Source organism: Saccharopolyspora endophytica (genome assembly GCF_018070075.1).
Taxonomy (GTDB): Bacteria; Actinomycetota; Actinomycetes; order Mycobacteriales; family Pseudonocardiaceae; genus Saccharopolyspora; species Saccharopolyspora endophytica.
On record NZ_JAGPXE010000016.1, the window covers coordinates 115,071 to 172,741 of the forward strand.

48 protein-coding genes and 1 tRNA gene (1 of these 49 only partly in view) are annotated in these 57,671 nt (G+C 71.0%); 18 read left to right on the forward strand and 31 right to left on the reverse strand.

Annotation, left to right across the window (positions count from 1 at the left end; translation table 11 throughout):
- Positions 1-247: 247 nt before the first annotated feature.
- The 9 genes from folK to dacB all read right to left on the reverse strand — a co-directional run bounded on the left by folK (position 248) and on the right by dacB (position 10,839).
- Entirely contained in the window at positions 248-742 is a 495-nt protein-coding gene (gene folK / locus KBO27_RS29225; protein WP_210973071.1) for a 2-amino-4-hydroxy-6-hydroxymethyldihydropteridine diphosphokinase, read from the reverse strand.
- Complete coding sequence (folB, locus tag KBO27_RS29230) at positions 739-1,128, reverse strand: dihydroneopterin aldolase (protein WP_210973072.1); 390 nt, start codon at positions 1,126-1,128, stop codon at positions 739-741. Before folB ends, folK begins: the two co-directional genes overlap by 4 nt.
- A complete protein-coding gene (gene folP, locus KBO27_RS29235; protein WP_210973073.1) occupies positions 1,121-1,969 on the reverse strand; it encodes a dihydropteroate synthase in 849 nt (282 codons plus the stop codon). Before folP ends, folB begins: the two co-directional genes overlap by 8 nt.
- Positions 1,969-2,580: a GTP cyclohydrolase I FolE gene (folE, locus tag KBO27_RS29240; protein WP_235876739.1), complete on the reverse strand. Its 612-nt coding sequence runs from the start codon at positions 2,578-2,580 to the stop codon at positions 1,969-1,971. The genes folP and folE overlap by 1 nt, the downstream gene beginning before the upstream one ends.
- 81 nt (positions 2,581-2,661) lie before the next feature.
- Positions 2,662-4,941: an ATP-dependent zinc metalloprotease FtsH gene (ftsH, locus tag KBO27_RS29245; RefSeq protein WP_210973074.1), complete on the reverse strand. Its 2,280-nt coding sequence runs from the start codon at positions 4,939-4,941 to the stop codon at positions 2,662-2,664.
- A gap of 201 nt (positions 4,942-5,142) precedes the next feature.
- Entirely contained in the window at positions 5,143-5,694 is a 552-nt protein-coding gene (hpt, locus tag KBO27_RS29250) for a hypoxanthine phosphoribosyltransferase (protein ID WP_210973075.1), read from the reverse strand.
- 76 nt (positions 5,695-5,770) lie between these two features.
- Complete coding sequence (gene tilS / locus KBO27_RS29255; RefSeq protein ID WP_210973076.1) at positions 5,771-6,757, reverse strand: tRNA lysidine(34) synthetase TilS; 987 nt, start codon at positions 6,755-6,757, stop codon at positions 5,771-5,773.
- A 44-nt stretch (positions 6,758-6,801) separates the two neighbouring features.
- Complete coding sequence (locus tag KBO27_RS29260) at positions 6,802-7,908, reverse strand: Rv3626c family coenzyme F420 biosynthesis-associated protein (RefSeq protein WP_210973077.1); 1,107 nt, start codon at positions 7,906-7,908, stop codon at positions 6,802-6,804.
- Between the two features lie 108 nt (positions 7,909-8,016).
- A complete protein-coding gene (gene dacB, locus KBO27_RS34470) occupies positions 8,017-10,839 on the reverse strand; it encodes a D-alanyl-D-alanine carboxypeptidase/D-alanyl-D-alanine endopeptidase (RefSeq protein WP_210973078.1) in 2,823 nt (940 codons plus the stop codon).
- Between the two features lie 147 nt (positions 10,840-10,986).
- On the opposite strand from dacB, the gene KBO27_RS29270 reads away from it, so the two are divergent.
- Entirely contained in the window at positions 10,987-11,475 is a 489-nt protein-coding gene (locus KBO27_RS29270) for an inorganic diphosphatase (RefSeq protein ID WP_132674525.1), read from the forward strand.
- Positions 11,476-11,611: 136 nt separating this feature from the next.
- Here the strand turns inward: KBO27_RS29270 and KBO27_RS29275 are convergent, their stop codons facing one another.
- Positions 11,612-11,869, reverse strand: a complete 258-nt coding sequence (locus KBO27_RS29275; protein WP_210973079.1) for a hypothetical protein — start codon at positions 11,867-11,869, stop codon at positions 11,612-11,614.
- A gap of 105 nt (positions 11,870-11,974) precedes the next feature.
- On the opposite strand from KBO27_RS29275, the gene KBO27_RS29280 reads away from it, so the two are divergent.
- On the forward strand, positions 11,975-14,557 hold the full coding sequence (locus tag KBO27_RS29280) for a PEP/pyruvate-binding domain-containing protein (RefSeq protein ID WP_307870684.1): 2,583 nt from the start codon (positions 11,975-11,977) through the stop codon (positions 14,555-14,557).
- A 192-nt stretch (positions 14,558-14,749) separates the two neighbouring features.
- On the opposite strand, the gene KBO27_RS29285 is transcribed toward KBO27_RS29280, so the two are convergent.
- The 3 genes from KBO27_RS29285 to KBO27_RS34725 form a co-directional block, all read right to left on the reverse strand.
- Positions 14,750-15,634 (reverse strand): hypothetical protein, encoded by an 885-nt coding sequence (locus tag KBO27_RS29285; RefSeq protein WP_210973080.1) that lies wholly within the window; start codon positions 15,632-15,634, stop codon positions 14,750-14,752.
- 164 nt (positions 15,635-15,798) lie between these two features.
- Positions 15,799-16,611 carry an SLATT domain-containing protein gene (locus tag KBO27_RS29290; protein ID WP_210973081.1) on the reverse strand — a complete coding sequence of 271 codons (813 nt, stop codon included), beginning with the start codon at positions 16,609-16,611 and terminating at the stop codon, positions 15,799-15,801.
- A 306-nt stretch (positions 16,612-16,917) separates the two neighbouring features.
- A complete protein-coding gene (locus KBO27_RS34725; protein WP_307870685.1) occupies positions 16,918-17,763 on the reverse strand; it encodes a M23 family metallopeptidase in 846 nt (281 codons plus the stop codon).
- Positions 17,764-17,991: 228 nt separating this feature from the next.
- Between KBO27_RS34725 and KBO27_RS29300 the strand changes: the two genes are divergently transcribed.
- The 3 genes from KBO27_RS29300 (at position 17,992) to KBO27_RS29310 (ending at position 21,815) form a co-directional block, all read left to right on the forward strand.
- On the forward strand, positions 17,992-19,146 hold the full coding sequence (locus KBO27_RS29300) for a trans-sulfuration enzyme family protein (RefSeq protein ID WP_210973082.1): 1,155 nt from the start codon (positions 17,992-17,994) through the stop codon (positions 19,144-19,146).
- A 78-nt stretch (positions 19,147-19,224) separates the two neighbouring features.
- Positions 19,225-20,517 (forward strand): DUF1266 domain-containing protein, encoded by a 1,293-nt coding sequence (locus tag KBO27_RS29305; protein WP_210973083.1) that lies wholly within the window; start codon positions 19,225-19,227, stop codon positions 20,515-20,517.
- 182 nt (positions 20,518-20,699) lie between these two features.
- Positions 20,700-21,815, forward strand: a complete 1,116-nt coding sequence (locus KBO27_RS29310) for a DUF2637 domain-containing protein (protein WP_210973084.1) — start codon at positions 20,700-20,702, stop codon at positions 21,813-21,815.
- A gap of 10 nt (positions 21,816-21,825) precedes the next feature.
- Here KBO27_RS29310 and KBO27_RS29315 read toward each other — a convergent pair whose 3' ends face one another.
- The 3 genes from KBO27_RS29315 to KBO27_RS29325 are packed head-to-tail and all read right to left on the reverse strand — an operon-like array spanning position 21,826 to position 24,644.
- Positions 21,826-22,992 carry an NAD(P)/FAD-dependent oxidoreductase gene (locus tag KBO27_RS29315; protein WP_307870686.1) on the reverse strand — a complete coding sequence of 389 codons (1,167 nt, stop codon included), beginning with the start codon at positions 22,990-22,992 and terminating at the stop codon, positions 21,826-21,828.
- A gap of 20 nt (positions 22,993-23,012) precedes the next feature.
- Complete coding sequence (locus KBO27_RS29320; protein ID WP_210973086.1) at positions 23,013-23,639, reverse strand: TetR/AcrR family transcriptional regulator; 627 nt, start codon at positions 23,637-23,639, stop codon at positions 23,013-23,015.
- Between the two features lie 30 nt (positions 23,640-23,669).
- A complete protein-coding gene (locus KBO27_RS29325) occupies positions 23,670-24,644 on the reverse strand; it encodes a threo-3-hydroxy-L-aspartate ammonia-lyase (protein WP_443706193.1) in 975 nt (324 codons plus the stop codon).
- Between the two features lie 328 nt (positions 24,645-24,972).
- Between KBO27_RS29325 and KBO27_RS29330 the strand changes: the two genes are divergently transcribed.
- Positions 24,973-25,350 carry a hypothetical protein gene (locus KBO27_RS29330; RefSeq protein ID WP_210973087.1) on the forward strand — a complete coding sequence of 126 codons (378 nt, stop codon included), beginning with the start codon at positions 24,973-24,975 and terminating at the stop codon, positions 25,348-25,350.
- A gap of 64 nt (positions 25,351-25,414) precedes the next feature.
- Here the strand turns inward: KBO27_RS29330 and KBO27_RS29335 are convergent, their stop codons facing one another.
- Both KBO27_RS29335 and KBO27_RS29340 read right to left on the reverse strand, forming a co-directional pair.
- A complete protein-coding gene (locus tag KBO27_RS29335; RefSeq protein ID WP_307870687.1) occupies positions 25,415-26,053 on the reverse strand; it encodes a LysE family translocator in 639 nt (212 codons plus the stop codon).
- A gap of 75 nt (positions 26,054-26,128) precedes the next feature.
- Positions 26,129-26,202, reverse strand: a tRNA-Thr gene (locus KBO27_RS29340).
- Positions 26,203-26,378: 176 nt separating this feature from the next.
- Between KBO27_RS29340 and KBO27_RS34730 the strand changes: the two genes are divergently transcribed.
- The 6 genes from KBO27_RS34730 to KBO27_RS29370 all read left to right on the forward strand — a co-directional run bounded on the left by KBO27_RS34730 (position 26,379) and on the right by KBO27_RS29370 (position 33,137).
- Positions 26,379-27,803, forward strand: coding sequence for an FGGY-family carbohydrate kinase (locus KBO27_RS34730; RefSeq protein WP_210973088.1), 1,425 nt, complete (start codon positions 26,379-26,381; stop codon positions 27,801-27,803).
- Positions 27,800-28,696 carry a hypothetical protein gene (locus KBO27_RS29350; RefSeq protein WP_210973089.1) on the forward strand — a complete coding sequence of 299 codons (897 nt, stop codon included), beginning with the start codon at positions 27,800-27,802 and terminating at the stop codon, positions 28,694-28,696. Before KBO27_RS34730 ends, KBO27_RS29350 begins: the two co-directional genes overlap by 4 nt.
- A gap of 68 nt (positions 28,697-28,764) precedes the next feature.
- Complete coding sequence (locus tag KBO27_RS29355; RefSeq protein WP_210973090.1) at positions 28,765-30,141, forward strand: sugar porter family MFS transporter; 1,377 nt, start codon at positions 28,765-28,767, stop codon at positions 30,139-30,141.
- Entirely contained in the window at positions 30,138-30,725 is a 588-nt protein-coding gene (locus tag KBO27_RS29360; protein ID WP_210973091.1) for a P-loop nucleotide/nucleoside kinase family protein, read from the forward strand. Before KBO27_RS29355 ends, KBO27_RS29360 begins: the two co-directional genes overlap by 4 nt.
- Positions 30,674-31,696, forward strand: coding sequence for a LacI family DNA-binding transcriptional regulator (locus KBO27_RS29365; RefSeq protein ID WP_210973092.1), 1,023 nt, complete (start codon positions 30,674-30,676; stop codon positions 31,694-31,696). The genes KBO27_RS29360 and KBO27_RS29365 overlap by 52 nt, the downstream gene beginning before the upstream one ends.
- Positions 31,697-31,772: 76 nt before the next feature.
- Entirely contained in the window at positions 31,773-33,137 is a 1,365-nt protein-coding gene (locus KBO27_RS29370) for a hypothetical protein (protein ID WP_246538349.1), read from the forward strand.
- Here the strand turns inward: KBO27_RS29370 and KBO27_RS29375 are convergent, their stop codons facing one another.
- The 5 genes from KBO27_RS29375 to KBO27_RS29395 all read right to left on the reverse strand — a co-directional run bounded on the left by KBO27_RS29375 (position 33,138) and on the right by KBO27_RS29395 (position 41,569).
- Positions 33,138-34,361 (reverse strand): DNA polymerase III subunit delta', encoded by a 1,224-nt coding sequence (locus tag KBO27_RS29375; protein ID WP_210973093.1) that lies wholly within the window; start codon positions 34,359-34,361, stop codon positions 33,138-33,140.
- 64 nt (positions 34,362-34,425) lie between these two features.
- Entirely contained in the window at positions 34,426-37,215 is a 2,790-nt protein-coding gene (topA, locus tag KBO27_RS29380) for a type I DNA topoisomerase (RefSeq protein WP_210973094.1), read from the reverse strand.
- A 306-nt stretch (positions 37,216-37,521) separates the two neighbouring features.
- The gene (locus tag KBO27_RS29385; RefSeq protein WP_132674557.1) at positions 37,522-38,106 is read right to left on the reverse strand and encodes a hypothetical protein; all 585 of its coding nucleotides are present in this window, start codon (positions 38,104-38,106) and stop codon (positions 37,522-37,524) included.
- Positions 38,107-38,274: 168 nt separating this feature from the next.
- Complete coding sequence (locus KBO27_RS29390; protein WP_210973095.1) at positions 38,275-38,910, reverse strand: hypothetical protein; 636 nt, start codon at positions 38,908-38,910, stop codon at positions 38,275-38,277.
- 352 nt (positions 38,911-39,262) lie between these two features.
- Complete coding sequence (locus KBO27_RS29395; protein WP_210973124.1) at positions 39,263-41,569, reverse strand: sodium-translocating pyrophosphatase; 2,307 nt, start codon at positions 41,567-41,569, stop codon at positions 39,263-39,265.
- A gap of 433 nt (positions 41,570-42,002) precedes the next feature.
- Here KBO27_RS29395 and KBO27_RS29400 point away from each other — a divergent pair, with 433 nt between their 5' ends.
- Entirely contained in the window at positions 42,003-44,435 is a 2,433-nt protein-coding gene (locus KBO27_RS29400; RefSeq protein ID WP_210973096.1) for a DEAD/DEAH box helicase, read from the forward strand.
- A gap of 105 nt (positions 44,436-44,540) precedes the next feature.
- Here the strand turns inward: KBO27_RS29400 and KBO27_RS29405 are convergent, their stop codons facing one another.
- From KBO27_RS29405 to ssd, 8 genes are all read right to left on the reverse strand, one after another.
- A complete protein-coding gene (locus tag KBO27_RS29405) occupies positions 44,541-45,203 on the reverse strand; it encodes a bifunctional DNA primase/polymerase (RefSeq protein ID WP_132679212.1) in 663 nt (220 codons plus the stop codon).
- Positions 45,204-45,542: 339 nt separating this feature from the next.
- On the reverse strand, positions 45,543-45,887 hold the full coding sequence (locus KBO27_RS29410; protein WP_210973097.1) for an Rv3654c family TadE-like protein: 345 nt from the start codon (positions 45,885-45,887) through the stop codon (positions 45,543-45,545).
- Complete coding sequence (locus tag KBO27_RS29415) at positions 45,884-46,195, reverse strand: TadE family type IV pilus minor pilin (protein ID WP_210973098.1); 312 nt, start codon at positions 46,193-46,195, stop codon at positions 45,884-45,886. Before KBO27_RS29415 ends, KBO27_RS29410 begins: the two co-directional genes overlap by 4 nt.
- A complete protein-coding gene (locus KBO27_RS29420; RefSeq protein ID WP_132626413.1) occupies positions 46,192-46,383 on the reverse strand; it encodes a DUF4244 domain-containing protein in 192 nt (63 codons plus the stop codon). The genes KBO27_RS29415 and KBO27_RS29420 overlap by 4 nt, the downstream gene beginning before the upstream one ends.
- 16 nt (positions 46,384-46,399) lie before the next feature.
- Entirely contained in the window at positions 46,400-46,975 is a 576-nt protein-coding gene (locus KBO27_RS29425) for a type II secretion system F family protein (RefSeq protein ID WP_210973099.1), read from the reverse strand.
- Positions 46,972-47,745 (reverse strand): type II secretion system F family protein, encoded by a 774-nt coding sequence (locus tag KBO27_RS29430; RefSeq protein ID WP_307870688.1) that lies wholly within the window; start codon positions 47,743-47,745, stop codon positions 46,972-46,974. The genes KBO27_RS29425 and KBO27_RS29430 overlap by 4 nt, the downstream gene beginning before the upstream one ends.
- Positions 47,739-48,896, reverse strand: coding sequence for a TadA family conjugal transfer-associated ATPase (locus tag KBO27_RS29435; RefSeq protein WP_210973100.1), 1,158 nt, complete (start codon positions 48,894-48,896; stop codon positions 47,739-47,741). Before KBO27_RS29435 ends, KBO27_RS29430 begins: the two co-directional genes overlap by 7 nt.
- Before the next feature lie 81 nt (positions 48,897-48,977).
- Positions 48,978-50,096: a septum site-determining protein Ssd gene (ssd, locus tag KBO27_RS29440; protein ID WP_210973101.1), complete on the reverse strand. Its 1,119-nt coding sequence runs from the start codon at positions 50,094-50,096 to the stop codon at positions 48,978-48,980.
- A 608-nt stretch (positions 50,097-50,704) separates the two neighbouring features.
- On the opposite strand from ssd, the gene KBO27_RS29445 reads away from it, so the two are divergent.
- The 5 genes from KBO27_RS29445 to KBO27_RS29465 form a co-directional block, all read left to right on the forward strand.
- Positions 50,705-51,565, forward strand: coding sequence for an HAD-IB family hydrolase (locus KBO27_RS29445; RefSeq protein ID WP_210973126.1), 861 nt, complete (start codon positions 50,705-50,707; stop codon positions 51,563-51,565).
- 512 nt (positions 51,566-52,077) lie between these two features.
- Positions 52,078-53,850, forward strand: coding sequence for a glycoside hydrolase family 3 protein (locus KBO27_RS29450; protein ID WP_210973127.1), 1,773 nt, complete (start codon positions 52,078-52,080; stop codon positions 53,848-53,850).
- 5 nt (positions 53,851-53,855) lie between these two features.
- On the forward strand, positions 53,856-55,106 hold the full coding sequence (locus tag KBO27_RS29455; protein WP_210973128.1) for an exo-beta-N-acetylmuramidase NamZ family protein: 1,251 nt from the start codon (positions 53,856-53,858) through the stop codon (positions 55,104-55,106).
- 11 nt (positions 55,107-55,117) lie between these two features.
- The gene (locus KBO27_RS29460; RefSeq protein WP_210973102.1) at positions 55,118-56,854 is read left to right on the forward strand and encodes a serine hydrolase domain-containing protein; all 1,737 of its coding nucleotides are present in this window, start codon (positions 55,118-55,120) and stop codon (positions 56,852-56,854) included.
- A gap of 296 nt (positions 56,855-57,150) precedes the next feature.
- Positions 57,151-57,671, forward strand: partial view of a MurR/RpiR family transcriptional regulator gene (locus tag KBO27_RS29465; RefSeq protein ID WP_132684087.1) — the 5' portion only. The gene runs 400 nt beyond the window's last position; the window shows 521 of its 921 coding nt (coding positions 1-521); the start codon lies at positions 57,151-57,153; the stop codon falls past the right edge of the window.

Here is a 57,671-nt window from a genome sequence, read left to right on the forward strand (position 1 = left end):
GTGGAAGTCGGAACCCGGATCTCCACTGAGATCGGGAGTCGGACTTCCACTGAAATCGGGGGACCGAATGCGCACGGAGACCGCGGACCGGACTTCCACTGAAGCCGGGGACCGAACTTCCACTGAAATCGGTGACCGAACTTCCACTGAAATCGGTGACCGGATTTCCATTGAGATCTGGGACAGCACGTGAGGGCTGGGGCGGCCTCTGCGGAGCGGGCGTGGTGCCCCTGCGGGAGGTGCGTCCCTAGTGGAGGGTGAGGTCGTCTCTCAGGTGGACGTCGTTGCGGTCCGAGTCCGGGAGGGCGGCCAGGAGGTCGGCCACGGGGCCGTGGCCCGGGAGGTGGGCTTCGGGGTCCAGCGCGAGCCAGGGGATGAGGACCGTGGCTCGGGCGGGGGTTCCCGGGTGCGGGAGGAGGAGGTCCGGGTGGTCGCTGCGGACCTCGTCGACCACCACCACGTCGACGTCGAGGGTGCGCGGTCCCCAGCGCTGCTCCCGGATGCGTTCGGCCTGCTGCTCCAGGGCCTGGGCCCGGCGGAGCCAGCCCCACTCGTCGACGTCCGGGGACTCGACGATGAGGACCGCGTTGAGGAAGTCCGGCTGATCGGTGACGCCCCACGGCGCGGTCTCGTAGACCGGCGAGGCCGCCACCAGCTCGTCGGCGAAGCCCTCGACGGCCAACCGCAGGTAGCGCAGCCGGTCACCGAGGTTCGAGCCGAGGGACAGGACCGCTCGGCTCACGCCGGCACCACGGTGCCGCGGCCACCGCGGCGCGAGCGGCGGATCGTGACCGCGACGTCGGCGAAGGACAGCGGGATCGGCGCGTGCGGTTTGTGCAGCGTGACCTCGACGGCGTAGGCCCGCTCGTCCTTCATCACCTCGTCGGCGATCTCGCCGGCCACCGTCTCGATGAGGTCGCGCGACTCGCCGCCGACGATCCCGGCGGCCATCTCGGCGAGCTCGCCGTAGTGCAGCGTCTTGGTGAGGTCGTCGGTCGCCGCGGCGTCGCCCAGGTCGAGCCAGACGGTGATGTCGACCACGAAGTCCTGGCCGTCCCGCTTCTCGTGGTCGAACACGCCGTGGTTGCCGCGGACCTGCAGGCCCGTCAACGTGATCCGGTCAGCCAACGCACTCGCCTCCGCTCCGCCAGGCGGCGGTCACCGCCACCGCGTCCAGCGAGCGCCGCACGTCGTGCACCCGCACACCCCACGCTCCCCTGTCGGCGGACAGCGCCGAGACCACGGCCGTGGCCGTCTCGCGGCCTTCAGGCGGGCGCGGCGTGCCGTCGTCATCGGCCAGCAGCGCACCCAGGAACCGCTTGCGGGAAGCGCCCACCAGGACCGGGAAGCCCGCGTCGACGAGGCCGTCGAGGTTCTGCAGCAGCTGCCAGTCGTGCCTGCCGGTCTTGGCGAAGCCCAAGCCCGGGTCCAGCACGATCGCCTCCTCGGCGACCCCCGCGCGCACGGCCACGTCGACCTGCCGCAGCAGCTCCTCGCGCACGTCGGCGACCACGTCGCCGTACTCGGCGAGGGCGTTCATGTTCTTGCTGTGGCCCCGCCAGTGCATCAGCACCCACGGCAGTCCGGTGTCGGCCGCGACGTGGGCCATCTCCGGGTCGGCGAGGCCGCCGGAGACGTCGTTGATCACCGCGGCACCCGCTCCCGCGGTCGCCGCGGCGACCTTGGCGCGCGTGGTGTCCACGCTGACCGGCACGCCCGCCGCGACCAGCTCGCGCACGACGGGCAGCACCCGCTCGATCTCGGTGGCGGCGTCCACGCGCTCCGAACCGGGCCGGGTGGACTCACCGCCCACGTCGATGATGTCCGCGCCCAGCCGGTGCATCTCGACGCCGTGCGCCACCGCCGCCGCGCGGTCCAGGTAGCGCCCGCCGTCGGAGAACGAGTCCGGCGTGACGTTGAGGATGCCCATCACCGCGCAGCGCGCCGGGTTCGGCAGCTTCGGGTGCATCAACGCCCCCTGATCAGCGACAACGCCTCGGAGCGGGACGAAGCCGAACTGCGGAAGATGCCGCGCACCGCCGACGTCGTGGTCGTCGAACCGGCCTTGCGCACCCCGCGCATGCCCATGCACAGGTGCTCGGCGTCGATCACCACGATCACGCCGCGCGGCTCCAGCCTGCGCACCAGGGCGTCGGCGACCTGCGAGGTCAGCCGCTCCTGCACCTGCGGGCGCTTGGCGTAGAGGTCGACCAGGCGGGCCAGCTTGGACAGCCCGGTCACCCGGCCCTGCGAGTTGGGGATGTAGCCGATGTGCGCGGTGCCGTGGAACGGCAGCAGGTGGTGCTCGCACTGCGAGTACACCGGGATGTCGCGCACCAGGACGAGCTCTTCGTGGGCCTCGTCGAAGGTCTTGTCCAAGACCTCGTCCGGATCGGTGTAGAGCCCCGCGAACAGTTCCTGGTACGCGCGGGCGACGCGCTGCGGCGTCTCCCTCAGGCCGTCGCGCTCGGGGTCCTCACCGGCTGCGATGAGCAGTTCCCGGATCGCGGCCTCGGCGCGCGCCTGGTCGAACTGTGGAAGGTGGGAAGAGCCGTCGGGGCGGGAGTCCCCCGCCCCGATCGGCTCGTCGACCGCACTGGTCACTGTTGCTTTCCTCCACTGGCTTTGGCAGCGCCCTGGCGGGCGCTGCGCCCGCCAGTATCAGCGGCCGTTGTTGCCGCTGCCGTTCTCCCTGCCCGAGTCCTGGCCCTCGGGCCGCTCGGACTGCGATTCACCCTGCTGCTCGGACGACTGCTGACCGCCGCGCTCCCAGGAGGGCGTCCAGTTGTAGTTCGAACCGGACGGGTTGGTCGCCGGGGTCCATCCAGGTGGTGCACCGTAGTTCGGCGGCACCGCGGAGGGAACCTGCTGGCCCGACTGCGGCTGCTGGATCTGCACCGTGCCCTGGTTGGCGCCCGCGCCCGCCGGGGTCTGCTCCTGAGCCGGAGCAGGCGTCCCGTTCTGGACGTTCTGCGAAGGCGCCGGGGTCGGCTCCTCCACGACCGGGGGCCACGGCTCGCCGCGCTCCTTGGCCAGTTCACCCGGGGTCTTGACCGGCGGCTTCTCCGACGGGGTGCGCCCGCCGAAGTCGTTGAACGCGGTGATCCGCGGCCGCTTCTCGACCCGCGAGAAGACCCGCTCCAGGTCCTTGCGGTTGAGCGTCTCCTTCTCGATGAGCTCCAGCACGAGGTCGTCGAGCACGTCGCGGTAGGTGTTGAGCACCTCCCACGCCTCGGTGTGCGCGGCCTCGATCAGCCGGCGCACCTCCTCGTCGATCTCGTGCGCGACCTCCAGCGAGTAGTTCGGCTGCTGGCCGGCGGTGCGACCCAGGAACGGGTCGCCCTCCTCCTTGCCGTACTTGACCGCGCCCAGCCGGGCGGTCATGCCGTACTCGGTGACCATCGCGCGGGCGATCTTGGTCGCCTGCTCGATGTCGCTGGAAGCGCCGGTGGTCGGCTCGTGGAACACGAGCTCCTCCGCGGAGCGGCCGCCGAGCGCGAACACCAGCCGACCGATCATCTCCGAGCGGGTCATCATGTCCTTGTCGTCCTCGGGGACGACGAGCGCGTGACCACCGGTGCGGCCGCGCGGCAGGATGGTGAGCTTGTAGACCGGCTCCAGGTCGGGCATCGCCCACGCGGCGAGAGCGTGTCCGCCCTCGTGATAGGCGGTGATCTTCTTGTCCCGCTCCGAGATGATCTTGCTCTTGCGGCGCGGGCCGCCGACGACGCGGTCCACCGCCTCTTCCATCGCGGCGGCGTTGATCAGCTGGCCGTTCTCGCGGGCGGTGAGCAGCGCGGCCTCGTTGACCACGTTCTCCAGGTCGGCACCGGAGAAGCCGACCGTGCGCTTGGCGAGCCCGTCCATGTCGACGTCCTGGGCCAGCGGCTTGCCCTTGGAGTGCACGCCCAGGATCGCCTTGCGGCCCCGCAGGTCCGGCGCCGAGACCGGGATCTGCCGGTCGAAGCGGCCCGGACGCAGCAGCGCCGGGTCCAGGATGTCCGGGCGGTTGGTGGCGGCGATCAGGATGATGCCGCCGCGCGAGTCGAAGCCGTCCATCTCGACGAGGAGCTGGTTCAGCGTCTGCTCGCGCTCGTCGTGACCGCCGCCGAGGCCGGCGCCGCGCTGGCGGCCGACCGCGTCGATCTCGTCGACGAAGATGATGCACGGCGCGTTCTGCTTGGCCTGCTCGAACAGGTCGCGGACTCGGGAGGCACCGACACCGACGAACATCTCGACGAAGTCCGAACCGGAGATCGAGTAGAACGGCACCCCGGCCTCACCTGCGACCGCGCGGGCCAGCAGCGTCTTACCGGTACCGGGCGGGCCGTAGAGCAGCACGCCCTTGGGGATCTTCGCGCCGAGGGCCTGGTAGCGGCCCGGGTTCTGCAGGAAGTCCTTGATCTCGTGCAGTTCCTCGACGGCCTCATCGGCGCCGGCGACGTCGCCGAACAGCGTCTTGGGCATGTCCTTGGTGAGCTGCTTGGCCTTGGACTTGCCGAAGTTCAGGACGCGGTTCCCGCCGCCCTGCACGTTGTTCATCATCCACATCAGCAGCAGCACGAGCAGGCCGATGGGGACGAGGTAGAAGAGCATCTGCACCCAGAACGAGTCCTGGGTGACCTTGGTGTTCCAGGTGGGCACCTGGGAGTTGCGAATCTCGCCGACCACCTGCTCGGTGGCACCGGCGGGGTAGTTCGCGATCAGCTGGTTGCTGCCCTGGAAGTTCTGGCCGTCGTTGAGGGTCAGCCGGACCCGCTGCTCCTTGTCCTCGATGGTCGCTTCTTTGACCTTGCCCTGGGCGATCTGTTCCAGGGCCTGCGAGGTGGAGACTTCGCGGTAGGCACGAGTCTCGTCGAAGAGCACGCTGAACGCGTAGATCAACAGAAACGCTGTCAGGATCCACAGCAGCGGGTTGCGGAGCAGGCGCTTTCGGTCCATTCACTTGCGGCCGACGGGCGGCCTCGACCCTCCCTGACTGTTACTTCGGGTGACGGCGCCCGATGCGAACACCCGCCATCAACCCCTTCAGACCAGCGTACCGGCCGATGCGCGGGCACGACCATGCCGCGCCCAGCACAGGGCGCCCAGCCTACTAGGATCGCCCCGCCCGAAGCGGGCGGGACGATCGAAATCCCCGCCTCACACGCCTGAGGTGTAGACCTTGGGGTCGAGCGTTCCGATATAAGGCAGATCACGATAGCGCTCTGCGTAGTCGAGACCGTAGCCCACGACGAACTCGTTCGGGATGTCGAAACCGACGTAGCGCACGGGCACGTCCACCTGCACGGCGTCGGGCTTGCGCAGCAGCGTGCAGACCCCCAGCGACGCGGGGTTGCGCGACCGCAGGTTCTTGAGCAGCCAGGACAGCGTCAGGCCGGAGTCGATGATGTCCTCGACGATCAGCACGTGCTTGCCCGCGATGTCGCGGTCGAGGTCCTTGAGAATGCGCACCACGCCGGACGAGGACGTCGACGAGCCGTACGAGCTGACCGCCATGAACTCCAGCTGCGCGGGCTGCGGCAGCGCGCGGGCGAAGTCGGTCATGAACATCACCGCGCCCTTGAGCACTCCGACCAGCAGCAGATCACCGCCCTGCTGGTAGTCCTCGTCGACCTGCTTGGCCAGCTCCGCGACCTTGTCCTTGATCTGCTGCTCGGTGATGAGCACAGAAGCGATATCGCCGTCGTACACGGCTCGGCTTCCCCTCTTGTCGGATCAACAATTCCCCAAGCCGGAGACCCGCCCCGACGATCGTGCCGGTGCACCCTCAGCCATTCGGCGGCTTGCGGTCCGCCGTCTCCACCCGCAGCCTGCCATGCGCCCGGCGCAGCACAAAGTCGCCCGGCAGCGCAGGACCGCCTTGACCCCGCCACTCGGCGATGAGCGCGTCGGCGGAGCGCAGGTGCGCATCAGTCATTTCGGGCACCCCCTCGGATCGGAGCCAGTCCCGCAGCACGCGCCGCCGGACCGCTGCCGGGAGCAGCCGCAACCGCTCGCAATCCAGGCCGTGATCGGCGCGGACGCGGGAGAGCTCGGCCGCGGCGACGGCCTCCAGCGCGTCGGAGTCCTCCCGCAGCTGGCGGGCGGTGCGGGCCAGCGCCTCCGCGACCCCGCCCTGCAACGCGTCTTCCAGCAGCGGCAGCACCTCTGTGCGCAACCGCACACGGGTGAAGCGGGCATCGGCGTTGTGCGGGTCGTGCCAGGGTTCGAGGCCCTGAGCCCGGCAGGCGGCCTCGGTGCTCGTCCGGCGGACGTTGAGGAACGGGCGGGCCCACGGCGGGTCCAGCGGGCGCATCCCGGCGATCGAGCGCGGCCCGGAACCGCGGCCGAGCCCCAGCAGCACCGTTTCCGCCTGGTCGTCGAGGGTGTGGCCGAGCAGCACAAGCGAATCGCTCGGGCGCTCGGCCCGCAGCGCCGCGTATCGCGCCTTGCGCGCCGCCGCCTCCAGACCGCCCATGCCGTCCACGTCGACCTCCACGACCTGCGCGGGAAGACCGAGGCCGGCCAGCTGCTCCACGGCCCGCTCGGCGACCACGTCGGAGCCCACCTGCAGGCCGTGGTTCACCACGATCGCCTGCGCGCTCGCCCCGATCCGGCGCGACACGTGCGCGACGGCAGCGGCCAAGGCCAGCGAGTCCGCTCCGCCGGAGCAGGCCACCACCAGAGGCGCGCCCTTGAACGGAGCCGCCTCCGCGGATTCCAGCAGCCGCCGCACGGCGGTCCGGGTCTCGCTCACGACGGGCTCAGGCGGCATCCTCCGATTCTCCCCACCCGGCCCGGATCCGCGCGGGAGGCCCGTCAGCCGTGGACCCGGCGGATCCAGGTGTCCGGGGCGGTGATCTCCGCCCTGGTCGGGAGGTTGTCCGGGTGCGCCCAGACGGCGTTGAAGTCGGCCATGCCGATCCGGCCCACGACGTGGTCGGTGAACGCAGCACCCTGGGCGTACTGGCGGATCTTGGCGTCCACGCCGAGCAGGCTGCGCAGGATGCGGTCGAGCAGACCACCGCCGTTGCGGCGGTCGGTGAAGCGCTGGCGGATGGTGCCCACGCTGGGCACGACCTGCGGCCCCACGGCGTCCATGACGTGGTCGGCGTGGCCCTCCAGCAGCGTGGAGATCGCGATGATCCGGTCCAGCGCGGCGCGCTGCTCCGGTGATTGCAGGAGTTCGAGGACGCCGAGCATCCCCGGGCTGGATTCGGCGCGGCGAGCCGAGCGGGCCTCGCGCACCACGTTCGGCAACCTGGTCAGCAGCTCGGCGGAGCCGCCCTCCATCTGCGAGAGGAGCCGTCCGAGGCTCGCCGCGAAGTGCTCGCGCAGCCACGGCACGGCGTTGAACTGCAACCGGTGCGTCGACTCGTGCAGGCAGACCCACATCAGGAAGTCGTCCGCCGGCACGCCCAGCGACTGCTGCGCGGCCACGATGTTCGGCGCCACCAGCAGCAACCGCCCGCGCTGGCCCTCGACGCGGGACTCGCCGTAGGGGTCGAACTGGCCGAGGACCTTGCCGCCCAGGTAGGCCAGCACCACCCCGGCCTGCACGCCGGCGCTGCGCGCGCTGATCTCGCCCAGCAGCTCGCCACCGCGCGGCGGCACCGAGTCCGCGGCCGACAGCGCGGCCCCGGTCAGCTCGGCCAGGCCGAAGGCCGCACCGCGCACCCAGTCCGGCCGGTCCACCACGTCGCCTTCGGCGATCGGCAGGTCCAGCCCCAGTCCGGTCGTCTCGCGGACGTGCGTTTCGGCGTCGACGCTGAAGCGCCGCAGCGAACGGACCGCCCGCCCCGCTTCGGCTCGCGGGACCTCGGGCCCCGGCTTCATCAACCGGACGGCGGTGCCCACGGCGACGTTCCAGTCCAGCGCCCGAGGCGCCTCGGCGGACGACGGCAGGGTGGCGGGTCGGGCGTTCACATCACCGACCGTACTTCCAAAATGGCCGGTGGTCACCTTGCGGAACTGGTCAGGTACCGGAAGGTGAGCGGACTTTTCCCTGAACAGGCGCGGCGCCCGGTCGACGACCTAGCGGCAGCCGCAGCTGCGCAGGGTCTCCACCAAGTCGTCGAGAGCCGGGCGGGCGGGCCCTGCCAGGGTGCCGTTGGACATCATCGCGAAGACCAGAAGTCGACCGTCCCGGGTGACCACGGATCCGGCCAGGCTGTTCGCCCCGTCGAGCGTGCCGGTCTTGGCGCGCACCCATCCCTGGCCGGGAGTGCCCTGGTACCGGTCGACGAGGCTGCCGCTGCCGCCCGCGATGGGCATGCCCGGGAGCAGGGCGCGCAGCTTCGCCGAGGACTCCGGCAGCACGCCGTCCGGTCCGGCCGGTGCGGTCGCCCTGAGCATCAGCTGCCCGAGCAGCCGCGGCGGGATTCGGTCGTCCATGGACAGACCGCTGGCGTCGGCCATCAGAGTTCCGCTGATGTCGAAGCCGTGGCGCTGCAGCACCTCGAAGACCGCCTTCGTCCCACCGGCGAACGACGGCTCCTTGCCGGTGGCGATGGCGACCTCGCGGGTCAGCGCCTCGGCCAGGAGGTTGTCGGAGTGCAGCAGGACGTTCTCGACCAGCTCGCTCACCGGCGCGGAGTGGACCTGACCGAGCACCTGCGCGTTGGCCGGGGCGGTGCCCTGCGCCGCGGTCGCGCCGCCCAGCCGCTTCGCCAGCTCCTGAGCGGCCTGCAGCGCGGGAGTGGGAGCGCGCGGGCTGTAGTCCTCCTTCGGATTCGCCCGACCGCCGTCGAGCATCACCGGCTCCATCGGCGCGTGGAACCCGGCGGCGACGTCCTGCGGCAGCCACCCGGAGGCCGCGGCCGGTCCCCGGTAGCGGCTCGTGTCGACCAGCACCGTGTTCACGTTCCCGCCGGAGGCGGCCTTGACCTGCGACACCAGATCGTCCAGCTTCGCCGCGCCCGGGTACACCGACTCCTGGTCGCCGGACAGCGAGGACAGCGTCAGGTCACCGCCGCCGACGAGGACCACCGTGCCCGGCTGGTTCCCGCGCACGACCTTGGTCGTCAGGCGTGCGTCGTGGTCGAGCGTCAGCAGGGCCGCGCTCATCGCCAGCAGCTTCCCGGTCGAGGCCGGCATCAGCGGCTGAGCGGGGTTCTGCTGCCACAGCACGTCGCCGGTGCGGGCGTCCATGACGACGCCACCGAGCGTGCCCAGCGCCGGGGCGGACGCCGGACCGGCCAGCGCGGCGCTGAGCCCGGACTGCGACGGCACGGGCGCGTTCTGCCCCAGCGGCTTGATCTCGGGGTCGAGCCGGACCGGTGCGGGCGGGTCGGCGATCTGCGCCTTGCTCAGCGCGTCGACCAGCGACGGACCGAACGCGACACCGGCTCCCAGCAGCACGACCAGGGCGATCGCGATGCCGATCAGCGGGCCGCGTCCCTTGCGGGCGGTCTTCGTCCCGCCCGGCTGCTCCTGCGACGGGATGTGCTGCGGCACGGCGCGCGAGGCGAACGGGTCGGTGGTGTCCTCGGGCTGGTACGGCGCCTGCGGCGTCGCGATCCCCGCGAAGTCCTCCGGCCGCGCGTAGGACTGCCGGGCCTGCGGCGGCTGCTGCGCCTGCGGTCCCGGCGCGGGCGGCGCGATGCCGACCGTCGGGTCGGCCTGCGGGACGGCGAGGCCCGCGAAGTCCGAGGCGGAAGCGGTGCGCGCGACGTCGACGTCGATCCGGTCGATCCACTGCGTCTGCTCGGCCGAGGACTCCGGCGGAGCGGATGCCCGCAGGTCCTTGAGGTCGATGCGGCTGGTCTGCTCGGCGGCGGACTCCGGCGGCTCCTGCTTGCCACCGGGCGCGGCCAGCGCTTCGTCGAGCGCGGCCCGCGAGATCTGCTGCGTCTTCTCCGCCGGACGTTCCTCCGGCTCGGCCGCCGGCTTCTCCTCGGGCGCCTCGGCGGGGATCGCGGCGAACATCTGCGTCTGCTCGGCGGGCCACTCGGGCTCCACTTCGGACGACGCGGGCTCCGGCGCTGCCTCGGTCTTCTCGTCCTCGACGACGTCGGGGGAGGTTCCTTCTTCCTCCGACGTCGCCGAGTCGTCGGAGGCGGGTGCGACCTCGTCTTCGGCGGGTTCGGGCTCGGCCTGGGAAGCGGAGGTCTCCGTCGACGCTTCCGCTTCGCCCTCGGCCGCTTCGTCCTCCTGCGCCGACTCCGGCTCGGTCGGCTCTTCGGAGGCCTCGTCCCGGGAGGTCTCGCCGTCAGCTTCCTCGTCCTGGGAAGCCTCGTCCTCGGAGACCGCGTCCTCGGTCGTGTCCTCGGTTGTCGTCTCCGACTGCTGGTCCTGAGCAGTCGTGTCCGACGGCTGCTCCTGAACGGCCGGTTCTTCGTCCGACCCGTCCTGGGCAGAAGCCTCTGCAGGGCCTTCCTGATCAGCGGTTTCGTCCCCGGATTCCGCTGCGGTCGCGGCTTCCTCGCCGGTTCCGGCATCGGTGGCCGCGGGCTTGGTGAGCTTCTGCGTCTCGGCGACGGAGCTCTTGACGTCGGCCTTGGCGAGCTTCGCGGTGCTGCCGGCGCCGTTGCCCTCGGAGTCGTCGCCGAAGAGGCTCCCCGCGACCCGGACGGTGGCGGTGGGCGCATCGGCGGATGTGGTCTTGGTCCCAGAATCGGGTGCGCTCGAACCGCTCTTGCCCGCATCGGGTTCGGCTGCGTCGGTTCCGGCGGCGTCGCCGACTTCGGTGCTCACCTGGCGCTCCGCCGGGTTGCTTGCGGGCGGGGTGTTCTCCGACGTCTCAGCAGCTCGATCCGGGGACGGCGCAGCGGTGCGCGGCCGGTCTTCCTCGCCCGGCGAGGCCGCTTGGACGTCGGTTTCGGACACCTCACCCCGGGTGTTCTGGGGTTCGGGCACGTGCTCCTCCTCGACTGGAGGTCAGACTGCCAGATTGCGAGCTCTCGCACTGCGGTGGGGCCAGGGCGCCGAGCGTGGTCCACACTAGACGTGGTCGCGCGCGCGAGCGTGCGGACTGCATCCGACGCAAGACGAGTGAGGAACCGCGTGGACTTCGACGTCACGATCGAGATCCCCAAGGGGAACCGGAACAAGTACGAGGTGGACCACGAGACGGGCCGTATCCGTCTCGACCGGACGTTGTTCACCGCCACGCAGTACCCGGCCGACTACGGGTTCGTCGACGACACCCTGGGTGAGGACGGCGACCCGTTGGACGCGCTGGTGCTGGTCCAGGAGCCGACCTTCCCGGGTTGCCTGATCAAGTCGCGCGCCATCGGCATGTTCCGCATGCGCGACGAGAAGGGCGGCGACGACAAGGTCATCTGCGTTCCTTCGGACGACCCGCGTCAGGAGCACCTGCAGGACATCCACCACCTGTCCGAGTTCTACAGGCTGGAGATCCAGCACTTCTTCGAGGTGTACAAGGACCTGGAGCCGGGCAAGAGCGTGGAGGGCGCCACGTGGGTCGGCCGTGCCGAGGCACAAGCCGAGATCAAGAAGTCGTACGAGCGCGCCAAGGAAGCCGGCCACTGACGCCGTTCCTGGGCAACACCGGAAGACCCTCCTCGCGGACGCGTGGAGGGTCTTTTCGTGTCAGAGGAGTTCTCCACAGCTGTGGACAGTTCTCCCCACCCCTGTGGACAACTGGGGACAACCTGGGGAAGAACGCTCATCGGTGCCGCGTTCTCGCAGGTCGGGGCACACTCCCCAGGGGCGAGCCGTCGAACCGCCGCAGCAGCACCACGGGGTCGGGCGACGCGTGTTTTCCACAGCCCCGGACGTAGGGCCGCCGCTCCTGCGGTTGGTAGAACCAGTTCAACTCGACCTTCGCGCGCGCCACCGCGCGCCGGCGCGCCAGGCGCCGCCGCAGCCACCGCGCCACTCCCACGGCCGCGACTCCCGCCACGGCCACCATCAGCCACGTCATCGCACTCCTTCCTCCGAGGAAGGGATGCCCGTTCGGCGAGATCATGATGACGTCGCGGCCGGAGATCACCCTGATGGCCCCAAATTCAACGTGTGTTGATTTCACGTGCGCGGCGGAGTTATCTTCGAGCTGACGCACGAGGAGGTGGTCGCCGTGCCGGTGCTGCGACTCGACGAGGTCCGCGCGGGAACGGGCGAGGTGGTCGGCGGCAAGGCCGCCAACCTCGGCGAGCTGATCGGTGCCGGGTTCCGGGTGCCGCCCGGCTTCGTGATCACCACCGCCGCCTACGAGGAGGTCTGCCGAGTCGCGGACCTGCTCGACGGGCTGCCGGCGTCAGCGCCGAAGATCCGCGACCGGATCACCGCCACCGCTCTCCCACCGGGACTGGCCACCGCGATCACCGACGCCTACGCCGAGCTCGGCTCGGGACCGGTCGCGGTGCGCTCCTCGGCGACCGCCGAGGACCTGCCCGACGCGAGCTTCGCGGGCCAGCAGGACACCTACCTCAACGTCATCGGCGCCGAAGCGCTGCTGGACGCGGTCCGCCGCTGCTGGGCCTCGCTGTGGACCGACCGCGCCCTCTCCTACCGCGAGGCGAACGGGATCGATCACTCCTCGGTGCGGCTCGCCGTCGTCGTGCAGGAGATGGTCGACGCGAGCGCCGCCGGGGTGCTGTTCACCGCCGACCCCGTCACCGGGAACCGGGGGGACTGCGTGATCGACGCCAACACCGGGCTCGGCGAATCAGTGGTCTCCGGTGCGGTCTCCCCGGACCACTTCGTGGTGTCCGGCGACCGGGTCACCAAGCGACTCGGCGACAAGACCACCCGCGTGCGCGCGGTCGCCAGCGGCGGCGTGGAGACCGTCGCCCAGGACTCGGCGGCCCCGTCGATCAGCGACGAGCAGGCCCGGGAACTCGCCGAGCTCGGCCGGGAGGTGTCGCGGCACTACGGCGCCCCGCAGGACCTGGAGTGGGCGATCGGCGCCGACGGCGTGTGGCTGACCCAGTCGCGGCCGATCACCACGCTGTTCCCGCTGCCCGCCGAAACCGAGGACGGGCTGCGGATGTACCTGTCGGTCAACGTCGCGCAGGGCGTCTACCGGCCGCTGACACCGATGGGCGTGGCGACGCTGGGGCTGCTGGCCACCGGCGTGCTGCGCGAACTCGGTCTGCCCGCACCGGGTGCGCGGCCGGCGCCGTTCCGACCCGTCGACGGGTGGCTGTTCCTCGACATCACCGGCACCACCGGGAACCGGGTCGGCCGCGCACTGCTGCCCCGGTTGATGGCGGCCGCGGAGGCGCGCACCGGCCGCGTCTACGAGTCCCTGCTCGACGATCCCCGGCTGCCGCGCAAGCCCGGCGCGACGGCGCGAACGCTGCGCGCGTTCGGGCTTCTCCTCGCGCGCAACCGGATTCCGCTGCTGTTCGCCGGGGTCCTGCGCGATCCCGCACGCGCACGCGCCGAGGCGTTCCGCCGGGTCGACGAGCTCCGCGCCGAGCTCGCCTCGCCCGAACCGAGGACCGCGCGAGAACGACTGGACACGGCCAGGCACGCGCTGCTGCGGAGCACCGCCCCGCGCATGGCGTGGGTGGCTCCCCGGATGATGCCGATCCTGCTGCTCAGCCGACTGCTGCCGACGCTGGTCCGCGCGACCGAGGCGGAGATCCACGTGGTCCTGTCGGGAATCCCCCACAACGTGACCACCGAGATGGACCTGGAGCTGTGGGCCATCGCGCAGCGCATCGGCCCGGAGGTCGCCGACCTCCCCGCCCACTACCGGGACCGGGCGCTGCCCACCGACGTGCTCCGCGCGCTCGACGACTTCCTGGCCAGGCACGGACATCGCACGGCGGGTGAGATCGACGCGGGAGTGCCGCGCTGGTCGGAGGAACCCGGCCAGGTGCTGGCGCTGGTGGAGAACTACGCGCGGACCGGCGAAGCCGGGCACGACGCGGGAGAGCGCTTCCGGCAGCGCGCCGAAGAGGCCGTGGTGCAGGCCAGCGAGATCGTGTCCCGGCTGCCCAACCGGGTGCACGCCGGGCTAGCGAACTTCCTGCTCGACCGGGTCCGCCGGCTGGCGGGGATGCGCGAACTGCCGAAGTACTGCGCCGTCCTCGGGATCGCCGCCGCGCGGGGACACCTTCGCCACATCGGCGACGAGCTCGCCTCCGCTGAGCGCATTTCCGACCCGTCGGACGTGTTCTTCCTGGATTACGAGGAACTCTCGGAGATGATCGACGGCTTCGACCACCGCGAGCTGATCGCCGCCCGGCGGGCGACCCACGAGCGCGAGCTGCGCCGCAAGCACCTGCCCAGGCTGCTGCTCTCCGACGGCACCGAGCCCGAAACCCTGCTGGCCACAACCGCGAGCGGGAACGCGCTGCGCGGCACGTCCGCCTCGGCGGGCACCGTCACCGGGATCGCCAGGGTCGTCCGCGACCCCGCGAACGCCCGGCTCTCCCCGGGCGACGTCCTCGTCGCCCCGTCCACCGACCCGGGCTGGACGCCGCTGTTCCTGACCGCCTCCGGGCTGGTCATGGAGATGGGCGGACCCAACTCCCACGGCGCCACCGTCGCCCGCGAGTACGGGATCCCCGCTGTGGTCGGGGTTCCCGACGCCATCACGCGCATCACCGACGGCCAGACCATCACCGTCAACGGTTCGGCGGGCGTCGTCGAGCTGTGAAACCCCGCCGGGTGGCCACTCGTGCGAAAAGGGCGGTGCGCGCCGGGAAGCGCGCACCGCCCTTTTGGTCACGCCCTCGCCGGGAGGGGTGTGGCGAGGCGTGAATCTGGTTGCGTCGGGGGCCTTTCGCCCGGTGCGGCCGGCGGGTTGGGGTTGTGCCGGCCCGTCGACGGGCGGTCAGGGTCGGGGATGTCAGTTGCCGAGCTGGGTGGTGGAGCCGAGCGGGCCGTGGGAGACGACGTCGTTGACCTTGTCCAGCGGGGAACCGGTCTTGCCGGTCAGGCCCTGGACGTCGCTGACGACGGGAACTCCGCCGACCAGGCCGCTGACCGGGTCGCTCTTGCCGGTCGGCAGCGGAGCGCCACCGAGCTCGGTGTTGCTCTGGGTCACGTTGCTGACCGTGTCGCCGACGACGTTGGTGGGCAGCTGGCCGGGCTTGGTCTGCGGGGCCTGGGTGACCTGGTGCAGGGTGCCGGTCAGGGTGGTGGGCAGGGCGTCGGCGGCACCGCTCTTGCCGACGGGCAGCGCATCGGCGACCGGAAGGCCTCCGAGGACGTCGCTCACCGGACCGAGGGCGTCGAGACCGGGCAGTCCGCTCTTGCCGACGGGCAGCGTGGAACCGACCGGAAGGCCTCCGAGGACGTCGCTCACCGGGCCGACGGCGTCGAGACCGGGCAGTCCGCTCTTGCCCGCGGGCAGCGTGGAACCGACCGGGAGCGGGGCCTCGTCGAGCGCGGAGGCCGGGTTGAGGTTGTGGGTGTGGCCGGTGCTGGCGTTCTGCACCGCCTCGACGACCGGCTTGAGCAGGCCCGCGGCGGGGGTGCCGCCGACGACCTGGCTGACCGGGTCGCCCGAGCGACCGGTGAGGTGCTCTTCGAGCGGAACCACGTCACCGACGGTCTTCTGCGCCGAGGCGAGGGTTCCGGCGGCGTGGAACGCGGTGTTCGCCACGCCGTTGTCGGTGGGCAGCGATGCCGGCAGCTGCGGGGTCTCGGCAGCTGTGGCCGTGGCCGCGAAGCCGACGGCGCCGGCGCCACCGACCAGAACGGCGGCCGCCGCGGTAAAGGTGCGCTTCATCGCAATGCTCCTCTCTGCACAGGCCGAGTCCTGTGCGCCCGGCGGAGATTACGGAAGAAGCACCTGACACTATTCAGCGATCACGTCAGTAGGAAATATCAACAACCTGTGATCGCCATGCGCGGCATTCTTTTCACGATCGAGGGATAGCCCACCGATCTTGATTACTGCATGAGCCCGTCGTTGACTCCCGACGGCAACCGTCGGGCCCGTTCGGCGCGCAAAGCCTCGACGGCTTCGGCGAATTCGGCGTACGCCTCGCGCTCGGAACCGAATCGGCGGTAGCGCCCCACTCGCAGTTCCACGGACTCGTACTCGCGCTCCAGCGCGTCGGCGGTCTCCTGCCAGGAGGCGGCGCGGTCGCGGTGCTTGGTGTAGCCCGCGTACGCCGCGGAGACCGCCACCAGCAGGCTCAGCCCGATGGCGAACCAGCGGATCTCCGGGACCGCGGCGGCGGTCGCGGTCGCCGTGGCGGCGACGATCGATCCGCCGATGACGACGGCCTGCAGCGCGCTGTCCTTCCAGCGGTCGCTGCGCGCCTCGTGCCGGTAGCGCTCGATCAGCTCCGGCAGCTGCGCCCGGTAGCGCCGGTGCGCGTCGAGCAGGTCGCCGGTCCCCAGTTCGTCCAGCAGCATGTCGCGGTGCGCGCTTTCGAGCGCGCGCAGGTCGGTGTCCACCGCGCGAACCTTAAAGTGCTGCCGGTAGACGTAGACCGCCGCCACGCCCGCGGACGCGGCGACGATCACGAACGTCACCGCGGCGGGCACCACCGAGGCCGATAACGCCAGCAGCGTGGCCCCCACTGCGGCGAGCAGCAGGTTTCCCGGGACGGCCCACGCGAGCAGCAGCCGCTGCACGATGCGCTCCCGGTAGAGCTCCTCGGAGCGCTGGGCGATCCGACGCTCCCAGTCCCCCTGCTGGCGGTCCTCGGCGAGCACCCCACCGCCGACGATCCCGGCCGTATCCACTCGCTCCATCACATGTCCTTCCAGCGCGTTAGTGCGATCGAAGTAGCTCCCGGAGTTCCACGACAATCGGCCAGGAGGGTGACTCTCGACTGGTCCTTTAGGTCCATCATCGACTGCGCCGAGTGATCACCGCTGGCCTCGAACGCCGCGAACCCCGCAATACCCGGCAGTGATAACAGTGAGTGGCGCGATGCCGGAGAGTGCTGGGCGGTTCCGGGTCAGGACACTGTGGCAGCGCCGCCGGATCACCGTTCAACCGGGTGGCAGAACGGTGTTCCGGCGGCGCGCCGATGCGCTGGAGCTACGTCAACAGGGTTAACGCGCTGGCCGCTCCTGCTTTTGTTCCGTGGGCCAATCGGTCAGCAACCGCGGCTCTCCGTAGAACGAGACCGGGTCGACCGCTTGGCCTTTGATCTCGATCTGGAAGTGCAAGTGCGGCCCGGTGGATTGACCGCGGTTGCCCATCGCGGCGATGAGATCACCGGATTGCACCTTGTGACCCACCGGAACGTAGGCCGAATCGATGTGGCCGTAGGTGGAAACGGTGTCGTTGGGATGCGCGATCCTGATCCACAGCCCGTACCCGCTGGCGGGGCCGGAATCGATGACCGTGCCCGCGGATGCGGCCCTGATGGGTGTGCCGACGTCGTTGGCGATGTCGACGCCCTTGTGCATCTCGCCCCACCGCATCTCGAACCCGCTGCTGATCACCCCGCGCGTCGGGGCCAGCCAGGGGGCGGGTCGGCGAGCTGGTGGTCCGGATTCGATCGGGGGTAGGGCCGTGGTGTGCGCGACCTCGCGCACGGCCGGGATATTCCGCTCGGGGTGGGCATCCTGCACAGCGACCGTCGCTGCGGTTATTCCACCGGCGCAGAGCCCGGCGGTGAGCAGGAAACCGAGAACATCATTGAATACGGGTCTTTTTCGCAATGCCATTGTGTTTTCACTCCTGGCACCGTCGGCGTTCTGCGCCTCCGGCTCGGTGAATCCTGTTGGCATACGCCGGACGAATTCATCCGGCGTCGGGGCAGCCCGAAAAAGATTGGAGCCGAGCGCCGCATTCAGCGCATTCCCAAATAATCGATCTCCGACCCTCGACTTGTGTTCATCGTCAATGGGTGGACCGCTCCGCGCGTCCACCACAAGAATCGATTCGAGCACCCAGAGTCCACTGTGGTCGCGATTCCCGGTGAACGGTGCGGCACCCGTCCCGCCCGGTCCGGGGAGGGGCCACGGAGGGTGCACGGCGGTGAATGAGTTTCCGGTTCAGCGCCCGGAACGGCTTACCACCCGACCGAGAGTCACCCGATCAGGTCAAAGCCGGTGGGCTTTCCGGCGCGTCGACGCGTTCCTAGGCTGACGAGCAGGTCGAAACGGGAGGGGTCGAGCATGGACGAGGACCGCATCGAGACGCTGGCGGTGCACGGCGGCGAACGCCGACCGGGCCCCGAGGGGTCGGTGGTGTACCCGATCTACCAGGGCACGGTGTACTCGGTGCCGAGCGGAACCGACTACCACGACCTGCGCTACATCCGGTTGAACTCGACCCCGTCGCAGTCCTACCTGCACGACAAGCTCGCCGCCCTGGAGGGCGCCGAAGCGGGGCTGGCCACCGCGTCCGGGATGGCCGCGATCTCCACCGCGCTGCACAGCGTCCTGCGCAGCGGCGACCACCTGCTGGTCGGCGACTGCCTCTACGGCGGCACGCACGACTTCCTCACCCACCACGCCGCCGACTTCGGCTGGAGCTACACCTTCATCGACCCGCACCGCCCCGACACCTGGGAGGCCGCGCGCACCCCGAAGACCAAGGCGGTGCTGGTCGAGAGCATCACGAACCCGCTGGTCAGGGTCGGCAGGCTGCCCGAGGTCGCGGAGTTCGCGCGGGCGAACGGGCTGGTCGGCCTGATCGACAACACCTTCGCCACACCGGTGAACTTCCGCCCGCTGACCGCCGGTTTCGACCTGGTGCTGCACAGCGCGACGAAGTACCTCAACGGGCACTCCGACATCGTGGCCGGCGCGATCGTCGGAGGCGCCGAGCACGTCGAGCGAGCCCGCACCACCGCCAACCACTTCGGCGGCAGCCTCGACCCGCACGCCGGGTTCCTGCTGGCCAGGGGCTTGAAGACGCTGGCGCTGCGGGTGCGCGCGCAGAACGAGAACGCGTTGCGGCTGGCCGAGTTCCTCGCAGCGCGGCCCGAGATCGAGCAGGTCAACCACCCGGGCCTGGACTCCCACCCCGACCACGCCCGCGCCGCGGAGCTGTTCGACGGCTTCGGCGGCATGCTCAGCATCCGCCCGGCGGGCGGGGTCGCGGCGGCGCAGAAGCTCATCGACGCGCTGCGGCTGCCGTTCGACGCGCCCAGCCTCGGCGGGGTGGAGTCGCTGATCACGCGACCGGCCGTCACCTCCCACGCGGGCATGAGTCCGCAGGACCGGCTCGCCCTGGGAGTCACCGACGACCTGATCCGGATCAGCGTCGGCGTGGAGGCCTCCGAAGACCTCATCGACGACTTCGAACGAGCCCTCGCGGCGTCGTGAAAGATCGCTTGATCAGCCCCGTTGGCAAGTTGTCGCAGATGGCGGCTTCGCCCGATGGCGCTGGGTAAGTTCGTTCTCGTGACTCCTCCGCTCGGCGGGGCTTCTGGCCCGTACTACACCGTGGGTGAGGTCGACGATCACGACGAGATCGTCCCGATCATCCCCAGGGACCAACCGTTCGTTCCGCCGACCGCAGTCGAAAGAGAGCTCTGCTCAGCCATCGTCGACGAGGACCCCTGGGCCTACCTGTGCGTGGTGGCCGCGACCGGCGTCTACCACCCGGTGGCGCTGGTGCACGCGCACAGCAACCCGGCGAAGCGGCAGATGGTGACCTCGACGCTGGGAGACGGCCGCATCGCGACCTTCGTCTACACCCAGGACATGCTGCCGCGACCGCACCCCTACCTGGTGTACGAGTTCGTCTCGCTGCGCACGCTGTCGGAGATCATCACGGACGAGGTCGAGGTGCTGGCGGTCAACGCGAACACGCCGTGCGAGCTGTACCTGGAGGTCACCGACGAGGAGCGGGAGCGCTGGCAGGCGGCTCACGAGCGCTTCGGCGCACCGGGTCTCAGCGGCAACCGGCTGGTGACCCGGTTGAGCGGGGGCGCGGAGCCGACCGAGCTGCTGCACGGCCTGGCCTGCGGTGCGCACCTGTGCTTCCTCAACGGCGAGGCGTGGAACAACCTGGACTGGCACGGGCTCGGCTACAGCGGCGAGGTGGAGCGGCTGTCCGAGGGCTGGGGCGTGAAGGTCCGCCAGGACTGGATCAACCTGCAGAACCGGCTGCTCAACTGCGATGTCAGCACCTCGGACTGGGATTTCGTGCTGGGCGCGCGGAACTTCCTGGTCAGCACCGAGGGTCCGCAGGTGGATCCGCAGCGGTGGCGGGAGTGCGTGGAGGCCACGATCCGCAACAACATCGCGGCGAACGTCCCGGGCGCGTCGGCCGAACGCGGCGGGAGCCCGGAGGTGGACTCCTACGCGGACTTCCTGTGCGGGCTGGTCGGCACGATCATCCGGTACGAGGCGCGGTTCCGCGCCGACGAGCTGCTGCCGCCGAACGGCTACGTGCGCACGGTCGCCGCCTGGGACCTGGGCCGGGCGTCGAAGATGGCCCGCTGGGGACGCGGGGCCCGGTACGCCACGCAGGCGGAGATGTACGAGGCGCTGGACCTGGTCGGGCAGGAGGTGCGGTCCCGCTACTCGTCGTGGGAGGAGTTCTCGGTCGGCTACGTCCTGGGCCGCTGCCTACACTTCGACGACGAGGCGTTCGGCGCCACCTACACCGACGTGCTGGAGGCGCACCGCGCGCTGCTGACCGAGCACGGCAGCCCGTGGCTCACCGTCCCGTTCCAAACGGAGAGGTGAGCTCCGGATCACTCCCTCACTTCACCGCTCCCCGCTGATCGCTCTGAGCTGGGATGTTCGTGGGTTTGGCGAGAAGTCGCCAATAACAATGCATGCCGAACGCGCTCGTGTTGTCACCTGATCGAGTGGTGTTTGTCTACCATCAGCGGGTCCCGCGATGACCCGGCTGTATTGGACCGACGTTGAGCGAGCAACCGAGTACGAGATCCGGCCACGGGCTCTGGCTTTCCCGCGCCGCCCTGGGGTTCGTCGCCCTCGCCGCGCTCATGGGCTGGGGTGCGAGCTTCGTCGGCCTGCACGCCTACGGCCAAGACCAGATGGTCGGCTTCAGCTACTGGACCGCCTGGCTGATCCCGGCCACCTTCGACGGCGCCGCCTTCGGCGCCACGCTGATCACCTACCGCGCCTCGATCTACGGCCGCAGCGCCGTGCGCGGCCGGCTGCTGATGTGGACCTTCACGGCGATCTCGTCGTGGATCAACTGGATCCACCAGCTCACCCCCGAAGCGCGCATCGTCGCCGCCGGTCTGCCGGTCGCCGCCGTCGCGGTCTTCGACGTCGTGCTCGCCGAGCTGCGCGCGGACTTCGAGGAGCGCCACGGGAAGCGCCGCCTGCGGCTGCGCCCGGGACTGCTCGTGCTGCGCTGGCTGGTCGACCGCGACGGCACCTCCGGCGCCTTCCGCCGCCAGGTCACCGACATCCCGGTCTCGGAGATCGCCGGTCTCGGCAAGCAGGACGAGGTCGTCCGGCCCGCGGCGATCGCCTCCGCTGCCCCGGAGCCCGAACCGGTTCCGGCGGAACGCGCGCCCGCGCCGCCTCGACCGACCCAGGAGCTCCCGCCGCAGACCGTCGAGAGGCGCCCGGAACCCGAGCCCGTGCGGGAACCCGACGTCCGCGAGCCCGTCGCGCACGAGCCCGCCGTCCGCGACCCCGAGCCGCCGACCCAGGCGCGCGAAACGGCCGCAGCGGAACCGGAGACCACCGAGCGCGACGAAGCGGTCGACGAGAACCGTTCGGAGGAAACGACTTCCACCGAGGAGCACGACGAGCGCCCGAACCTCTCGGAGCAGACGCTCACGCTGCCACCGGTTCCCGCGGACCCGCTCAGCGACGAGGACAAGCGGACCTTCGCGCGCCGCGACTACCGGCTCTCGCTGGAGATCGGCGAGCCGATCACCGGCGCCCAGCTCGGCAACCGCTACGGCTTCTCCGAACGCTGGGGACGCCGCCAGATCGCCGCGGTCCGGGTCGAGATGGAGCAGGACGAGGACGCCCGCGACCTCGTCGCGGCTCACTGAGCGGTGGCGCTCACGCCCCGGCGGTGAGCGCCTCCACCAGCGCCTTGCGGTGCTGCCGGGTCTGCTTGGGCATGTTCCAGCCCAGAACGCCGACCGCGCGGCCGTCGCGGTGGTGCAGCTCGACGAAACGCCGCTCGGCGCGGTCGCCTTCCACCACGGTCACCTCATCGTCGGGCGAGAGCACCCCGTAGACGTGGATCTTCGCGTCGAACTGGTCGGTCCAGAAGTACGGGACCGGCCGGTAGGCGCGGTCCTCGCCGAGGATGTTGTCGGCGACGGCCATCGCCTGCTCGCCGGCGTTGGTCCGGTTCTCCAGGCGGATGACCCCGAACTCCGGGTGCTCCCACCGCGCCACGTCACCGACGGCGTAGATCCCGTCGGCCGCGCGGCACCGGGAGTCGCAGACCACCCCGCGGTCGAGGCGCAGCCCGCTGCCCTCCAGCCAGCCGGTCACCGGATCAGCGCCGATGGCCACCACCACGACGTCCGCGGGCAGCACCTCGCCACCGGCCAACCGGACCCCGCTGACCTGACCGCCGTCGCCGATCAGGCCGTCGACGGCGGCGCCCAGCCGCAGCCGGACTCCCCGATCGGTGTGCAGTTCTCCCAGCGCGGCAGCGGCTTCCGGACCGAGCTGAGCGGCCATCGGCGCCGCGAGCGGGCCGGTGAGCGTCACGTCCAGGCCCATCCCGCTCGCGGTCGCGGCGATCTCGCTGCCGAGCACGCCCTCCCCGACCACGACCAGCCGCTTCGCCGCCAGCAGGTCGGCGCGCAGCGCGACGCTGTCGTCGAGCGTGCGCAGCACGTGCACCCCGGCGAGCCCGTCCTGACCGGGCAGCCTGCGCGGTCGGACTCCCGTGGCCACCACGATCGAATCGGCGCGCAGCTCGCGCCCGGACTCGGTGCGCAGGGTGCGGGTGGCGGCGTCCAGCGCCACGGCCGGATCGCCCAGCAGGAACTCCGCGTCGAGCTCGTCCAGCGCCTCGGGGCTGCGCAGGCTGGTCCGCTCCGCTTCCCACTGCCCCGCCAGCACCTGCTTGGACAGCGGCGGCCGGTCGTAGGGCGGGTGGGTTTCGGCGCCCAGCACCGTCATCGATCCGTCGAAACCCTTGCGCCGCAAGGCGTCCGCTGTGGTCAACCCCGCTGCCGCGGCACCCACGACGAGAACTTCGCTCACGTTCGGCGTCCTCTTACAGCTCACTCGGTGACGGGCGCCAGCCAGAGGCCGGTGAGCGCGTCGATCACGTTCTGGGCGGTTTCTTCCCAGGTCAGACGGGCTGTTCCCTCGGCGAGGGCGCGTTCCTGCTCGGCCATCATGTGCACCAGCACGTGCCGGGTCATGTCGTTGCGCACGATCTTGGCGCGCAGCGGGAGGTCGGGCTGGCAGTGGTTGAGACCGTCCATGACGCGCATGAGCGTCGGCCCGGACAACGACTCGGCGACGACGAGTTCGCGCAGCCCCGGGTCGCTCATCAGCTGAGCGGTGAAGCGCGCGAGCGTCGAGCCGCGCAGCGAGGCGTGGTGCTCGACCGAGGGCAGCACCAGGCAGGTCAGCCAGTCGCGCACCTCGCGGGAGTCGCCGATCTCGCCGAGCAGCCGCTCGCGGTTCGCCTCGACGGGTTCGGCGTGCCTGCGCACGATGGCGCGCAGCAGGTCGGCCTTGGTGCCGAAGTGGTAGCCCACGGCGGCGTTGTTACCCTGACCTGCGGCTTCGCTGATCTGCCTGTTGGACACGGCGAAGACGCCCTGCTCGGCGAAGAGCCGTTCAGCGACGTCGAGGATGCGCTCCTTGGTGGCACTCGCCCGGGAGGTCGCGGCACTCATGCGCGCCAGCTTAAGTCACGTGACTGATTTTTAGCTACCCAGCAGACTCGCATAGCGCTCCAGGTCGACGTTGCCACCACTGATGATCACACCGACTCGCTTGCCCTCGAACTCGGGTGCGGCCTCTCGGGCGGCGGCGAACCCGAGGCACCCGGTGGGCTCGACGACGATCTTCAGGTAGGTCGCGAACAGCTTCATCGCCTCGACGAGCTGGGCATCGCTCGCGGTCCGGATGTCGTCGACGTCCCGCCGGATGATCTCGAAGGTGTGCGTGCCGAGGTGCTGCGTCTGCGCCCCGTCGGCGATGGTCCGGGGCGTGTCGATGTGCACGATCTCGCCGCTGCGCAGCGACCGGAGCCCGTCGTCGCCGGCCTCCGGCTCGACCCCGAGCAGCAGGCAACCGGGCGACAAAGCCCTGGTGGCCAAGGCCGTCCCGGACAGCAGTCCTCCCCCGCCGAGCGGCACGAACAAGGCGTCGAGCTCCCCGACGTCCTCGAAGAGCTCCTTGGCGGCGGACCCCTGCCCGGCGATCACGTCCGGGTGGTCGTAGGGCGGGATGAGCGTCAGCCCCTGCTCCCGGGCCAGGGCGTCCCCGATCTCCTCGCGATCCTCGGAGTACCGGTCGTAGCGCACGATCTTGCCGCCATAACCGCTGGTGGCGACCACCTTCGATGCCGGAGCGTCATGCGGCATCACGATCGTCGCGGGCACCCCCAGCAGCTGAGCCGCCAACGAGATCGCCTGGGCGTGGTTCCCGGACGAGTAGGTCACCACCCCGGCCCGGCGCTGCTCGTCGGACAGCTTCGACACGGCGTTGAAGGCCCCGCGGAACTTGAAAGCCCCCATCCGCTGGAAGTTCTCGGCTTTGAAGAAGACCTCGGCCCCCACGAGCTCGTCCACCAGCCGAGACCGCAGCACAGGAGTCCGATGCGCCACCCCCGCCAACCGCCCACCAGCAGCCACCACGTCCTGGAACTCGACCATCCCGACCCCTTCGCGCGTCACGGTGAGTGCCCTCCCGGGCAGGGCGACAGTTCTACAAGGCCATTGATCATGGGCGATGACGGCTTGAACTGTCCCCTGCCCCAGGGCACCACCCGGAACCCCGCCGAACAACGGCCACTCACCAAGACGTGGACTCCCCTCGGCCGCAGAACCTGCCGCTCTCCACCGCCCCGCCACGCGCTGCCACCCCTCGGGACGAAATCTCGGCTCGTGCGAACAACCTTCGGCGGAGCTGTTGCGTCTTGTGGACGTGGACCGGCGCAGACGCCGGTTCTCACTGGGGATTGGGCCTGGACGGCGTCTTCGCCGTCCTGCACAGGAGGATTTCATGGCACGACGAGCTGTTCTGGCCGCGTTGGTCGCGGCACCGTTGCTCGCCGGCGTGGGCGGTCCGCCCGCATCGGCCGCCGAACCGAGCACGGTTTCCGGCACGGTCTTCCACGACCTCAACGGCGACCGCGAGCGGCAGCCGGACGAACCCGGCGCGGAGGGCTTCCGGGTGTCGGTCAACCCCACCTCCGACGACGCGGGATACGCGGCGTTCACCGACGCGAGCGGGCACTACCACATCAGCGGCATCACCTCGACCGGCAAGTTCTCGGTCCAGCTCGACGGCGCCGGGCACGAGCACACCACGCCGTGGGCCGTCGGGGGCTCGTTCGGCCACGGCGGCGTTGACGCCGTCCAGGACTTCGGCATCAAGTAACCGCGAGTCGAGCAGAGGACCGCAGGCCACTGGGGGTGACCTGCGGTCCTCTGCCGCTCGCAGGTCAGCCGGGGCGGCTGGTGGCCATCTTGACCGCGAAGAAGCCCAGCAGGGTGCCGGAGGCGACGCGCTGCGCGCGGAGCACGCGGGGGTGCCGGGCCAGGTACCCGGCGAGCGCCGCGGCGGTGAGCACGATGAGGCCGTTGACGGTCATGCCGACGACGATCTGCGCCATGCCGAGCTGGAGGAACTGCCACCACGTCGCCCCCAGCGCGGGGTCGATGAACTGCGGGATCAGCGCGGTGTACAGCAGCGCGATCTTGGGGTTCAGGAGGTTCGTCAGCAGGCCCGTGCCGAACAGGCGGGCAGTCGAATGCGGCACCAGATCGCGCAGTTCGAACGGCGATCCGCCGCCGGGGCGCAGGATCTGCCACGCCATCCACGCGAGGTAGGCCGCGCCCAGCAGCTTCACCACGTGGTACGCCTCCGGCACCGCCACGAACAGCGCCGACAACCCGGCAGCGGCGGCGACCAGGTAGACGAAAAATCCGAGCCCCACCCCGGCCAGCGACACGAGACCGGCACGCCGTCCCTGCGAGGTGGCTCGGGAGGCGAGGTAGACCATGTTGGGCCCGGGCGTCAGCACCATGCCCAACTCCACGATCACGACACCGAGCAGCGAGGCGAGCGGCACGAATTCCACCCGCCGAACCTACCGGGCGGTGCGAAACGAAACCGGCCACCTCCCGATTTCTCGGGAAGTGGCCGGTCACCGCTGAGCCGCCTAAGGGAATCGAACCCTTGACCTACGCATTACGAGTGCGTCGCTCTGGCCGACTGAGCTAAGGCGGCAGTGCGCGGACAAGTGTAGCTGGCCTGATCCGGAGCCCATCGGGACCCCCCGGGCACGGTCGCTGACATCGATGTCCGGACTGTATCGAAAAAGCTTTGACATCGATGTCCAGCACCCTGTTCAGTGTCCTCCGAGAGCGGCGGAGCGGCCGCGCGACCAGCGAGGAGGTGCCGGGGTGGGCTTCGCGACGACCGAGGCGGTCGTGGGCGTCGACGTGGGAAGCACCGAGATCAAGGCGCTCGTCGCCGATCTGAGCGGTGTGACGCTGAGCGTCCAACGAACGGCCACCGACTGGCACCGATGCGCGGGCGGCGGCAGCGAACTGCCCGTCGACGCGCTCCTCGACCGCGTGCTGTCCGCGCTGTCGGAGGCCGTGCGGGTGGCCGAGGAATCCGCGCGGCGGCTGACCGTCGTGGGCGTCGCCATCACCGGCATGGCCGAGTCCGGCGTGCTGCTCGACCGCGGCGGAGATCCGCTGCACCCCGTCATCGCCTGGTTCGACCAGCGCGGCGCCGAGGAGCTGGCGCTGCTGCCCGACGAGCTCGTCGACTCCTTCAGCGGGCGCACCGGTCTGCCGCTGAGCCCGCTGTGCTCGTTCGCGAAGCTGAACTCGCTCGCCGCGCAGGGCATTTCGCCACGGCTCGCCGAGAAGTGGCTCAACGTCCCGGAACTCGTCGCCGCGGCGCTGGGCGGCGAGTCCGTCACCGAACCCTCGCTGGCCTCCCGGACCGGGCTGCTCGACCAAGGCGCCCGCGGACCGTGGGAACCGGCGTTCCAGCAGCTCGGCCTGCCGACCTCCGCGCTCCCGCCGCTGACCACCGCGGGCACCCCGATCGGCCGGGTCGACCACCCGGGCGTCCCCGACGCCGTCCGGGGAGCGGTGATCACCGTCGCCGGGCACGACCACCCGGTCGCCTCGGTCGCCAGCGGCGTCTGGCACGGGGAGCACCTCTTCGACTCCTGCGGCACCTCCGAGGCGCTGCTGCGCGTCGTGTCCGCTCCGCTGCGCGACGACCAGCGCCGGCGGCTCACGGCGAACGGCGTCGCGCAGGGCGCGCACGTGCTGCCGGACCGCTGGATCCTGCTCGGCGGCACCCGCGGCGGACTGCTGCTGGACCGGGTCCTCGCGCTGCTGGGACGTCAGGACCAGCGAGCGCGGGCGGAACTCGACGAGCAGGCCCTCGCCAGTCCCGGCTCCACGGGCTCGGTCGTGATCAGCGGTGCGCATGCGCGCAGCGAGCACGTCTCGGTCCAGCTCGTCGGATCCGACGTCACGCCCCTGACCACCTGGTCGGCAGCGCTGGAGCACGCGATGGCCGAGACGGACGCGGTGATCGAGCTGATGTCCGCCGAAGCCGGGCCGCACGAGCACGTCACCGCCGCAGGCGGGTGGACGCGGATGCGCAGCTTCCGCGCCGCCAAGCAGCGCAGCCTGCCCGCCGTCGAGTACGCCCGGGTCGACCAGCCCAGCGCCTACGGCGCCGCCCTCTTCGCCGCGCAGGCCGCCCGGTCCGCCGCAGGCGAGACCGGGGTGTCCGCAGTGGACATCGCCCGCGAATTCACCGGAAACACCCTCACAACCGCAGGAGTTCAGCTGTGACCCTCGCCGACATCGCACGATCCGACGGCACCTTCGCCATCGTGGCCCTCGACCAGCGCAACACCCTGCGCCGCATGTTCACCGCCGCCGGACAGCCGGTCGACGACGACGTGCTGCGCACCTTCAAGGGAGACGTCATCGCCGGGCTCTCGCCGAGCGCCAGCGGCCTGCTCGTCGACCCCGACTTCGGCGTGCCCGCGGCGATCGCGGACGGCAACCTCGCCCCCGGCGCCGGTCTCGCCGTGGCGGCGGAACCGTCCGAGCGCGGCAAGTTCGGCGACGAACCGCTCACCCGCCGGGAACCCGCGCAGAACGCCGCGTGGGTGCGCGACATGGGCGGCCACGCGGTGAAGTTCCTCGTGCAGCTGCGCGCCGACCGGGACCGCGCGCTCGGCGGGCGGGACGTCGCCGCCGAGGCGCTGGACGCCACCGCGCAGGTCGTCGCCGACTGCCGCGCGGACGGGGTCCCCTCGGTGGTGGAGAACCTGATCTACCGGCTGCCCGACGAGACCGAGCTCAGCCCCGAGGCCCGCGCCGACGCGATCATCGAGGCCGCCCGCGCGCTCAACGACCTCAAGCCCGACCTGCTGAAGCTGGAGTACCCGGGCTCGGCCGAGGCGTGCCGCCGGATCGCCGAAGCGGTCACCGTGCCGTGGGTGGTGCTCTCCGCCGGTGTCGGGTTCGAGGAGTTCCAGGAGGTGCTGCGCATCTCGTGCGACGAGGGCGGTGCCTCGGGATTCATCGCGGGCCGCGCGTTCTGGAAGGACGCGGTGGCGCTGGAGCCGTCCGAGCGGCGCCCCTTCCTCTCCGACACCGCCCGGCGCCGGCTCGACGCCTGCGCGGCCGCCATCGACGGCAGGGCCACGCCCTGGACCGCCATCGCCGACGACTGATCCGCACCCGAGAACCCAGAGGAACAGGAACTCCACCGGCAACGAAGCCGGAGAGAAGAGGTCCGACCGTGGTCACCACACCGGTCACCCCACCCACCCCCGCCAACGCGAGAAGAGCCGTCGTCGGCGCCACCGCGGTCGCCGCGCTCGGCGGCCTGCTGTTCGGCTACGACACCGGTGTCATCTCCGCAGCGCTGCTCTACATCGCCCCGGCGTTCCAGCTCTCCGAGATGTGGCAGCAGATCGTGGTGGCGTCGCTGCTCGTCGGTGCGATCGTCGGCGTCGCGGTCGGCGGCATCGTCGCGGACAACCTCGGCCGCCGCCGAACGCTGTCGATCACCAGCCTGGTCTTCACCGTCGGCGCGGTGATCTCGGCGGTGGCGCCGAACCTGCCGACGCTGCTGGGTTCTCGGTTGCTGCTCGGCTTCGCGATCGGCACCGCCTCGCTGTCGGTGCCCGCCTACATCGCGGAGATCGCACCGCCGGAGAGCCGCGGCCGGCTGGTCTCGATCAACCAGATCATGATCAGCTCCGGCATCCTGTTCTCCTACCTGGCCGGGTTCCTGCTCGCGGACGCCGCGGCCTGGCGGTGGATGCTGGGGCTGGCGGCCGTGCCGTCGCTGCTGATGTTCGTCGGTCTGCTGAGGCTGCCGGAGAGCCCGCGCTGGCTGGTCTCCCGAGGCCGCCCGGACGACGCGCGAGCCGTGCTCCGCAAGGTGGTCGGTGCCGACCGCGTCGAGTCGGAGCTGACCGCGCTGTCCTCCGCGGTGACCGCCGAGCGGAACGTGACCTATCGCGACGTGCTCCGGCCCTCGCTGCGACCGGCGATCTACCTCGGCATCGGGGTCGCGGCGGTGAACCAGCTCGTCGGCGTCAACGCGATCACCTACTACGCGCCGACGCTGCTGACCAAGGCCGGTTTCGGGGAATCCGCGGCGATCCTGTCGTCGGTGGGCATCGGCATCGCCAACGTCGTGTTCACGCTGGTCGGCCTGCTGCTGATCGACCGGGTCGGGCGTCGGCCGCTGCTGCTGGTCGGTCTCGGCGGCGTGGTCGTGTCGCTGGTCGTCATCGGACTGCTCTACGCCGTCACCGACCTCAGCGGCATCTGGGCCGTGGCGCTGGTGGCCTTCCTGATCATCTACGAGGCGATGTTCTCGGCCAGCATCGGTCTGGCGATGTGGCTGATCAACAGCGAGATCTTCCCGACCGCGCTGCGCGGCAAGGCCGGCAGCTTCGGGATGTTCACGCACTGGGGCCTGAACCTGATCATCTCGCTGACGGTGCTGAGCGCGTTCGAGGCGTTCACCCCCAGCGGCCTGTTCTGGCTCTACGCGGCCTTCGGCCTGATCGGCTTCTTCTACCTGAAGAAGTACCTGCCGGAGACCCGCAACCGCACGCTGGAAGAGGTCGAGGGGATCCTGCGGGCGAGGGCGCGGAAGTGACCCCGGTCGCGCTCCTGATCTCCGGCGAACCGGCCAGCGGCAAGACCACGTTGGGCGCAGCGGCGGCCGAGCGGTACTCGGCCGCCCTGCTCGACCTCGACGTGATCACCGGCCCGCTGACCGAGCGGTTCGGCGCCCGACTGGACGCCCCGGAGGTGCGGGAAGCCCGCTACGCGGCGCTGCTCGACACCGCGGCGGACACGCTGCGGGTCGGCACCTCGGCGGTGCTCGTCGCCCCGTTCACCGCCGAGCGCGCCGACCCGCGCCGGTGGTCCGCCGCCGCCGGGCGGCTCCGCGCCGCAGGTGCCGAACCGCTGCTGGTGTGGGTCGACTGCCCGCCGGAGGTGATCGTGACCAGGATGCGCGATCGGGCCGCCGCGCGAGACTGCACCAAGCTGGACGATCCGGCGAAACTGCTGGCCACGCGGCCGATCGAGCCGGTCGCGCAGCACGTTAGAGTCGATGCGACAACGCCGATGGCCGAACAGCTCGCCGAGCTCGACCGGCACTGCCCGAGCGGAAGGGAGCAGGCGTGCGCACAGGCAACGCCACGCTCTACGACGTGGCCGCTGCGGCCGGAGTGAGCCCGAAGACCGTCTCCCGCGTGATCAACGGAGCCGCCGGGGTCTCCGAGGCCACCCGCCAGCAGGTGCAGGCCGCCATCGACGAGCTCCACTACCGGCCGAACTTCCACGCCCGCTCGCTGCGCGTCGGACGCGACGAGGCCATCGGCGTGGTGCTGGAATCGCTGTCGGACCCGTTCTTCGCCACGATGGCCAGCGTCATCGAGGAGCACGCGCTGCAGCGCGGCCACGTCGTGCTGGCCTCCAGCGTCGGCGGCGACCCGGAACGCGAGCACAAGCTGGTGCAGAGCCTGCTCCAGCGGCAGGTTTCCGGCCTGATCATGGTTCCGGTCAGCGGTGACCAGAGCTACCTGCGGGCGGCGGCGGGGCAGACCCCCGTCGTGTTCGTCGATCGCCTGGCCCAGCCCGACGGGCTCGGCGCCACCGTGCTCGGCGACGACTTCGGCGCCGCGCAGGCCGCGACCAAGCACCTGCTGCACTCGGGCCACACCGAGATCGCGCTGATCGGCGACCGCCCCGACGTCTACACCACCGCCGAGCGGGTCCGCGGATACCGCAGCGCCCTGGCCGAATCCCGCGTCGGAGTGCGCGAAGACCTCGTCAAGACCGGCATTTCCAGCGCGACGGAAGCGCGCAGCGCGCTGGACGAGCTGCTGCGCTCGGAACACCCGCCGACCGCGGTGTTCTCCTCCAACGCCCGCTGCTCCCTCGGCGTCGTGCCCGCGCTGCACGCTCGCGGCCGGACCGACATCGCGTTCGTCAGCTTCGGCGACTTCCCGATGGCCGACTCGCTCTACCCGGCGGTCACGGTCGTCGACCAGGACCCGGCGGCGGTCGCCCGGACCGCGACCGAGGAGCTGTTCGAGCAGATCGACGGTTCGGCGGCCACCGAGGCACCGCTGTCCCTGCCCTTGCGGCTGGTTCCGCGAGGTTCCGGCGAGATCCCGCTCGCCGCGGTCAGCAGGATGTGACCCAGGCGTCACCGAACGCCGTTGTGATCGTTGATACCTCCACCGAGGCAGTGACGCCTATCACGGAGGATGTCGGATGCGCGCCTTTCGTCGGCTGTGCGCCTGCGCGGCGGTCACCATGGCGATCGCCGGGACGTCGATGCCCGCAGCTCTCGCGCAGAGCGCGTACCCCACGACGCCGACGCCGCAGCCGCAGAACCCGGGCCAGCCTCCCGGGCGCGTTCAGGAGGACATCCCGCGGCCGGTCATCGGCGAGGCGGGGACGATGCTCGGGATCGTGCGCCTGCTGCCCGCGACCGCACCCGGTGACGCGTTCTTCAACGACCCCGAGTTCGAGAGCAAGCTGCCCAAGCAGGCCGTGCTCGAAGCCGGCATGGGTCGCGCCGTGGCGCAGGTGAACTCCGAGGCCTACCTCGCCCACGAGCACTCCGTCGCCGAGGCCTCGCCGTTCGGCACCGGCATCATGGGCCACGTCCCGCAGGTCCCCGGCGGCCTCTCGCAGAACGCGCTGTCCGACCACGAATCGCCCACCACCAGCGCCCTGGCGCCGCCGTCCTCCCCCGCCGACCAGCTGGTCAGGCTCAGCGGGCTGAACGGCACCGTGCACGCGCGGTGGAACCAGGAGACCGGGCCGTGCGGGGTGGCTCCGCTGTCCGACGCGCGCTACTCGATGGCCTCCGGTTCGGCGCTCAACCAGGTCCCCGGGCTGGGCGGTTCGGTGCTGGAGGTCCCGTCGATCGCCGAGGCGCGCTCCAGCGTGCGGCTCGCCGACGTCCCCGGGCAGACCGGCAAGGCCGTGACCTCGACGTCGGAGCTGCAGATCTCGCAGGTGAAGCTGTTCAGCGGTTCGCCGCAGGAGATCTCGGTCGACGTCGTCGGACGACCGGTGGTGGTCGCCACCGCGACCGGCGACCCCACCACCACCCGCGTCGATTACACGGCCCCGGTGCTGCGCATCAGCCAGGGCGGCCGGGAGATCGCCGTGCTCGACGCGGCGAACCCGGCCGCGGACGTGCCGATCCCCGCCGTTCCCGGCCTGGACCAGCGGGTCCTGGACCTCGGGGTGCTGCGGCTGAGCCTCGGCGAGCTCAAGCAGGAGGCGATGGGCAACGAGATCCGCGGCACCGCCCGGCTCTTCGACCTGAAGCTGCTCGACGGCACCAAGCTGGGGCTGCCCACCGCACTGGCCCAGATCTCCTTCGGCGAGCAGGTCGCGCGGGCCGCGGCTCCCGCGGGCGGCGTCCACTGCGATCCCCCGGTCGCCGGCGCCGCGGGCGGAGCCGAGGCCACACCGGCCGCCTACCACCAGGCGCGCACCCCACCGCTCGCGCTGACCAGCGGCAGCTACTTCGCGGTCCCGATCTTCTGGACCGGCGCGGGACTGCTGCTCCTCGGCTCGATCATCGTCGCGGCACTACCCCGCAGGAACGCGAAGCACTGATCACCCGGTGAACAGCGTGGCGAGCATGGCCTCGACCGCGATCAGCGGTTTGACGTTCTGGGTCAGGGCCGTGCGGCATTCCAGGACCGCCTCCAGGCGGCGCAAGGTGGACTCCGACGTCCACTCCGCCGCGGCCTTCGCCGAAGCGCGGGCGAAATCCGGGTGGTTGAGGACGGCCTGCGAACCGGTGCGGGTCACCAGGACGTCCCGGTAGAAACCGGCCAGGTCCACCAGGGCCAGGTCCAGGGCGTCCCGCTGGGAGCGGGTGGCGCGGGACTTCTGGCGCTTCTCCAGCTCCTTCAACGCCGCGTTGGCGCCCCGGGTCGCCGACGCCGTGCCCTTGCCGGTCCCGCCCGCGCCCATCGCGGTCTTGAGCTCCTCGCGCTCGGACTCGTTGCGGTCCTCGTTGGCCGTGACCGCCTCGGTCTCGGCCAGCTTGACCAGACCGGACGCCGCGGTGAACACGTCGGCGAAGCGCTGCAGGCCGAGCGGGACGCGCAGGACGGACTCACGGCGCTCGCGGGCCAGCTCGTCGGTGGCCAGCCGGCGGGCGCGGCCGATGTGCCCGCCGCAGACCTCCGCGGCCCACTCCGCCAGCTGCGGCTCGATGTCGTCGCGCTCGCGCAGCACCTCGGCGATCGCACCGGACAGCGGCGTGCGCAACTGCAGGACGCGACACCGCGAGCGGATCGTCACCGAGACCTCCTCGGGGTGGTCCGACGGGGCGCACAGCAGGAACACCGTGCGCGGCGGCGGTTCCTCGACCGCCTTGAGCAGCGCGTTCGCCGCGCCCTCGGTGAGCCGGTCGGAGTCCTCGATGAGCACCACGCGCCACTGCCCGGTGCTCGGCCGCCGCGCGGCGGCCTGCACCAGGGCGCGCATCTCCGCCACCGAGATCGACAGGCCCTCCGGCACCACCAGCTTCACGTCCGCGTGGGTGCCGTGCAGGACCGTCCGGCAGGCGGTGCACTTCCCGCAGCCGGCAGTCGCGGGATCCTCGCACTCCAGGGCTGCGGCGAAGGCACGAGCCGCGATCGAACGACCGGACCCCGGCGGGCCGGTGAACAACCACGCGTGCGTCATCGCACCCGGCGGGACCTGCTCACCCCGGACCTGCCGACGCGCCGCGTCGGCCGCCGCGTGCAGGGTGCCGACGGCGTCGGGCTGGCCGACGACCTCCGCCCACACCCCGGTCGCGGGTACCTCCGGAGCGCCGGTGCGCATCGCGTCAACTCCCTCGTGCCGAGCTATCGGGTCACGACTCTACGATGCCGCACCGACGCAGCGGTCAGGACTTCGAGGTGGTCGACTTCGACGACGTCGACTTCTTGGCCGCCGTCTTCGTGCCCGTCGACTTCGACGCCGCGGTCTTGGTGCCGGTGGACTTCGACGCGGTGGTCTTCTTCGCCGACGTGCTCTTGGACGCGGTCGACTTGGACGCCGTGGACTTCTTCGCCGGAGCCTTCTTCTTCGCCGGAGCCTTGGCCCGGCGCTCCGCCAGCAGTTCGACGGCGCGGTCCATCGACAGCTCCTCCACCGCGTCGCCCTTGCGCAGCGACGCGTTGGTCTCGCCGTCGGTGACGTACGGGCCGAAGCGACCGTCCTTGATCACCAGGGCCTTGCCGGTGTCCGGAGCCTCGCCCAGCTCGCGCAGCGGCGGCACGGCGGCGCGCCGGCCCCGTTGCTTGGGCTGCGCGTAGATCTTGAGCGCCTCGTCGAGGGTGATCGAGAAGATCTGGTCCTCGGTCTCCAGCGACCGCGAGTCCGTGCCCTTCTTCAGGTACGGGCCGTAGCGGCCGTTCTGCGCGGTGATCTCGTTGCCCGACTCCGGGTCGGTGCCCACCACGCGCGGCAGCGACAGCAGCTTCAGCGCGTCGTCGAGCGTCACGGTGTCCAGCGACATCGACTTGAGCAGGCTGCCCGTGCGCGGCTTGGACTTGTCGCCCTCCGGCAGCACCTCGGTCACGTACGGACCGAAACGCCCTTCCTTGGCGACGACCTCGTGACCGCTCTCCGGGTCGGTGCCCAGGCTGCGGCCCTCCATCGGGGTGGCGAACAGCTTCTCGGCGATCTGCACCGTCAGCTCGTCCGGCGGCAGGTCATCGGGCAGGTTGGCCCGCTGCGCCGTCTCGTCCTCCAGCGTCCGCTCCAGGTAGGGCCCGTAGCGGCCGACGCGGACGTAGATGGTGCGCCCGTCCTCGTCGTCGAACATCGGGATCGAGTTGATCGCGCGCGGGTCGATCTCCTCCACCGACGAACCGACCAGCTTCTTGAGCCCGCCGGCGCGGCCGATCGAGTCCTCCGGACCCACTTCGCCGCCGAAGTAGAAGCCGGCCAGCCAGCGGGTCCGCTCCTCGCGGCCCTCCGCGATGCCGTCCAGCTCGTCCTCGAGCGCGGCGGTGAAGTCGTAGTCCACCAGCCTGCCGAAGTGCTGCTCCATCAGCCCCACCACGGCGAATGCGATCCACGAGGGAACCAGGGCCGAGCCCTTCTTCCACACGTAGCCGCGCTCCTGCACGGTGCTGATGATCGACGCGTACGTCGACGGGCGGCCGATGCCCAGCTCTTCGAGCGTCTTGACCAGGCTCGCTTCGGTGAAGCGCGGCGGCGGGTTGGTGGTGTGCCCGTCGGGCTCCAGCTCCGGCGCCGTGATCGGCTGGTCCTGGGTGAGCTGCGGCAGCCGCGACTCGGCGTCGTCGGCGACACCGCCCGCCTCGGAGTCCACGGCCTCGACGTAGGCCTTGAGGAAGCCGGGGAAGGTGATGGTGCGACCGGACGCGGCGAAGGTGCACTCCTCACCGCTGCTGGCGGTGCCGCTGATGCGCACCGACAGCGTCGTGCCCTTCGCGTCCGCCATCTGGGAGGCGATGGTGCGCTGCCAGATCAGCTCGTAGAGCTTGAAGCCGTCGACGTCGTTGGACAGCTCGCCTGCCACCTCGCCGGGCGTGCGGAAGCTCTCACCCGCGGGACGGATCGCCTCGTGCGCCTCCTGCGCGTTCTTGACCTTGCGGTTGTACTGCCGCGGCTGCGGCGAGAGGTACTGCTCGCCGTAGAGGTCGCGGGCCTGGTTGCGCGACGCCGCGATCGCCGTCTCCGACAGCGTCGTGGAGTCGGTACGCATGTAGGTGATGTAACCGTTCTCGTACAGCCGCTGCGCCGTGCGCATCGTGCGGTCCGCCGAGAAGCGCAGCTTGCGGCTGGCCTCCTGCTGCAGCGTGGAGGTCATGAACGGCGCGTACGGCTTCCGCGTGTAGGGCTTCTCCTCGACGCTGGAGACGCTCAGCCGGGCGTCGGTCAGCGCCCCGGCGAGCTGCCGGGCCTCGGCCTCGGTGAGGACCTTGGTGTCGGAGTTCTTCAGCCGCCCGTCCGGACCGAAGTCGCGGCCGGTGGCGAGCTTGGAGCCGTCCACCGAGACCAGGCGGGCCCCGAAGCGACGCGGCGAGGCGTCCGGGCCGGCGTCCATGGTCGCGGCGATGTCCCAGTACTCGGCGGAGACGAAGCGGATGCGCTCCCGCTCGCGCTCGACGACGACGCGGGTCGCCACGGACTGCACGCGGCCCGCCGAGAGCTTCGGCATGACCTTCTTCCACAGCACCGGGCTGACCTCGTAGCCGTAGAGGCGGTCCAGGATGCGGCGGGTCTCCTGGGCGTCGACGAGGTCCTGGTCGAGGTCGCGCGGGTTGGCGGCAGCGGCCTGGATGGCGGACTCGGTGATCTCGTGGAAGACCATCCGGCGGACCGGGACCTTCGGCTTGAGGGTCTCCAGCAGGTGCCAGGCGATGGCCTCGCCCTCGCGGTCACCATCCGTGGCGAGGTAGAGCTCGTCGACCTGCTTGAGGGCGTCCTTGAGCTCGGTGACCGTCGACTTCTTGTCGGCGCTCACCAGGTACAGCGGCTCGAAGTCGTTCTCGACGTCGACACCCAGTCGCGCCCACGCCTGGCCCTTGTACTTCTCGGGCACGTCCTTGGCGTTGCGCGGCAGATCGCGGATGTGCCCACGCGAGGACTCCACGATGAAGTTAGAGCCGAGGTAGGAGGCGATCTTCTTGGCCTTCGCCGGTGACTCGACGATCACCAAGCGCCGGGTAGCGGAGCCGTTCCCGTTGGGAGACCCCGAAGCCCGACCGGCCCCGCCGCCGGCCTTCTTCGTTCGTGTCGACCCAGCCAACGCTTACCTGCTCTCTTCTTCCGGAAGCATCCCTTGCACCCGGCGCCCATCCGTTCGTGTCCCTGGAGTGTGCGCGCCGCACGGTTGGCCGTGCCGCACCGGGAAGGCACAGGGTTGCATATAACACGTCGATATTCGTCGACGTCTTGTTGTACGAACGTATCGGGTTACCCAGGTGTTCCGTTTCGTGACCTGGCGTGATGTGCGTCAACCCGCTCAGGAGACGAGCGGAATCATTCCCTCGATCGCACCATCGGGCAGCGGTCCCACCAGCTCGGCGAGCCTGGCCAGACGCCTGCGACCGGTCACCCGCAGGGCCGGTCCGCCCGCCCTGACGCCGACCGTCTTGGTCGGCAGCCCGCAGCCGCGGAGCGCTTCCGCGAGCGGCTCGTGCGTGTCGGGAGCGTGCGGGTCGAGCCCGAGGCGGTAACCGTTGTGGTCCGCCGCGCCCGCAGCGAGCGCCCAGATCCGCAGCGCCCATCCGTCCGGCACGAATCCCGACGGTACAGACTTCACGGCGCCGCGCAGCCAGTGCGCGGCCAAGCCGGTGAGGTCGGAGCGGAACGCGGTGCGGACCAGCGGCCGTCCTTCGTCGGAGCGGCCGAGCTCGGCCTGCACTCCCCGCTCGGAGCAGGCGGCGAGCAGGCAGCGGGCGCGCCACTCGGCGTCGACGACCACCGACAGCCGCGCCGCGGTCCCGCGGCCGAACCCCACGGCCTGACCGGGTCCGCACAGCATGCCCGCGAGGTCGGCGACGTCCGCCCGCCGAGCCTCTGCCGAGTAGAAGGACAGCTGGTCCACGATCGGGATGCTAGAACAGCAGTTCGAGATTATCCACCAACGTAACCCGATCGATTGAGTCCCGACGCCTGGTGGACACGATTTCAACGGAAATCGCGGTGCGGAATTCCACTGAGATCCGGTTCCTGATTTCCCTTGAAATCGTGACGTCCACGCAGGCGAGGGGCGTTACTGGGGTTGGCCGGGCTGGGCGGGGGCGGGTTGGCCCGGGGCCGGCTGGGCCGGGGCCGGGTTGAAGAACGGTTGGCAGCCCGGGGCCTGCTTCGCCGCGGCGGCGAGCTGCTGGTTCTTCTCCAGGGCGCCGAACTTGCTGTTGAGGTCCACCTGCGAGCTCTTCTGGAGCTCCGCCTGCAGGGCGGTCATGCCCTCGGTGAACTTCTGCTTGTCGTTCGGGTCGACCTGGTCGGCCTTGGCGCGGGCGCCGACCAGGACGTCGCGGATCTGGACGAAGCCGTCGCGGATGCCCTGGTTGACCTGGTCGCCGCCCTCGATCGGGGACGGCGGCAGCTCCTGCAGCCCGCGCACCGTGCCATCAGCGGTCTTGCTCGCGGTGTCGAGCCGGGCGACCACCGAGTTCTTCATCGCCTGGGTGTTGCTCTTGTCCACCGCGGGCAGGCTCTTCTGAGACGCGGAGAAGTCGTTGACCAGCCCGCACAACCGGCCTGCCCACTCGACGCCTTCCGGGCCTGCCGCCTTCGGCGGAGCCGGGGCGGGCTCGGGGGTCGGTACTGGTGCCGCACCGCAGGCGCTCAGGGCCAGCGGGATGGCCGCGAGCGCCGCGAGGGACGTCGCACGGAACCTCATTGCGAACTCCTCACATGGATCGGAGTAGCTCTCGCTGTGCGCTCGGACTCTCTCGTACCGCCACACCTCCCGGTGAACCCGGGGTCACCCGTTGCAGCGCTCGGCCTGCTCACAGCGATGGGCGCCACCCGAACCGGGTGACGCCCATCGTTGAGACCGATCTAGGCCGTGTTGGGGAATGCGGCGGTAGCCGCTGTTTCAGGTGCGGGACTCAGCTCGCACCGCCGCGGGTTCTGAGGTGGTTCTCCTGTGAGGACGTGTCGACGTGGTGCATTGGCATGCATGAGTCGGCGCGCCCGGAGCAGGAGGGCCGCCTCAGAGCCCGCTACCCGCACCGCCAAGCAAACAGCTCCTAGGCGGGAGCGCCGTTGATCGTCTTGTCGTCCGCGGGCTCGTCCGCGATCGCGGTCGAGCGCCGCTTGGAGATCACCACGGCGACCACGATCACCGCGAGCGCGACGAGCGCGATGCCGACGGAGACCACCGGGTTGGCCGACTCGCCGACGGTGAAGTAGACGATGGCGGGCGCGATCAGCACCGACACCAGGTTCATCACCTTCAGCAGCGGGTTGATCGCCGGCCCGGCGGTGTCCTTGAACGGGTCACCGACGGTGTCACCGATGACCGTGGCCGCGTGCGCCTCGGACCCCTTGCCGCCGTGGTAGCCGTCCTCCACCAGCTTCTTGGAGTTGTCCCAGGCGCCACCCGAGTTGGCCAGGAAGATGGCCATCAGGGTGCCGGTGGCGATGGCACCGGCCAGGTACCCGGCCAGCGGACCGACGCCCAGGCCGAACCCGACCGCGATCGGAGCCAGCACCGCCAGCAGACCCGGCGTGGCCAGCTCCCGCAGCGAGTCGCGGGTGCAGATGTCGACCACCCGGCCGTACTCCGGCCGCTCCGAGCCGTCCATGATCCCCGGCTTGTCCTTGAACTGGCGCCGCACCTCGTAGACCACGGCACCGGCCGCGCGGGACACGGCGTTGATCGCCAGACCGGAGAACAGGAACACCACGGCGGCACCGATGATCACGCCCACCAGGACGTTCGGCGCGTAGACGAAGTACTCCGCGGGAGGCAGCGCGCCCGCCACGTCGGCCAACGCGAGGCCGATGGCGTCGGTGTAGGAACCGAACAGCGCCGTCGCCGCCAGGACCGCCGTGGCGATCGCGATGCCCTTGGTGATCGCCTTGGTGGTGTTGCCGACCGCGTCGAGCTCGGTGAGGATCTTCGCGCCCTCGCCCTCGACGTCACCGGACATCTCGGCGATCCCCTGCGCGTTGTCGCTGACCGGACCGAAGGTGTCCATCGCGACGATGACGCCGACGGTGGTCAGCAGACCGCACCCGGCCAGCGCGATCGCGAACAGCGCCACCGGCAGCGAACCGGACAGCAGGAACGCGCCGAACACGGCCGCCGCGATGACCGCGCCGGTGTAGACGGCCGACTCGAAGCCGACCGACAGCCCGGTCAGGATCACCGTGGCCGCACCGGTCAGCGAGGACTTGCCGACGTCCTGCACCGGACGGTGCTCGGTGGCGGTGAAGTAGCCGGTCAGCTTCAGGATGATCACCGCGAGCAGGATGCCGATGATCACGGCCAGCAGTGCGATCAGCGCCGGGCTGCCCGGCGTCGCGCGCACTTCCTCCGACACGCCGGAGAGCTCGGCGAAGGTGCTCGGCAGGTACAGCATCGCGGCGATCGCGCACAGCACAGCCGAGATCCCGGCGGAGATGTAGAACGAGCGGTTGATCGCGGTCAGCGCGCTCTCACCCGTGCGGGCCTTGGTGATGTAGACGCCGATGACCGCGGTGAGCACACCGATGGCCGGCACGATCAGCGGGAACAGCAGCCCGTGCCCGCCGAAGGCGGCGGTGCCCAGGATCAGCGAGGCCACCAGCGTCACCGCGTAGGACTCGAACAGGTCCGCCGCCATGCCCGCGCAGTCACCCACGTTGTCGCCGACGTTGTCGGCGATGGTGGCGGCGTTGCGCGGGTCGTCCTCGGGGATGTTGTTCTCGACCTTGCCGACCAGGTCGGCACCCACGTCGGCGGCCTTGGTGAAGATGCCGCCGCCGACTCGCATGAACATCGCCAGCAGCGCGGCACCGAAGCCGAAGCCCTCCAGCACGCGCGGAGCACCGCCCGCGTAGACCAGCACCACGAGTGCGGCGCCGAACAGGCCGAGGCCGACGGTCATCATGCCGACCACGCCACCGGTGCGGAACGCCACGCGCATCGCCTTCTCGCGGCCCTCACCGGGCTCGCGGGCCGCGGCGGCCACGCGCACGTTCGCGCGGGTGGACAGCCACATGCCGAGGTAACCGATGGCGGCTGAGAACGCGGCGCCGAACAGGAAGAACACGGATCGGCCGATGCGCTCGCCGAGGGTCTCGGCGGGCAGCGCGAACAGCACCAGGAACACCACGACCGCGAAGATCGCCAAGGTGCGGAACTGCCGGTTCAGGTACGCCGACGCGCCTTCCTGCACGGCCTTGGCGATGTCCTGCATCTTCGCGGTGCCCTGGCCTGCGGCGAGGACCTCCTTGATCAGGACGTAGCCGAAGGCCAGAGCGGCCAGGGCGATGACCATCACGACACCGACGACTGCGTAGTCGATGCCTGCGAGCTCGATTCCGGTGGCTTGCTGGGCGAGGTCCATCCGGGTTTGCGAGCTCGGTGGTGCAGCGCCCTGGGCCCAGCCGTGCTGGACCGGGGTGAGCAGGGACATCCGTCCTCCTGGGTTGTGCTCGGTTCTCACACCGGCGGCCCCGCACGCTCTTACCGGGCCCCGATGCGCGGTAGGCGGCCCCGCCCGGTACGGCCTGTGATCGTGCGCTGGCCGTCCGTGGCGACGTCGTGGATCGGGAGTCTATTCAGACCCCAAGTGGCTTACCTCACGGTGTGATGCGCAACTCGTCTCGACGTGCAGATCCGTTACCGAATAATCGATTCAGAGCGGTACTTGATCCCCTGTTCGGACATATTTCGATTTGGACCGATCGGGTGACATGAGGTATGGCGTGTCGCGACGGGATCCGCGAGGACCCGTCCGCCTTCCGGAACACGCTCCGAAGTTGCCCCGAAGGTGGGACATGAGCCGACTCGCGGAGGGGAACACCTGTGCGGGCGCCGATCAGAGCTGTGCAAGGCTGAACGACGTGCGCGAGGAGGACAAGGGACAGCGGCTGCTCCGCCGCGTCGTCGCCGGGATCCCGGCCGACGAGTCGCCCGTGACGCACGTCGAGCACCGGCCGGCCCGGCCCGCCCAGACCACCGACTGGCCGAAGTGGGCACCGCCCCGGCTCGTCGAGGCGTTCCAGGAGCGCGGCGCGGACGAGCCGTGGATCCACCAGGTCGAGGGCGCCGAAGCGGTGCACGACGGCGAGAACGTCGTCGTCGCCACCGGCACCGCGTCCGGGAAGTCGCTGGTCTACCAGCTCCCGGTGATCTCGCAGCTGCTCGCCGACCCCAAGTCCACCGCGCTGTACCTCTCCCCCACCAAGGCGCTCGCCGCCGACCAGCTGCGCAGCATCTCCGAGCTGGAGCTCCCCGAGCTCCGCGCGGTGAGCTACGACGGTGACACCCCGCAGGCCGAGCGGGACTGGGTGCGCCAGCACGGGCGGTGGATCTTCACCAACCCCGACATGCTGCACTTCGGCGTGCTCCCGTCGCACGGGCGCTGGGCGCACTTCTTCCGCAGGCTCACGCACGTCGTGATCGACGAGTGCCACACCTACCGGGGCGTGTTCGGCTCGCACGTCGCACTGCTGCTGCGCAGGCTCCGGCGGATCGCCAACCGCTACGGCTCGGACCCGGTGTTCGTGCTGGCCTCGGCCACCGTGTCGGACCCCGCCGAGCTCGCCGAACGGCTGACCGGCGCTCGCTGCCGGGCGATCACCGAGGACGGTTCGCCGCGCGGGGCGCGCACCGTCGCGCTCTGGGAACCGCCGCTGCTGGACGACCTCGTCGGTGAGAACGGCGCCCCGGTCCGCCGCAACGCCGGCTCCGAGGCCGCGCGGATCCTGACCGAGCTGGTCATCGAGGACGCCCGCACGCTGGCCTTCATCCGATCCCGGCGCGGTGTCGAACTCGCCGCGCTCGCGGCGCGGCGCGCGCTGTCCGAAGTGGACCCCTCGTTGCCGGACCGGGTCTCCGCCTACCGCGGCGGATACCTGCCCGAGGACCGCCGCGAACTGGAGCGGTCGCTGCTGGCCGGGGAACTGCGAGCCGTGGCCACCACCAACGCGCTGGAGCTCGGGGTCGACATCTCCGGTCTCGACGCCGTGGTCGTCGCCGGGTACCCGGGCACCCTCGCCTCGTTCTGGCAGCAGGCCGGACGCGCCGGGCGCGATGGGGACGGCGCGCTGGTGGTCTTCGTGGCGCGCGACGACCCGCTGGACACCTACCTCGTGCACCACCCGCCCGCCGTGCTGTCCCGGCCGGTCGAGGCGACCGTGCTCGACCCCGCCAACCCGTACGTGCTGGAACCGCACCTGGCCTGCGCCGCGGCCGAGCTGCCGCTCACCGAGGAGTCGTTCGAGATCTTCGGCGGCGACGCCGCGCAGCGGGCGGTCGAGGCGCTGACCGCCGACGGCGTGCTGCGGCGACGCCCGCACGGCTGGTTCTGGACCGCCCGGGAACGGCCGCACCGCAACGTCGAGCTGCGCGGCTCAGGCGGTCCGCCGATCGCCGTCGTCGAAGGCGAATCCGGCCGCATGCTCGGCACGGTGGACCCCGATTCCGCCTGCTCGACGGTGCACCCGGGAGCGGTGTACCTGCATCGCGGCGAGTCCTTCGTCGTCGACGAGCTCGACCTCGACGCGGCCATCACGCTGGTCCACGAGGAGAGCCCGGACTGGACGACCTCGCCGCGCAACGACGTGGACATCTCCGTGCTGCGCACCGTCGAGAGCCACGACACCGGTGCCGGGGTCACGGTGCACCTGGGCGAGGTGGAAGTGACCTCGCAGGTCGTCGGCTACCTGCGGAAACGACCGACCGGCGAGGTGCTGGACCAGGTTCCGCTGGACCTGCCCGCGCAGACGCTGCGCACCCGCGCCGTCTGGTACACGGTCGGTCAGGACTTGTTGATGGGCAGCGCGCCGGGGGGCGCCGGGCTGGAACCGGCGCGCATCCCCGGCGCGCTGCATGCCGCCGAGCACGCGGCGATCGGCCTGCTACCGCTGTTCGCGACCTGCGATCGATGGGACATCGGCGGGGTCTCAACCGCTCTGCACGCCGACACCGGGGAGGCAACGGTGTTCGTGCACGACGGTCATCCGGGTGGAGCCGGATTCGCCGACCGCGGTTTCGCCGCATTGGTCCCATGGCTGGCCGCGACGCGGGAAGCGATCGCTTCCTGCGACTGCCCGGCCGGATGCCCGTCCTGCGTTCAGTCGCCAAAGTGCGGGAATGGCAACGAACCGCTGGACAAGGCAGGGGCGGTGGCTGTTCTCGATGCGGTTTCGGCCGTGCTTCGGGGTAGCACCGGCGGTCCGGGTGGGCCGCCCGACCGGGCACGATGAGCACTGGGGCTGGCTGGTGCGTGCTCGCGGGAATCTCGTGACCGGTCGGGCCGGGGAGCCCTGGGCGCGGAAACCGGGCCCGTTCGGTGCGTCACGGCCGCAGGATCACCTGCTCGCTGCGAGAACCTCCGCCACGTTCTCCGGTTGGTCGATCTCCAGTGCGGTCCGGAGCGCGTCCTGGACGAACTCCGGGCTGGGCAGCTGCCAGGCGCACACCTCGGGCTTGACCCTCCAGTGCACCGCACCGCCGGGGTAGACCGACGGTGGCAGCGGAACCCAACTCCCCTTGCCGTGCAAGCGGATTCCGCTCTGCTCGGCCAGCTCGCCGTTGAGCCGACCCCCAGGGGACATCAGGAAGAACCAGCTGCCGGTCGGGGTCGCCACGATCGGCACCGGGAATCCGCCGGCGCGCAGCACCTTCGCCGCCCGCCTGCCGATCGCGATGTCGACCTCGATGGCGTCGGCCTGGAAACCGGTGGCGAGCAGCAGGTTGTAGGGGTGCTCGTCCCACCAGGCCATGACCTCGTGCAGGTCCGCCCCCAGACCGTCCTGCCAGTCGGCCCGGACGGGGGTCGGGCCGTGCAGCTGGCGGCCTCGGCGACCGAGCCACTCACCATCTCGGGGGAAGGTTCCGGGCAACACCGACCAACCACGCGACGCGAAGTCGATTGCCTGCACTCGCAGGTCGATCCGGCTGCTGGTCAGCCCGGCCGGGTGGGCCGGGACGCCGCGGAAGGCGCTCTGCCACCTCTCCGCAGACCATTGCATCTGTCTCCGCCTCCTCGTTCAGCGGTGAGCGGCGTCGTGCGCCTTGAGGTCGACCGGCCGGATTTCGGGGTTCCGGCCGATCCCCCGACCTCCTTGTCGGGTGGACCTCGGTTCGTGGCGAACCTGGGCTCGCCGCTCACACATTCAAAGAAACGTCATCCAGCCCCGGGGCGTACAGACCCGGTGCGACGACCGGTCGTTCGGCGACGATGAACGTGAAAGATCCAACACACGCGCTGAAAGCTCGGTAGCGGCGCCGGTGGCGCTTCGCCGACCGCTCCACTGCCCGCCGGACCGCTCGCCGACCGCTCGTCGTACTGCCCGCGTAATACGCGCGGCTCAACCTGGGGCCGGTCCGGCGCGGGCCCGTGCGCTCGGAGGTTGCCGTCCGGCCAGCGGTCCGGACAGCTCTCCCGCCACCTCGACGCGGACCTCTCGACCGGTCAGGGTGCAGGTGAGCAGGCGCGTCCGCATCCCGCCGGTCACCCGTCGGGCCTGCGCGCAGGCGAGTTCGGGTCCACCGATCACGTGAGCCGCAGCGGCCAGCGCCGCGAGATCGGCGGCGCCTTCGGCCCGCTGCCGGGCGGCGGTGGCGGCGCCGAGCTGCACGAGCCACCCGAGCAGCACCAGGACGACCAGCGACAGCACCGCGGCGAGCACCGTCGCCGAACCGCGGTCGTTCATCCGCCCTCCCCGGGTTCGAGGATCGCGACGGCGTCGGCGCGCAGCCAGTGCGCGCTGACGAGGACCTCGACCTGGTCACCGCGGATCACGTGGGCGTAGTGCGCGCCGACGGGCGCGATAGCGCGCACCGCCCGCTCCGCCCGGGGCGCGTCTCCCCGGGCGAGCAGGCGGGCGGCCTCGACGGCGGCGTCCTGGCAGCGGAGCTGGCCCAGCACCGCCATCCCGCCGACCAGCAGCAACCCGAAGACGGCGACCAGCGAGCAGATGCCCAGCGCCGCCTCGACGGTCACCGAGCCCCGGTCGTTCACGTCCCCGCTCCCTGCAAACCCCGCTGGATGAGGCCGGTCAGCGCTTCTTCGACCGAGCCGCTGGTCACCACGGCGTAGAGGGTGGTCGCGAAGGCCACGGCCGCGAGCGTGCCGACCGCGTACTCCGCCGTGGACATCCCGTCGTCGCCGGTCAGCGCGGCCCGCAGGCGTCGGATGAGGTTCCGCATCGTCTTCTCCTCGTGTCTACAGTGGATTGATCGGGATCCGGTCGAACATGCCGAGCACGACCGGGAGCACTCCCAGGCACAGGAACGCGGGCAGGAAGCACAGCCCCAGCGGTGCCGAGATCCACACGGCACCGCGCTGAGCCCGCACCTCCGCCAGCTCGGAGCTGCGCGCCCGCGCGCGGTCGGCGAGCTCGGCCGCCACGTCGGCGAGCGCGCTGCCGGTGCGCGCGGTCCTCCGCGCGGCGCGGGCGAGTTCGGCCGTGTCCGGGTCCCGCAGCGCCGGTTCCCACCCGGCAGCGGCGTCCGAGCCGAGGGCGAGGTGGTCGGCGACCTCGTTCAGCGTCCGCCGAGCGGTGCCGACGACCTCGACCGCCACGGCGCGCACGATCACCGGCACCGGCAGCCCGGCCCGCATCCCCGCCGCCAGCAGGTCCCATCCGGCGGCGAGCACCAGCGGGTCGGCCCGTTCCTCGCGACGGGGACGCGGTGCCACCGGTGGGCTCCGGCGCAGACCCAGCCGGTGGCGGGTCGGGGCGACGGGGACCAGCAGCACGGCCACGGCCGCGGTGATCAGCGCGAACACCTGGCTCATGTCCGCACCACCGACCTCGTCAGCCGCGAGCTCCACAGCACCCCGGCGATCAGCAGGGCGGTCCCGACGAGCAGGAGCAGCTGACCGGCGGGACCGCTGCCGAACACCGCGAGCGGCGAGGCACCGGCGGCCTGCCCGAAGCCCAGCCCGAGCACCGGCAACCCGGTGAGCACTCCCGCCGTGGCACGCGGGCCGGCCATCTTCGCGCTCACCTCGCGGCGGAAGGAGGTGCGCCGCTCGACGTCGCGGCGCAGGCAGTCCAGCAGTTCCGCCAGCGCGACGCCGTGCCGTTCGGCCAGGTCCCAGGCCCGGGTCAGCCGTCGCACCGGCGCGCGTGGGCGTCCCGCCAGCGCGGACACGTCACCGCCGAGCCGGGCGGTCGCCGCCAGCTCCCGGAAGAGCGCGGCGACCCCCGGGCCGGCTTCGGCGGCCGCGCCTTCGGCCGCGTTCGCCGGGTGCGCGCCCGCGCGCAGCTGCGCGACCAGCAGCCGCATCGCCTCGGCGAACTCGTCGTCGAGCGCGAGCTCCCGCCGCTCGTCGCGGGTTTCGCGGACGTGCCTGCTCGCGAGCAGGGTCAGCGCGATCGCCGCGCACGAGCCCGCCGGACCTGCGGTGGCGAATCCGGCGATACCGGTCGCCACCGGCAGCAGGCGTTTCGGCCTCGGCAACCTCAGCGGTGCGCGCTTGAGTCCGGGGAGCCGGTGGCGGGTGGTGAGCGCGGGCCAGCACAGCAGTCCGGTCGCGGCGAGCAGGGCGCTCGTGATCAGCACGGCAACGCACCTCCCCTGGACTCCAGCAACGCCGCCAGCTCCTCGCGGCCCACGTCCCAACCGGTTTCGCGCTCCCAGGCCGGTCGCACGGTCACCTGATCGCCCGACCGGTGCAGCACCCCGATCGCGGCGAGGCGCCTGCGGCGCACCTGCAGCACGACCTGCACGGCGGCGGCGAGCTGGCTGTGCAGGGCACCGCGGGAGAGCCCGCCGAGCGCGGCCAGTGCCTCCATCCGGGCGGGCACCTCTCGCGGCGAGTTGGCGTGCAGCGTTCCGCCGCCTCCGTCGTGCCCGGTGTTGAGCGCGGCGAGCAGCTCGCGCACCTCCGCACCGCGCACCTCGCCGACGACCAGGCGGTCCGGCCGCATCCGGAGCGCTTGCCGCACCAGCTCGCGGACGCCGATCTCACCCGCGCCTTCCACGTTCGGCGGCCTCGTCAGCAGTCGCACCACGTGCGGGTGTCGGGGCCGCAGCTCTGCCGCCTCCTCGACGCACACGATCCGCTCGCGGTGCCCGACCTCGCCGAGCATCGCCGCGAGCAGCGTCGTCTTGCCGCTGCCGGTTCCGCCGGTGATCAGGAACGCGAGCCTGCGCGCCACGATCTCGCGCAGCACCGCGGCGCTGCGCTCGTCGAAGGTGCCCGCCCGCTGCAACGCAGCGAGGTCGTGCGCGGCCGGGCGCAGCACCCGCAGCGAGATGCAGGTCCCATCCCCGGCCACCGGCGGGAGCACCGCGTGCAGCCGGACCGAGCGGGTGCCGCGCTGCGGCATCCAGGCGTCGACCCACGGCTGGGCGTCGTCGAGCCGGCGCCCGGTGGACATCGCCAGGCGCTGCGCGAGGTGGCGCACCGAGTCCTCGTCGGCGAAGCGCACCGGCGCGGGCCGCAACCCGTCGCCCCGGTCGACCCACACCTTCTCCGGCGCGGTGACCAGCACGTCGCAGGTCGCCGGGTCGTCCAGCAGCGGGTCCAGCACTCCCGCACCGGAGAACTCCTGCTGGACGACGCGCAGCGCGGCGAGCACGTCGGCGTCGGCGACCAGCCCACCGGACTCGGCGCGGACCGCATCGGCGACGGCTGCCGGGCTCAGCGGCGAGCCGTTGCCCACCAGTCGGTTCCGCACGCGCGCCAGCAGTTCCCGATCCACGGACATCACGGACCTTCCCTTCCACCGGCCGAAAACGGCAGGACGGCATGGCCGATCGAGCGGGATCGGCCTGGGTTCATCGAGGGTTCAGCGCGGTACCGGCGACTCCGCCGAGGCGAGCTCGGCCAGCACCGCACCGGCCGCTGCGGCCAGCGGGCTGCGGCGGTGCAGCGCGGAGACGAGGTCACCGCGGTCAACGGCGGCGGGCAGGCGCGGCTGTGGTCGCATCGTGGCGAGCACCGGCGCGCCGGCCGCCCGCGCGACGTCGCGCGGTCTCAAGCCGCCCGGGGATGGTCCGCGCACGACCAGCCGCACCCGGCATCCCGCGCGTTCGGTCACCGCGGCGACGACGCGCGCGGCCGCCGCGCACGCGCGCACCTCCGCGGGCACGACGACGACCACGAGCTCGGCATCGCCGAGCACCGACTCGTCGGAGTCACCCGGTGCTGGGCAGCGCGGCAGGTCGCACACCACGGTCGCGCCGGAGCGACGACCGGCCCCGAGCACCGCGCGCACGCCTTCCGGCGTCAGTCCGCTCGGCGTCCGGTCCCGGTCGCAGGCGAGCACTGCCAGTTCGCCGCGTCCGACCCGCTTCTTCGGCAGCGCCTCGCGCAGCGCTCCGGCACCGAGCCGCCCGGTGCCGACCGACAGCCCTGACCAGCGCACGCCCTCGTCGCGCTCCATGCCCGCGGCGAGGTCGAGGCCGCCGCCGTACGGGTCGCAGTCGACCAGCAGCGACCGGCCGCCGGAGCGGGCGGCGACCACCGAGGCTGCGGTGGCCAGCGCCGAAGCACCGGCACCACCGCACCCGCCGAGCACTGCCAGCACGCGGCCCTCGCCGACCGGTGCGTCCACGGCGTCGGCCAGCAGCTCGATCAGCTCGTGCTCGTCGGAGGGCAGGGTCAGCACCCGCTCGGCGCCGATGTCGAACGCGGTCCGCCACAGGCGTTCACCGGTCGTCCGGCAGACCAGCGCGACACCGCGTCTGCGCGGCAGGCCGTGGTTGGCGCACGCGGCGGCGGTCGGCTCGTCGAGCAGCACCAGCGGCGCCGCGCGCCACGCCGCGGGCAGCAGCCGTGGCGCGCGCTCGATCGTTCCGGCGGAGGCCGCGGCCAGCCGCGAGACCTCCTCCGCCAGTTCGGCGTCGCGCACCACCAGCAGCGGACGCGCGGTCTCGGGCGTGGGCGGGTGTGCTGCCGCGGGCATGACGGGCTCCCTGGATCAGGACTTTTCGGAGGAAAACCACTTCCGCATGGGCCGGAAGAAGGAGCGTTGTGCCGCGAATGGCCGCTCGTTATCCAAAGTGACCGGAAGCGCTGCCGACTGCCAAGCGATTTCTGAAATCTGTGGATGAACCCGTTCGCTGTGGATAACTCATCTTCCCTGAAAGAGTCACACCAGGGACGCATAAGAAACGAAGGCAATTCACATTTCGCTCGCTCGAAGACTGTTGCGCGAGCACGAACTCCCCGCAGGTGGGAGCATCCGAATACGAGACGACCCCCGCCAGGGGGGAGGGGCGGGGGTCGTCGTAGTTCAGCTCCGGGGGGTCGAGCTGAACTGGTCCGGACTTGCCGGACTCCCCACACTGTATCCCGCAGATCCCTAGTAATGCCTCCCGTCCATTTGAGGGAACGTCTTTGCTCTCAGTGCCCGACAAACTGCCTCTACCCATTCATTCGTGGCAGAAAAACCAACCCGGACGGCGAGCAACTTTCCGACAACCACACGGTGTGTGAAAAATCGCTCTCCCCCAGCAGCCCACCGGACAAACAGCCCAGGAACGTGCGCACATGACCGGAACCAGCCTGGAAATGCCACGTCGACGCGACTCGTATGCTGTCGGCGTGACTGAGCCCGCGAACCCCGCCGCCGCTTCCGGACGCCGGGTGGCCGCGTTCTTCGACCTGGACAAGACGATCATCGCCAAGTCGAGCACGCTCGCCTTCAGCCGCCCGTTCTTCCAAGAAGGGCTGATCAACCGCCGAGCGGTGCTCAAGAGCGCCTACGCGCAGTTCGTCTTCATGCTCGCCGGCGCCGACGCCGACCAGATGGACCGGATGCGCGCGCACATCACGTCGCTGTGCACGGGCTGGGATATCGACCAGGTCAACGCGATCGTCGAGGAGACCCTCCACGACATCGTCGACCCGCTGGTCTACAAGGAAGCCACCCAGCTCATCACCGACCACCAGGACCAGGGCCACGAGATCGTCGTGCTGTCGGCCTCCGGCCAGGAGGTCGTCGCCCCCATCGCCAAGCTCCTCGGCGCCGACCACTGGTCCGGCACGCGCATGGTCGTCTCCGAGGGCCGCTACACCGGCGAGGTCGACTTCTACTGCTCCGCCGAGAACAAGGCGGTCGCGGCCCGCGAACTCGCCGAGAAGCACGACTACGACCTCGGCGAGTGCTACGCCTACTCCGACTCGGTCACCGACATGCCGCTGCTCGAAGCCGTCGGGCACCCGACCGTGGTCAACCCGGACCGGGGCCTGCGCAAGGAGGCCGTCCAGCGCGGCTGGCCCTCGCTGGCCTTCGAGCACCCCGTCTCGCTGCGCGCTCGCATCCCCACCCCGTCCCGCGCCGCCGTCACCGCAGCCGGTGTCGGGCTCAGCGCCGTGGCCGCCGCCGGCGCGACGTGGTGGGGCGTGCGCGCCTGGCGTCGCAGACGGTGACCGGAAGCGCTGGTAGATCACTCCTCGGTTCGCCCTGAAGGACCCTTGCAGTGACGGGCGTCACGGTCTACAAAGGGAAGTGCGGACCCTGTTTGGCCAGGGACGTTGTGGAGGAGAAACAGCGTCCACCCCTCTCAGGCTCCGCGCGCGAGACTTGGAGCACCCACGCGTCGCCGCAGATAAGGCTGTCGTGCACAGGGTTGCGTCACGGGACGCCGGACGCCTAGCCCGAAAGTTACGACGAACAGCACGCCTGGTAACCCAAGAGCTCGCGCAGAGAGGGCGGCGCCCACCACGGGCGCCGCTCTTTTGCGCGCTCAGGGCGAGCGACGAAATCGACTTCCGCTCGCCGCATCTCACCGAGGGCGGTCGCGCGAATCCCGCAACAGCGCAGGAATCAACGATCGGATCAGTCCGGATCGTTGACCTCCCCTTTTCCTGTGAGTAATTTCCTCATTTGTCCTCGTTTGTGGTGAACAGTTTCCGCCTGGTGCAGGGAGGCCGATGTGGCCCTGAAGACCCGAACCCGACGCGCCGTCGTCGCGTTGAGCGCGCTGGCCGTGGGAGCCGCCGCGCTGACCACCACCGGGAGTGCTCTGGAACCTCGGGCTCGGACCGCCGACGAGCTGCTCAGGGAGATGACCCTGGAGGAGAAGGTCGGGCAGCTGTTCGTCACCTACGCCTACGGCCGCACCGCGGACACGCCCGACCCGGTCAACCGGGAGGAGTTCGGCGTCGACACCCCGGCGCAGGTGGTGCAGAAGTACCACCTCGGCGGGATCATCCACTTCACCTGGTCCAACAGCCTCTACGAGCCGAAGCAGATCGCCGAGCTGTCCAACGGGCTGCAGACCGCCGCGACCAGTTCGGGCGCGCAGGTGCCGCTGCTGATCTCCACCGACCAGGAGCAGGGCCAGGTCACCCGGATCACCGAGCCCGTCACGCAGCTGCCCGGCAACATGGCGCTCGGCGCCGGCCGCAGCCCGCAGGACGCCGAGCGCGCGGCGGCCATCACCGGCCAGGAACTGCGCGCCATGGGCCTGAACATGAACTTCGCGCCCAGCGGTGACGTCAACGTCAACCCGGCCAACCCGGTGATCGGCGTCCGCTCGTTCTCCTCCGACCCGACGCTGGCCGCGCAGTTCACCGCGGCCCAGGTGCGCGGTTACGAAGACGCCCAGGCCGCCGGTGAAGGCGTGTCGGCCTCGGTCAAGCACTTCCCGGGGCACGGCGACACCAACACCGACAGCCACACCGCGCTGCCGGTCATCGAGCACGACCGGCAGCAGTGGGAGCAGCTGGACGCGCCGCCGTTCAAGGAAGCGATCGCGGCCAACACCGACTCGGTGATGAGCGCGCACATCGTGGTCCCCAAGCTCGACGACTCCGGGCAGCCGGCCACGCTGGCCCCGAAGGTGCTCACCGGCATGCTGCGCCAGGAGCTCGGCTACCAGGGCGTGGTGTTCACCGACTCGCTGCAGATGGAGGGCGTCCGCCAGCAGCACCCGGATTCCGAGATCCCGGTGCTCGCGCTGCAGGCGGGCGCCGACGTGATGCTGATGCCGCAGAACCTGCAGGTCGCCATCGACGGCGTGATCGCGGCCGTCCACGACGGGCGGCTCACCGAGCAGCGCATCGACGAGAGCGTCTCGCGGGTCCTCAAGCTCAAGGAAGGCCGGGGGGTGCTGGCCAACCCGTTCGTCGACGTGTCCGAGGTGGACTCGATCGTCGGCAACCAGCAGCACCTCGCCGACGCCCAGCGGATCACCGACCGCAGCACGACGCTGCTGCGCAACGACGCCGCGCTGCCGCTGAAGTCGCCCGGCAAGGTCTTCGTGACCGGCGCGAGCGAGAAGGGCACCCAGGCGCTGTCCGACTCGGTGCGGGCGCGCGGACCGCAGAGCTCCGCGCTGGCCACCGGCACCAAGCCGACGCAGGAGCAGATCGGCCAGGCCGTCGAGCAGGCCAAGGCCCACGACGTCGCGGTGGTGCTCACCAGCGCCGCTTGGAACCCCGACAACGCCGGGCAGCTGGACCTCGTGCGCGCGCTGCAGGCGACCGGCAAGCCGGTCGTGGCGGTGGCCGTGCGCGACCCGTACGACGCCGCGCACGTCGACGTGCCCGCCTGGATCGCCAGCTACTCCGACAAGCCGGTCGCCATGGAATCGGTCGCCAAGGTCCTCTTCGGCGAGACCACGCCCGCGGGCAAGTTGCCGGTCCCGGTGCCCGAGCCTGGTAAGCCTGGAACCGACAGGTATCCCTTCGGCTTCGGTTTGGCCTGGTGAACAGCATGAGCGGTATCGGCAGGCGGCGTTTCCTCACCGCCTCGGCCCTGGCGGTCCCGGCCGTCGGCGTGGCGTCCAGTTCGGCCTGCGCGGCCAAGCCGGCGCAGGTCGCGCCCGGTGCGGTGCGCACCGGCGCGGACGTGCTGGCGAGCAGGGACTTCTCGGACCTCGCCGGGCGCCGCCTCGGCATCGTCACCAACCCGACGGGCGTGCTGTCCTCGCTGGATCACCTGGTGGACGTGATGCACGCGGGCGGCAAGGTCGACATCGCGGCGGTGTTCGGGCCCGAGCACGGGTTCCGCGGCACGTCGCAGGCCGGCGGGTCCGAGGGCGACTACCGCGATCCGCGCACCGGGTTGCCGGTCTACGACGCCTACGGCGCCGACGCGGCCAAGCTCGCCGAGCTGTTCCGCAAGGCCGGTGTCGAGCAGGTCGTCTTCGACATCGCCGACGTCGGCGCCCGCTTCTACACCTACATCTGGACGATGTACACGGCGATGCAGGCCGCGCAGCAGCTCGGTCTGGGATTCACCGTGCTGGACCGGCCGAACCCGGTCGGCCCGCTGGTCGCCGGACCGCAGCTGGACCCGCGGTTCGCCTCCGGCGTCGGTGAGCTGCCGATCGTGCAGCAGCACGGCATGACCGTCGGCGAGCTGGCGAGGCTGTTCGACCGCGTCCACCTGCCCTCGCCGCTGCCGCAGCTCACCGTGATCCGCGTGGAGGGTTGGCAGGGACGCACCGCCGACACCGGCCTGCCGTGGGTGCCGCCGAGCCCCAACATGCCCACCCCGGACACCGCGGCGGTGTACCCGGGAACCGGGTTGTTCGAGGGCACGACGTGGTCCGAGGGGCGCGGCACGACGCGTCCGTTCGAGATCATCGGTGCGCCGGGCGTCGACTGGAAGTGGGCCGAGGAGCTCAACGGGCTGGGCATCGAGGGCGTGCGGTTCCGCGAGACCTACTTCGTCCCGACGTTCTCCAAGCACGCCGAGCAGCCCTGCGGTGGCGTGCAGCTGCACCGCACGGGTGATCTCGACCCGATCCACCTCACCGTTGCGATGTTGGTCACAGCCCGACGGCTCTATCCCCAGCTCTTCTCCTGGCGAGAGGATGGGATGGTCGACAAGTTGTCCGGCTCGGACCGGCTGCGCGGCATGGTGGACGCGGGCGCCGGCGTTGGCGAGATCACCGATTCCTGGCGGCAGGACGTCGTCGACTTCCGCCGGCATCGCGATCCCTACCTGCTCTACCGCTGAGGGGGCTTTCGATGGGCAAGACCGTGCTGGCCGCCGTGGCGCTGCTGTCGCTGACCGCGCTGGGCGGCTCCGCCGTGGCCGCGCAGGGACGAGCGGCAGGGCACTTCGACCGTCCCCAGGACGGCTTCGCGCCCGCCGAAACGCTGCTGCAGGACGGCACGCCCTCGGGCATCGGACTCGACCCGGAGCCGATCGACGACGCGTGGCGGCAGCTCGCGGCGTGGACCGAGAAGACGCCCGACCTCGAACACCCGATGTACGCCGGTGCCGTGGGCCTGCTCGCGCACGACGGCGTGGTCGTCAGCCGCACCGCCGCCGGCGAGCAGCTGCGCTACGCCGACGGCAAGGGCACCGAGCTCCCCGCGCAGGACCAGGAACCGATGCGCGCCGACACGATCTTCGACGTCGCCTCGATCAGCAAGCTGTTCACCTCGATCACCGCGCTGCAGCTCGTGGACGACGGGAAGATCTCGCTGGACGATCCGGTCGCCGAGCACCTGCCGGAGTTCGCGGTCAACGGCAAGCAGGGCATCACCGTCGAGCAGCTGCTCACCCACACCTCCGGGCTGCAGGCCGAGGTGCAGCTGTGGAAGCTGCCGCCGGAGCAGCGCATCCCGTCGGTCATGGCGCTGACCCCCGAGCACCCGCCGGGCACGAACTACGAGTACTCCGACCCGAACATGATCACCCTCGGCGTGCTGGTCGAGCGGGTCACCGGGCACCCGCTGGACCAGGTCGTCCAGGAGTGGATCACCAAGCCGCTGGGCATGCCCGACACCGGCTACAACCCGCCGGCGTCGAAGCTGCACCGCATCGCGGCCACCGAGTTCCAGACCGACCCGCCGCGAGGCATGGTGCGCGGCCAGGTGCACGACGAGAACGCCTGGTCGCTGGGTGGCGTGGCCGGTCAGGCCGGTGTTTTCTCGACCGCCGACGACCTCGCGAAGCTCGGGCAGGCGCTGCTCAACGGCGGGACCTACGGCGGCACCCGGATCCTCTCCGAGCGCACCGTCGAGAAGATGCTGACCGACTTCAACACCGAGTTCCCCGGCAACTCGCACGGTCTCGGGTTCGAGCTCGACCAGCGCTGGTACATGGCCGGGCTCAGCGCCCGGCGCACCGCCGGGCACACCGGCTACACCGGGACGTCGCTGGTCATCGACCCGGCGTCGCGGTCGGTGGCGGTGCTGCTGACCAACCGCGTGCACCCGTCGCGCGAGTGGGGCTCCAACAACCGCGCCCGCCAGACCCTGGCCCAGAGCATGGCCCGCGCGCTGGCGGTCTTCCCCCGCCACGGCCGCGAGTCGTTCCACGCGCCCGGGACCGCGACGCTGACCAGCGCGCCGCTGGGCCCGGCGGACGGGCCGCTGGAGGTGTCCTTCGACGCCTTCGTCGACACCCAGCAGGACGCCGACGGCACCGACGCGCTCACCGTCGAGTCCAGCTCGGACGGGGTGAACTGGCGGCCGGTGCCGCTGACCGCGTCCGGTCCCGGAGCCCCGGAAGGTCCGCAGCCCGGGCTGGCGGGGTCGGGGCACCGCGCCTGGTGGAAGGTCAACGGCGAGGTTCCCGCCGACCCGGGCAAGAAGGTCCAGCTGCGCTGGCGCTACGACGTCGACGCGCAGTACGAGGGCCGCGGGGTCAACGTCGACGGCCTCAAGGCCACCGACGGCGACCGCACCCTGCTGGACTCCGAGCGCGACTCCACCGAGCTGCACCTCGACGGCTGGACCTCCACCCCGCGCTGACCCCGCGGCCTCCGAACTCGTCCGTCGCGAGCACGTTCACGCCTCGCCGGCGATCATCGAGGTGCCCACCGCACCCGGGATCCGCGACGCCCGCGAGGCGGGTTCCGGTCAGATGACGTGATCGCGCGGCACGCACCCGCCGAGCAGGTGTACAAGTCGATCTCGGGGACCGGGTACTTAGCCCTCATCGAACCGCGCGGCGGCGATGCAACCTGGACCAGTGCGCGAACCGTCTACCCGACGGATACTCAAGATATGCATTGACCTGCACAAGAAACGGTTAGTAAGTTTCCCACATGGCCATTACGGAAATCTCCGCTGAATCGAGCGAGGGCAGCCCCCTCGTCAAGATTCGCTCGCTGTTGCCCGGACTCGCGCGGGCCGAGCAGCGCGTGGCCAACATCGTGCTCGCCGATCCCGCCTCGATCTCGCGCCGCAGCATCACCGAAGTCGCCGAGGCGGCGGGCACCAGTGAAACGACCGTCACCCGCTTCTGCAAGGCGATCGGCGTCGGCGGATACCCGGACCTGCGGATCGCCCTGGCCGCCGACACGGCGCGCACCTCGACCCGCGATCGGGAGCTGGGCGGCGACATCGGCCCGGACGACGGCATCGGCGACATCATCTCCAAGGTCGGCTACGCCGACGCCAAGGCCGTCGAGGAGACCGCGGGCCAGCTCGACGCCGCATCGCTGAACGCGCTGGTCGACGCGGTCGCCACCGCGCGTCGCATCGACGTCTACGGCGTCGGCGCCAGCGCCTTCGTAGCCCTCGACCTCCAGCAGAAGCTGCACCGCATCGGACTGGTCAGCTTCGC

Bases quoted from the DNA above. Each gene is read 5' to 3' on its own strand.
- folP (WP_210973073.1), bottom strand. From the start codon at position 1,969: ATGCACCCGAAGCTGCCGAACCCGGCGCGCTGCGCGGTGATGGGCATC.
- ftsH (WP_210973074.1), bottom strand. From the start codon at position 4,941: ATGGACCGAAAGCGCCTGCTCCGCAACCCGCTGCTGTGGATCCTGACA.
- tilS (WP_210973076.1), bottom strand. From the start codon at position 6,757: ATGCCGCCTGAGCCCGTCGTGAGCGAGACCCGGACCGCCGTGCGGCGG.
- KBO27_RS29275 (WP_210973079.1), bottom strand. From the start codon at position 11,869: ATGACGTGGCTGATGGTGGCCGTGGCGGGAGTCGCGGCCGTGGGAGTG.
- KBO27_RS29285 (WP_210973080.1), bottom strand. From the start codon at position 15,634: ATGAAGCGCACCTTTACCGCGGCGGCCGCCGTTCTGGTCGGTGGCGCC.
- KBO27_RS29290 (WP_210973081.1), bottom strand. From the start codon at position 16,611: ATGGAGCGAGTGGATACGGCCGGGATCGTCGGCGGTGGGGTGCTCGCC.
- KBO27_RS29300 (WP_210973082.1), top strand. From the start codon at position 17,992: ATGGACGAGGACCGCATCGAGACGCTGGCGGTGCACGGCGGCGAACGC.
- KBO27_RS29320 (WP_210973086.1), bottom strand. From the start codon at position 23,639: ATGAGTGCCGCGACCTCCCGGGCGAGTGCCACCAAGGAGCGCATCCTC.
- KBO27_RS29330 (WP_210973087.1), top strand. From the start codon at position 24,973: ATGGCACGACGAGCTGTTCTGGCCGCGTTGGTCGCGGCACCGTTGCTC.
- KBO27_RS29370 (WP_246538349.1), top strand. From the start codon at position 31,773: ATGCGCGCCTTTCGTCGGCTGTGCGCCTGCGCGGCGGTCACCATGGCG.
- KBO27_RS29375 (WP_210973093.1), bottom strand. From the start codon at position 34,361: ATGCGCACCGGCGCTCCGGAGGTACCCGCGACCGGGGTGTGGGCGGAG.
- KBO27_RS29390 (WP_210973095.1), bottom strand. From the start codon at position 38,910: ATGAGGTTCCGTGCGACGTCCCTCGCGGCGCTCGCGGCCATCCCGCTG.
- KBO27_RS29395 (WP_210973124.1), bottom strand. From the start codon at position 41,569: ATGGACCTCGCCCAGCAAGCCACCGGAATCGAGCTCGCAGGCATCGAC.
- KBO27_RS29400 (WP_210973096.1), top strand. From the start codon at position 42,003: ATGAGCCGACTCGCGGAGGGGAACACCTGTGCGGGCGCCGATCAGAGC.
- KBO27_RS29405 (WP_132679212.1), bottom strand. From the start codon at position 45,203: ATGCAATGGTCTGCGGAGAGGTGGCAGAGCGCCTTCCGCGGCGTCCCG.
- KBO27_RS29410 (WP_210973097.1), bottom strand. From the start codon at position 45,887: ATGAACGACCGCGGTTCGGCGACGGTGCTCGCCGCGGTGCTGTCGCTG.
- KBO27_RS29420 (WP_132626413.1), bottom strand. From the start codon at position 46,383: ATGCGGAACCTCATCCGACGCCTGCGGGCCGCGCTGACCGGCGACGAC.
- KBO27_RS29425 (WP_210973099.1), bottom strand. From the start codon at position 46,975: ATGAGCCAGGTGTTCGCGCTGATCACCGCGGCCGTGGCCGTGCTGCTG.
- KBO27_RS29435 (WP_210973100.1), bottom strand. From the start codon at position 48,896: ATGTCCGTGGATCGGGAACTGCTGGCGCGCGTGCGGAACCGACTGGTG.
- ssd (WP_210973101.1), bottom strand. From the start codon at position 50,096: ATGCCCGCGGCAGCACACCCGCCCACGCCCGAGACCGCGCGTCCGCTG.
- KBO27_RS29445 (WP_210973126.1), top strand. From the start codon at position 50,705: ATGCCACGTCGACGCGACTCGTATGCTGTCGGCGTGACTGAGCCCGCG.
- KBO27_RS29455 (WP_210973128.1), top strand. From the start codon at position 53,856: ATGAGCGGTATCGGCAGGCGGCGTTTCCTCACCGCCTCGGCCCTGGCG.
- KBO27_RS29460 (WP_210973102.1), top strand. From the start codon at position 55,118: ATGGGCAAGACCGTGCTGGCCGCCGTGGCGCTGCTGTCGCTGACCGCG.